We start from the raw sequence: 54,623 nt of genomic DNA, 5'->3' as shown, positions 1-54,623 counted from the left end.
AGGACGAAGAAGCGCCGATCTTCCAGGTGGCCGATTACGGCCTGGTGGCGGACTTGTTCGAAGCCATCCCTGAGCTGGAGAAGCTGGTCTAATCCAGCGGCTTCACTTATAAAGAGCCCGGCCTTATGGCCGGGTTTTTTTTGCGCCCCCTTTAGGAGCGAGCTTGCTCGCGATGGAATTCAACGATGACGCCGGGAGCCTGTCACCCTGCGGTATCCTCGGTTTTTTCGCGAGCAAGCTCGCTCCTACAGGTGGTATTGGTTTGACTGGGAGGGTGTCGTGCATCGAGTTTTCGGTTGTGTATTGCTGGGTTTGACGGTGCTGCCTGGACTGGCCAATGCCGCAGGCAAGTGCGAGCGCCTGGTGGTCACCGGCAGCCCGGATGCACCCCCTTATCTGTGGCAAGACCCGCAGGATCCCAAGCACCTGATCGGCGCCAGTGCCGATCTGTTGCAGCAGGTGGCGGGGCAGTTGGGCATCAAGGTCGAACTGCTCTATGCCGGCAAACGGTCCCAGGCGCTGGACGAAGTGCGCAGCGGGCGCATGGATCTGCTCGCCGATGCGCCTCTGACGTTTGGCGAGCTCGACTCCCTGGATTACATTCATCCGCCCTTACTGGAGAACGACTACCTCGTCTGGACTCGCAAGGATTCACCGCTGGTCTACAACCAGGCACAAGACCTTCATGGGCATGCCGGTGCGATCTCGGAAAAGGCACGGTTGACGCCGCAGTTCGGTACGTACGCCGAGCAGCAATTGGCCCTGATCCGCACGCCCAACCTGACGCAGGCATTGCAGAAACTGCTGTTGGGTGAAGTGGAGTTTGTGCTGGCGGGCCGATATTCGGGCATCGCCGCCGCGCAGTCGCTGAGCATGGCCAATGACCTTGTCGCCCGTGCTGAACCGGTCGACAAACCCGGGCTGTATCTGGCGGTTTCCCACAACTCGGCGTGCAACGATCCGTGGTTGCGCGGACAGCTGGCGAAAAAGATGACAGAATTGCCCGCGTCCGGTCTGGCGGAAGCCGCGTTGCAGCGCAATATCGAGCGCTGGAAATTGCAGCAGCAACAACCCGTCAGTACCCCAAAACAGTAGGGATTTTTAGTGAGTATTCGACCTCTTTTCGCTGCCCTGGCCGTTCTGGCTCTGGCGGGTTGTGCAGCCGATCCGGCGCCGAATGAACAAATGCGCCTGACCGAGCAGGCGCTCGAACAGGCCAAGGCCGTGGGGGCTACCGCCGCCGACGTACCGGAAATGAAACTGGCCGAAGACAAGTTCAACCGCGCCCAAGTCAGCATGAACGACCAGTCCTTCAAGAATGCACGCATGCGCGCCGAACAGGCCGAACTGGATGCGCGCCTGGCCGAAGCCCGGGTGCTGACCCTCAAGAGCGAAGAGCAGTTGAACGTACTGAATACCCGCATCACCCGCTTGCGCAAGCAATTGGGAGATGCCCAATGAATAGTGCGTCCAGAGCCTTTGGCGGCTTGATCCTGGTGGGTTGTGCAAGCCTTTATGGCTGTGCCGGCCAGCACAGTGAAACCGCGTTGCAGGAAGCCGGTATTGGCTTCCAGAAGGTCAAGGAAGACTCCAACGTGCTGCGTATTGCGCCCAAGGACGTGATCCGGGCCGGTGAATCCCTGGCTCGCGCCGACCGTCTGTCCAGCTACTGGGGCAGTGGCTCGGACGTGCTGCATTACGCCTACCTGAGCCAGCGCTACAGTGAAATCGCCCGGGAGCACACCAACCAGGTGCTTAACGAAGAGCGCGCGGCCAAGCTCGAACTGGAACGCCAGCGCCTGCAACTGGCCCTGCGCGAATCCAAGTTGCTCAGCGTGCAACAGCAGGGCAAGTGGCTGGAAGAGCAGATTGTTGCACTCGCCACCACCCAGACCGATCGCGGGTTGGTCATGACCCTGGGTGACGTGTTGTTCGACACCGGCGAAGCAGAGTTGAAAAGCTCCGCTAACCGCGTGGTGCTGAAGATCGTGCAATTCCTGCAGCTCAATCCCAAACGCGTGGTCCGTATCGAGGGTTACACCGACAGTACCGGTGGCAAGCAGGAAAACCTCAAATTGTCCCGTGACCGCGCGCAATCCGTGGCCAATGTACTGATGGACCTTGGCATTGATGACAAGCGCATCAAGGTCGAAGGTTACGGCGATGAGTATCCGGTCGACGTGAACGCCTCGGAACGGGGGCGGGCACAGAACCGTCGGGTGGAAATTGTGTTCTCCGATGAAAAGGGCCAGCTCGGCGCCGCCCGTTAACGGCGGCTGAACTGCATACAACCCGGCAATCCATATTGCTACATGGTAGGAACGAGCTTGCTCGCGAAAAACTCATCGACACTGCGTTTATCCAGACTTCACGCGTTATCGTTGCCGTTTATCGCGAGCAAGCTCGCTCCTGCAGTGGTAAGCCAGTACAGTTTTTGCTGACACTGCACTGTACGGTCAACTATTCTGGCAACTGTCCCCGTACACTTCTAAACTGTTCCGGTACTGTGTCACATAAGAATAAAATGCCCGTGAAATCGAGTGCTGCGTCATGACCAATCTCTTGCTGTACCAACGTATTGCTCAACAACTGGCAGAAGACATCCGCCGCGGTGTCTATCAACCGGGGGAGCGCGTGCCTTCGGTGCGCAAGATGAGTTCGCAGCTCAACGTCAGCCATGCCACCGTGTTGCAGGCTTACGCCAATCTCGAGGATCAGGGGTTGATTCGTGCCCGGCCTCAGTCGGGCTATTACGTGCACCAAACCCCGGCCCTGACCGCGCCGACCCCGGACATCGCCAGGGTCGAACGCCCCAGCCTGGTCACGCGCAGCAGCATCATTCAACAGGTGTTGGTCGAGTCCCGCCGCGAAGGGGTGTTTCCTCTTGGCGCTGCAGTACCGAGCGTCGATTACCTGCCGGTGCGGGCCCTGCATCAGCAGTTGGCCAAGGTCACGCGGTTTCATAGCCCGCGGGCCTTCAGCTACATGTTCAGCCCAGGCTTTGAACCGCTGCGGCGCCAGGTGGCGATTCGAATGCGTGATGCCGGAGTGGTGGTCGATCCCTCGGAAGTGGTGATCACCCACGGTTGCGTCGACGCCCTGCAGATGTCCTTGCGCGTGCTGACCCGGCCGGGTGACCTCATAGCCGCCGAGTCGCCGACTTACTATGGGTTGTTGCAACTGGCTGACCTGCTGGGCCTCAAGGTCATCGAGATTCCCAGCGACCCCGCCACCGGCATGAGCCTGGAAGCCCTGCAACTGGCCGCCAACCAATGGTCGATCAAGGCGCTGGTTCTGACCACGCGCCTCAGTAATCCCCTGGGCGGCACCATGCCCGAGGAACGCCAGAAGCAACTGCTGCGCCTGGCGTCGGACTTCGATATCCAGATCGTTGAAGACGATATCTATGGCGAACTGATGTTCGAGCAGGGCCGTACCAAGGCGCTCAAGGCCTATGACCGGCTGGATCGGGTGATCTATTGCTCAAGCTTTTCCAAGACCCTGTCCCCCGGGGTGCGCATTGGCTGGATGATTGCCGGAAAGTACCAGCAGGAAATCCAGCGCCTGCAGACCTTCAGCACCCATTCGGCCTGCAGTGTCACCCAGATGGGCATTGCTGCTTATCTGGAAAACGGCGGCTACGATCGGCATTTGCGCTACATCCGCCAGGAATACCGCAAGAACCTCAGCGCCTTTCAACTGGCCGTCCAGCAGTACTTTCCCGAAGGCACGCAAATGACCCGGCCCACCGGCGGTTTCATTCTTTGGGTAAGCCTGCCGGGGCGAGTGAACACCCAGGAACTGCATGTGCGGGCGTTGCAACAGGGGATCAGCATCGCCCCTGGGCTCATATTCAGTAACACCGAGCAATTCAACCACTGTATCCGGCTCAATTGTGGCATCCCGTGGAACCGTGAAGCAGAGCGTGCCTTGATGACTTTGGGCATGCTCGCCACCCAGCTGTGCCAGGAAACGGCGGCCGGTTTTTGACGGGATGGGCAGGTTATTGCTGTGCATACTTGTCTTGTGCCGGCTAACAGGCGAGCATATGGCCCTCTGCCGTTAGTGTTGCCGGGTCCATGAAATCGATTTTACCCGCCGTGTGGTTGTCGTTCTGCCTGCTGATGTCTTTTCAGGCACAAGGCCCCATGGCGGCTCCTGCCCAGCAAACTCCTTCGGCAAGCACGCCTGCAAGTCAGTCTACCCCGGCAAAAAAGACCGGCACTGTCAAAAAGGCGTCCCCCGCTAAACAGAACAGCAAGCCGGTGAAAAAACGCGCACCTATTACTTCCAAGTCCAAATCCGCCAGTGAAATAGCGAAAACCCCGCTACCTTCGGCCAAACTCGACCTGAGCCTGCCCAAGGAAATGGTTGAAGAGCTGGACCCGGTTGGCACGGTGCCGTTGCCCAAACACGATGCGATATTGCCGCAAATGTTTGGCGACAAGACGGGCAGCAGTCCTTTTCAGCTCAACGGGCGCCTGCTCAGCAACGAAATGCAGCTGCAGTTGCGCAATGAAGAGCGGCGCGACGTAGAAGGTGCCGCGCTGGAATTCGAATTCAAGCAATGATTGGCTCCCTCTTGTGACCCCAAGCCAGGACGCTTTGTCGGAGACTGATCGGTCACGCCCATTTGATCGAAAAACCTCGGCCGGTTTAATTTAAAACAACTGTTTTAGCGGTTACTCTGTGCACCGTCTTTACACATCGCCCGTCGCGAGGAGCTTGTCGTCATGAAATGCCGTGAGGGTTGTGGCGCCTGTTGCATTGCCCCTTCCATCAGTTCACCGATCCCCGGGATGCCCCACGGCAAACCTGCGGGAGAACGTTGCGTGCAACTGTCTGTCGAAAATCTGTGCAACATTTTCGGTAAACCGGAGCGCCCGGCTGTTTGTTCGTCATTCGCGGCCGACCCCGATGTTTGCGGCAACAGCAGCGAAGAAGCGATCAAACTGATTGGCTGGTGGGAGCAAATGACGGCGGCGTGATGTGTTCAACGGTCTGAACTTCAACAATAAGGAATAACACTATGGGTTCGCTGCATCGTTTGGCTGTGCTGTGTGGTTTGAGCGTTTTGCTGGCGACTTCGGTCCAGGCCGAAGAGTGGAAAGTTGCCAAGAACGAGGACGGTATCAAGGTCTCCTTGAGTGAAGTGGCCGGTTCTGATTACAAGGCTTACCAGGGCATCACCCTGATGAAAACCTCCATGGCCAAACTGCGCGCCTTGCAGGAGGATGTGCCGGGTGCCTGTGCCTGGATTCACGAATGCAAGCTGCAGAAACTGCTCAAGCATGAAGGCGACCAGAGCTGGACCTACTCTCAATTCAATACCCCATGGCCGGTGACTCCACGGGATTCGGTGCTGCACATCACCACCGTCGAAGGCGCCGATGGCAGCCTGACCCGCAAGCTCGAAGGCGTGCCCAAGTACATGCCCGAGGAAAAGGGTTTTGTGCGGGTGGTCAAGGTCGAGGGTTTCTGGAAGTTCGTGCCCAAGGGTGACCAGGTCGAAGTCACCTACCAGGTGCACACCGAACCGGGCGGCAGCGTGCCTTCGATGGTGGCCAACAAGTTTGTGGTGGATGCGCCGTTCAATACGTTGAAGGCGTTGAAGGAGCGGGCGGAGAAGTAATTTCGCTTTTTTGACCGATCCGTCCGGGAGCTGTGCAGGCGCTGCTTCGTTTCACTCGACAGCCCCTGCACCTGGCCCACCGAGGCCAACAGATCGAGCAACCCAAGCCTATATTTTGTATCCGAATATTCACTGCACGAAATTTTCACAACCCGTCCAAGACAATCTCGCCCGCGCCAACCCAAACAGTAATCAATGGCAATGCTGCGGGTGATCGTGCAACATTTGCGCACCGCGCAAGCCCCGGGGTCAGGTATCGACCAACAGAGGGCTAAGCGCCGCTGTATTTATGCAACTTCAACTTCCAATGGGTCCTAAAACGACATGGCAAACCCGGACGCCCTGAAACAGCAGCGAGCTTCAAGTCGCCTGCTGCAACCAACCGTCAAATCGCACCTGGCCTACACCTTGTTGTGCGCCCTGGTCATGATGGTCATGTTCAGCCTGCTGCGCGTTGCGCTGCTGGCCTACAACAGCGAGATGATCCTTGATACACCGGCCTCGACCTTCGCCGAAGCGTTCGTCAACGGTCTGCGATTCGACCTGCGCCTGGTGGTCTACCTCAGCATCCCGCTGGTACTGGCACTGTTCAGCGTCCGCGCAATGGCGGCCCGTGGTTTCTTCCGCCTGTGGCTGACCGTGGCTTCGAGCATCGCGCTGTTCCTCGGCCTGATGGAAATGGACTTCTACCGCGAATTCCACCAACGTCTCAACGGCCTGGTCTTCCAGTATGTGAAGGAAGACCCGAAAACCGTCATGAGCATGCTCTGGTACGGTTTTCCCGTGGTTCGTTACCTGCTGGCATGGGTCGGCGGCACTGTCATCCTCGCGCTGGCGTTCAAGGGTGCAGACCGCGCCACCCGACCACGCGGCCCGTTCAGCGGCGGTACCATCAGTACTCGCCAGGTGGCTCCATGGTATGCGCGCACTGCCGTGTTCGTGGTTTGCCTGCTGATCTGCGTCGTCGCGGCTCGCGGCACCTTGCGTCAAGGTCCGCCTCTGCGCTGGGGGGACGTCTACACCACCGATTCCAATTTCGCCAATCAGTTGGGCCTCAATGGCACGCTGTCGCTGATCGCTGCTGCCAAGAGCCGCATGTCTGAAGATCGCGACAATATCTGGAAGGCTACCTTGCCGCAGCCTGAAGCCCAACAAATCGTGCGCGACATGCTGGTCATGCCTGACGACAAGCTGGTCGATCCGGACACGGCAGCCGTGCGCCGTGACTACACGCCACCGGCCGACAAGACCCTGCCGATCAAGAACGTCGTCGTGATCCTGATGGAAAGCATGGCCGGTCACTCGGTAGGCGCGTTGGGTGCCTCGGGTAACATCACGCCGTACCTCGACAAATTGTCGAAAGAGGGCCTGCTGTTCGATCGCTTCTTCTCCAACGGCACACACACCCACCAGGGCATGTTCGCCACCATGGCCTGCTTCCCGAACCTGCCGGGCTTCGAATACCTGATGCAGACCCCGGAAGGCAGCCACAAGCTGTCCGGTTTACCGCAACTGCTCAGTGTCCGTGATTACAACGATGTATACGTCTACAACGGCGACTTCGCCTGGGATAACCAGTCGGGCTTCTTCAGCAGCCAGGGCATGACCAACTTCATTGGTCGCAATGATTACGTGAACCCGGTGTTCTCCGATCCGACCTGGGGCGTGTCCGACCAGGATATGTTTGATCGCGGCCTGGTCGAGCTCAAGGCGCGGGAAAACGGCAAGCCGTTTTATGCGCTGCTGCAAACCTTGTCGAATCACACCCCATACGCCTTGCCGTCGCCATTGCCGGTCGAGCGCGTGACGGATCGCGGCAGCCTCAACGAACATTTGACGGCCATGCGCTACGCCGATTGGGCCTTGGGCCAGTTCTTCGAGAAGGCCCGCAAGGAGCCTTACTTCAAGGAGACCCTGTTCGTCATCGTGGGTGACCACGGTTTCGGCAACGAGCGCCAGATCACCGAAATGGACCTGGGTCGCTTCAACGTGCCGATGCTGCTGATCGCACCGGGCATCCAGGAGAAATTCGGCGAGCGTGACCACACCGTTGGCACCCAGATCGATATCGTGCCGACCATCATGGGCCGCATCGGTGGCGAAGTGCGCCATCAATGCTGGGGTCGTGACCTGCTGAACCTGCCGGAAGGCGACACCGGTTTTGGCGTGATCAAGCCTTCGGGCAGCGAACAGACCACCGCGATCATCACCGCGGATCAGATCCTGGTACTGCCCAAGGAAAAAGAAATGGCGCCGAAGGTATACCAGTATCAGTTGGGCGCTACACCCAAGGCCGAGGTCATCCCTGATGCACCGCGTACCGCCGAGCTCAAGCAGAAACTTGAAGCTTTCCTGCAAACGGCGACCAAGAGCCTGATCGATAACACTGCCGGTGTGGTTGACGGCAAGCCGGACTGAATGTCGAGGCAATAAAAAAGAGGCCCTTTTCAGGGCCTCTTTTTTTTCCTGTTAACGCTTTATATCTTGCCAAGCAAGAGCAGGATCAACAGCACCACCAGGACTACACCGATGATACCCGACGGGCCATAACCCCAACTTCTGGAGTGGGGGAAGACCGGCAAACCGCCTACCAGAAGAAGGATCAGAATAACGATTAGAATTGTGCCCATGTCTATTTCCTTGTTGAAAGTGTTCCGGAATGACCTAGCTATAACTGTCAGCAGGAATGAATTAAATCCTGGCTGCTTAAATGATCCGACTGCGCTGATCGCGAGAAAATTCCAAGTTTTTTTAATGTTTTTCGAAGAAAGCCTTATTTCCTTTTTATTGGCTTAGTTCATCCGTCCGCGCCCGGGGTTTGAGCAGCCTATTCAGCAATCTGATGCAGCGTGGCTCCCGCTATCTCCTTCGCTACACTCGGCACATCTTCCCCGGAACAACAAGGCTGTCTGCTATGCAAAATCGCATGATGATCACTGGCGCAGGCTCGGGCCTGGGTCGCGAAATCGCGCTCCGCTGGGCGCGCGAGGGCTGGCAACTGGCCTTGTCCGATGTCAGCGATCCCGGCCTGCAGGAAACCCTCAAGCTGGTGCGCGAGGCGGGTGGCGACGGGTTTATCCAGCGCTGTGACGTGCGCGACTACAGTCAACTGACGGCGTTTGCCCAGGCCTGCGAGGAGAAGCTGGGCGGCATCGACATCATCGTCAACAACGCCGGAGTGGCCTCCGGCGGGTTCTTCAGCGAGCTGTCCCTGGAAGACTGGGATTGGCAGATTGCGATCAACCTGATGGGCGTGGTCAAGGGCTGCAAGGCGTTCCTGCCGCTGCTGGAAAAGAGCAAGGGCAAGATCATCAACATCGCGTCCATGGCCGCGCTGATGCAAGGCCCTGCCATGAGCAACTACAACGTGGCCAAGGCCGGCGTGGTCGCATTGTCTGAAAGCCTGCTGATCGAACTGGCGCAGCAGGAAGTCGGGGTGCATGTGGTATGCCCATCGTTCTTCCAGACCAACCTGCTGGACTCTTTCCGAGGCCCGACGCCTGCGATGAAAGCGCAGGTCGGCAAATTGCTTGAAAGTTCGCCGATCACCGCTGCCGACATTGCCGACTACATCTATCAGCAGATCGGTGCCGGTGAATTCATGATCTTGCCGCACGAGCAGGGCCGTATGGCCTGGGCGATCAAGCAGAAGAACCCGCAACTGCTGTACAACGAAATGACGGTCATGGCCGATAAAATGCGCGCAAAGGCCAAACAGACCGCAGGCTGAGCTTGCCCGATGGTCCCGCCGTCGCTAGGGTGGCCGCCATCGGCCATTTTAGCGAGACCCTTGCATGCTCAATTACCTGTGGTTCTTTCTTGCCGCCTTGTTTGAAATCGCCGGGTGTTTTGCATTCTGGATGTGGTTGCGCCAGGGCAAGAGCGCCCTGTGGATTGTTCCGGCACTGTTCAGCCTGACGCTGTTCGCACTCCTGCTGACGCGCGTGGAAGCGACCTATGCAGGTCGCGCCTATGCCGCCTATGGAGGCATCTACATCGTGGCGTCAATTGGCTGGTTGGCGGTGGTGGAGCGGATTCGTCCCTTGAGCTCGGACTGGATCGGTGTGGCCCTGTGCGTGATTGGCGCGACGGTGATTCTCTTCGGCCCACGACTGTCGGCTTCCTGAAGGAAAGATCCGATATTCTGCGGTTTTGTCGGATAAATCCTACGGGGTGCTTCCCTCAGGTTTGTAGGGAAAAACTGATTTGCCTACAACATATTGAATGAGCGTTTTCTGCCGGGCATCTTCAAGGTCCTGTCACCCAGTAGGACCTATCCCATGCTAGTTCTCAGCCGTGTAGCCCAAGAGTTGATCTCCATTGGCGACACCATTTCCGTGCGAATCCTGGCCGTCAGTGGCGACAGTGTGCGCATCGGAGTTGAAGCGCCGCGCAGTTTTACCGTCCATCGCAGCGAGATCTACGAGCGCATCCAGGACGAAAAAAAGACCGGGAAACACAAGTAACAGACGTTTCAGTCGAACAGATGCTTGGGCACATCGTGCTTGAGCATCAGTTGACATTGCTCGCTCTCCGGATCGAAAACGATCAGTGCCTGTCCCTTGCTCAGGGCCTGGCGAACCCGCAAGACCCGGGTTTCCAGCGGGGTGTCGTCGCCGTTGTCCGTGCCGTCGCGGGTCACGAAATCTTCGATCAAGCGGGTCAAGGTATCGACTTCAAGTTGGTCGTGGGGAATCAGCATAGCCACCTCGGTTGAACGATCGCGCGATGCTACGGCGATTGGCAGATGGCGGCTACCCTCGGTTTAGCGCAGGTTGCTCCATCGTCATCGCGAGCAGGCTTGCCCTCACACCAAAACCGTTTCCCGCACGGGGAAAATTCTGTGGGAGCGAGCCTGCTCTCGATCGGTCGTGCCGGCGCCGCAGATATCGGCTTAGCTATCGTTGCGCTGTCCCACCAGGCTATCCACCGATGGCACCCGGGTATCACTTTCCATCTGCGTGTCATGCTCGATCTGGTGACTGAACCGGTCCAGCGAACCCTTCGCTGGCTGTGCATCGCTGGCAAATACCGGCGGGCTGAGGATGTAGGCGCCGAGCAGGCGACTCAACGCGGCCAGGCTGTCTATGTGGGTACGCTCGTAGCCGTGAGTTGCATCGCAGCCGAAAGCGAGCAGGGCGGTGCGGATGTCATGCCCGGCGGTAACCGCCGAATGCGCATCGCTGAAGTAATAACGGAACAGATCGCGACGCACCGGTAATTCATTATCGCTGGCCAGGCGCAGCAAGTGCCGGGACAGGTGATAGTCATACGGCCCACCGGAATCCTGCATTGCCACACTCACGGCATGTTCGCTGGAATGCTGGCCCGGAGCTACGGGGGCTATATCAATGCCGACGAACTCACTGACGTCCCACGGCAACGCCGCTGCCGCGCCACTGCCGGTTTCCTCGGTGATGGTGAACAGGGGATGACAATCGATCATCAGCTCTTCGCCACTGTCGATAATCGCCTTCATGGCCGCCAGCAGCGCAGCCACGCCGGCCTTGTCATCCAGGTGACGGGCACTGATATGGCCGCTTTCGGTGAATTCGGGCAATGGATCGAAGGCCACGAAATCACCGACGCTGATCCCTAGCGAGTCACAGTCTGCACGAGTGGCGCAGTAGGCATCCAGACGCAACTCCACGTGATCCCAGCTGATCGGCATCTCGTCCACGGCCGTGTTGAAGGCGTGCCCGGAAGCCATCAGGGGCAATACACTGCCGCGAATCACGCCATTATCGGTGAACAGGCTGACCCGACTGCCCTCGGCAAAACGACTGGACCAGCAGCCAACTGGTGCCAGGGTCAGTCGACCGTTGTCCTTGACCGCGCGAACTGCCGCGCCAATGGTGTCCAGATGCGCCGAGACGGCGCGATCCGGGCTGTTTTTCTTGCCCTTGAGGGTCGCACGGATGGTCCCGCGCCGGGTCATTTCGAAGGGAATGCCCAGCTCTTCAAGACGCTCGGCGACGTAGCGCACGATGGTGTCGGTGAATCCTGTGGGGCTTGGAATGGCCAGCATCTCCAACAGGACTTTTTGCAGGTAGTTGAGATCCGGTTCCGGGATTCTACTGGTCATGGAAACTCCTGATGAGTTGAGTGCATCGATGGTTTCGATGAGGTTAAGAGTGGGAGGTGGTCAGGCCGTCATCGCGGGCAGGCTTTGCTCTCACAGCAGCCCGGCTCCCAGAGCCGGGCCTCACACACTCCCTGTGGGAACAGGCTGCCCGCGATGGCGTCAGTCCAGGCAGCATCTATCTATTGGGCAGCCGGCTGACTATGGGGAAACAGCAGATCCACAAAGCGTTCTGCCGTCGGTTGCGGTTCATGGTTGGCCAGCCCGGCGCGTTCATTGGCCTCGATAAATACGTATTCCGGCTGATCCGCCGCCGGCACCAGCAGGTCGAGCCCGACCATGGGAATGTCCAGCGCCCGGGCCGCCCGCACCGCAGCGTCGACCAGGGTCGGATGCAAGATGGACGTGACATCCTCAAGGATGCCGCCGGTATGCAGATTCGCCGTGCGCCGCACGAACAGGTGCTCGCCGGCCGGTAAAACACTGCTGTAATCGTAACCGGCAGCCGCCAGGGTACGCTCGGTTTCGTGGTCGAGGGGGATCTTGCTCTCGCCGCCGGTGGCAGCCTGGCGCCGACGACTTTGAGCCTCGATCAGCGCGCCGACACTGTGCTGGCCATCACCGATCACTTCGGCCGGTCGGCGGATGGCCGCAGCCACCACTTCAAAACCGATTACCAGAATCCGCAGGTCCAAACCTTCGTGAAAACTCTCCAGAAGCACCCGGGTGTCAAACTGGCGAGCTGACTCAATGGCTTGCTGGACCTCTTCGATCGTCTGCAGGTCCACCGCTACCCCTCGGCCCTGTTCGCCGTCCAGCGGCTTGACCACTACGCGCTCATGCTCGTCGAGGAATGCCAGGTTGTCATCGGCGTTGCCGACAAGTTGCTGGGACGGCAATTTCAGCCCCGCCGCCTTGAGTACCTTGTGCGTCAGGCTTTTGTCCTGGCACAGACTCATGCTGATGGCGCTGGTCAGGTCGCTCAGGGACTCGCGGCAACGTACCCGCCGCCCGCCATGGCTGAGGGTGAACATCCCGGCTTCGGCGTCATCGACCAGTACATCAATACCCCGACGATGGGCCTCCTCGACAATGATCCGTGCGTAAGGGTTGAAGTTCGCCTCCGGCCCAGGCCCCAGGAACAGCGGCTGATTGATGCCATTCTTGCGTTTGATGGCAAAGGTCGAAAGGTTGCGAAAACCCAGCTTGGCGTAGAGGTTTTTGGCCTGGCGATTATCATGCAATACCGACAGGTCGAGGTAACTCAGCCCGCGACTCATAAAGTGTTCGATCAGGTGCCGGACCAGCACTTCTCCCACCCCCGGTCGGGAACAAAGGGGGTCGACGGCCAGGCACCACAGGCTGCTGCCGTTCTCTGGATCGTTGTAGGCCTTGTGATGGTTGAGCCCCATCACACTGCCGATGACCGCACCGCTGTCTTCATCCTCGGCCAGCCAGTACACCGGACCGCCGAGGTGACGCGGGGTCAGCAAACTGGCATCGATGGGCAGCATGTTGCGGGCCTGGTACAGCGTGTTGATCGCCTTCCAGTCCGCCTCACTTTGCGCCCGACGAATCCGGAAGCCGCGAAACACCCGCGTGGAGGGGCGATAGTCAGTGAACCACAGGCGCAAGGTGTCCGAAGGGTCGAGGAACAGTTGCGCCGGCTCAAGCCCCAACACCTGCTGGGGCGCGGCCACATACAGCGCGATATCCCGCTCGCCGGGTTTTTCGTTGAGCAGTTCCTGGGCAAGACTGGCAGGGTCAGCGAAGGTGTGGCCGATCAGCAATCGACCCCAACCGCAATGCAGCGCAATCGGGGCCGCGCTCGGTTCACTGCCATCCTCAGCCAAGCGTGCCTGCAAGCGCTCGTAGGTAGGCGCCTGACCGCGCAACAAGCGTTGGCTGTAAGCCGTGGCGTGGGGTTTCATCGATCAGATTCCTTGTTCGCTGAGCCACAGGTTCAAGGCCGCCAGTTGCCACAGCTTGGAGCCACGCAAGGGCGTCAGTTGACCTTGTGGATCAGTCAGCAGGCGGTCAAGCATGGCCGGGTTGAACAAGCCACGATCCTGGCTCGGATCCAGCAGCAGTTCGCGCACCCAATTGAGCGTATCGCCCTGTAGATGCTTGAGGCCGGGGACCGGAAAGTAACCTTTCTTGCGGTCGATCACTTCACTTGGAATGACCAGTCGCGCGGCTTCCTTGAGCACCTGCTTGCCGCCATCGGGCAGCTTGAATTTGCCCGGTACCCGTGCCGACAATTCCACCAGGCGGTAGTCCAGGAACGGCGTGCGGGCTTCCAGGCCCCAGGCCATGGTCATGTTGTCGACGCGCTTGACCGGGTCGTCCACCAGCATCACCGTGCTGTCCAGGCGCAAGGCTTTGTCCACAGCGGCATCGGCGCCAGGCTGGGCAAAATGTTCTTTCACGAAATCGCCAGCCGCGTCATTCGCCGTCAACCATTTGGGCTGCACGGTGGCGGCGTAATCTTCATAGCTGCGGTCGAAAAACGCTTCGCGGTAGGCAGCGTAAGGGTCGGCGGCGCCATCGACTTGCGGATACCAGTGATAACCGGCGAACAGTTCGTCTGCACCCTGGCCGCTCTGTACCACCTTGCAGTGCTTGGCCACTTCACGGGACAGCAGGTAGAACGCAATGCAGTCATGGCTGACCATCGGCTCGCTCATGGCGCGGAACGCCGCCGGCAATTGCTCAATGATCTCTTTTTCGTCGATGCGTAACTGATGGTGCTGGGTGCCGTAGTGCCTGGCGATCAGGTCCGAGTATTGGAACTCGTCGCCGCGTTCGCCGCCGGCATCCTGGAAGCCGATGGAAAAGGTCGACAGGTTCTCCACCCCGACTTCGCGCAACAGTCCCACGAGCATGCTCGAATCCACTCCGCCGGAGAGCAAGACGCCGACGTCGACAGCAGCTCGTTGACGAATAGCCACCGCTTCACGGGTGCTGTCCAGCACGCGGTCGCGCCAGTCTTCCAGTGTCAGGTTCATTTCATCGGCACGGGGACCGTAGGGCAGGGTCCACCAGGTTTTCTGCTCGGTGCTGCCATCAGCTTCGACGCGCATCCAGGTCGCCGGCGGCAATTTCTCGATGCCTGCCAGCAAGGTGCGCGGAGCGGGAACCACGGCATGAAAATTCAGATAGTGATTGAGAGCCACCGGATCAAGGATCGGGTTGATGTCGCCGCCCTTGAGCAGTGCTGGCAAAGCCGAGGCAAAGCGCAGGCGCTGGCCGGTACGCGACAGGTAGAGCGGCTTCACGCCCAGACGGTCACGGGCAATGAAAAGGCGCTTGGTGTCGCGTTCCCAAATGGCAAACGCAAACATGCCGTTGAGCTTGGGTAGCAGTGCTTCGCCCCAGGCGTGATAGCCCTTGAGCAGCACTTCGGTGTCACCGCCGGAGTAGAACGCATAACCAAGGCTTTCAAGCTCGGTGCGCAACTCTGGAAAGTTGTAGATCGCGCCATTGAACGCCAGGGACAGGCCCAACTGATTGTCGACCATCGGCTGCGCCGAGCCGTCCGACAGGTCCATGATTTTCAGGCGGCGATGGCCCAGGGCAATCGGCCCTTGGCTGTGGAAGCCCCACGCGTCAGGTCCGCGGGGTGCCAGGTGATGGGTGATTCGTTCAACGGCTGCAAGGTCCGCAGGTTGATTGTCAAAGCGTAACTCGCCAGCTAATCCGCACATAAAGTCCTTACCGGTTTTTCCGTTGGGGAGGTTCAATCGATACCCGGCTAAAACAGCGGGCACTCAGAAACTGACCCGCTGCGATCCTGGGAGTTTTAGATCGATAAGGAATAAGGCGCTCGATGCCTGTGCGGTTGTGCCCCTGACCTCCGACCAGCGCCTGAAGGCGCTGGTGGAACACACCTCCGGCCTGGACAAGGCCCGAGTACTACAGCGGCCATGCCGCATTGGCTGGCGGCTGCGGGTCGGGATGGGGTGCAAACACTGGAAGAAGCGTTGCGGTAGTCTTTAGTCTTTCACGCCTTTGCGCGGATCAAGCGCCGCAAGACGAATCGATTGGGATGGCACGCCTCGGCGACGGCCCGGGGCAACGGCAGCGGTTCGTTGTCGAGCCAGGCCGCCAGCAGCTCGGCTGACAATGGGGCGGTGATCAAGCCCCGGGAACCGTGACCGCTGTTGACGTACACACCGTCCAGCCATGGGCAAGGGATGTCCGGCGTTTGCCGGGCATCTTTGCTCAGGACGCCATAGGCGTCGGTAAAGGCCTGGGTAGCGGCCAGCGGACCGACGATCGGCAGGTAATCCGGACTGGTACAGCGAAACGCGGCGCGACCTTCCAGGGCCTCTGGTTGCAAGGTGCCGGCACCCAGGCGGGCGACCAGATCGGCGGATATATCCTCGAGCATCTGCAAGTTGCCGGCATGCTCGGCTGCCGTGGGTGTCAGGTCGTCGTTGTTGAAATCGAAACTGGCGCCCAGGGTGTGTTCGCCCAGCCGCGCCGGTGCAACGTAGCCTTCGGCGCACACCACGGTGCTCAGGCTTTGGCTGTCAGCAGTTTGAGGCAGGCGGGTAATCTGGCCCCGAATACGCTTGAGCGGCAGGTCGCTGCTGAAGTCAAAACGCCTGACGTCGGCAGCGCCCGCCAGCACCACCACTGTCGCTTGGGCCAGCAATCTTTCCCCAGCCCACGACTGCCATTGCCCTTTGTCACGGTGCAGTTGCACCACCTCGTGATGAGTCAGGACGTTGATATTGGGATGAGCCGCTTGCCAGGCGCACAGGGCTGGCGGATGCACCCAGCCGCCCTCTGGATAAAACAGGCCGCCGGATGGCAGCGCGATACCCGCGCGCCCCTCGGCGTGTTCGCGATCGAGCTCATGCAGCAGATCGTCGGGAAACGCTGCTGCCAAATGTGCCTGCCGGTCGGCTTCCTTGGCATTGAACGCCAGTTGCAGAACACCGCAATCGTCCCAGTCGACTCCCCGTTGCAGATGTTCGAGCAACCGCCGGGTGTGGCCAAATCCACTGACAATCAACTGTGACAACGCCGTGCCATGGGCCGAAAGCTTGAGGTACAACACGCCCTGGGGATTGCCCGACGCTTCCTGCGCCAGAGCCGTGCGACGCTCCAGCAGGCTCACGCGCCAACCCCTTGCCGCAAGGCTCGCAGCCGTGGCGCAACCGGCCAGACCGGCGCCAATCACCATGGCATGCCGCTCGCCAGTCAGTGGCAGCGGACGCGCGAACCACGGTTTGGTTACCGCCGGCGGCGCTGCCTCTTGCGGCCATCCGAGAAATACGCCCCGCAGGATTTCCCATTTGTGCCCGATGCCGGGCGTACGCTTCATCTTGAAGCCCGCCGCATTCAGCAGACGGCGCACCCAACCGGTGCTGGTAAACGTACTGATGGTCGAGCCGGGCGCTGCCAGGCGGGCCAGTTCGGCGAACAGCTCGGCGGTCCACATGTCGGGATTTTTTGCCGGGGCGAAGCCGTCGAGAAACCAGGCGTCAACTTGGGCGTCCAGTTGCGGCAACTGTTCCAGGGCGTCGCCAATCAGCAACGTCAGGGTGACGCGGCCTTTGTCCAGCACCAGTCGCTGGAAGCCTTGATGGATGGCCACGTATTGCGCCAGCAGTTGATCGGCGAACGGCTTGAGCTCGGGCCACAATGCCAGTGCTCGCTGCAGGTCCGGCAGGGTCAGCGGGTATTTTTCGACGCTGACGAAATGCAACCGCGCGCCAGGCACCGCCTGTGCCTCGAACAACTGCCAGGCACAGAGGAAGTTCAGGCCGGTGCCGAATCCGGTCTCCCCAATCACCAGGCGCTCACCGGCCTGCAGCGTGGCAAAGCGCTCACTCAAGGCATTTTGCTGGAGGAACACGTAACGGGTCTCATCCAGGCCCGACAGATCGGAAAAGTACACGTCGTCGAACACCCGCGAACGCGGAAGTCCCTGGTCGTCCCAGTCGAGCTGGGCGTGGGGTAATACGGGTTTCATGGCAGGCTCGGCATCGGCAAGGTGGCCATTCTAGCTGATCGTCGTGGCAATGCCTGATCCATGGCATCGGCAGCGGCCGATCAAACGATGAAAATGGATTTCTACTACGTGGGGGAGGTCAATCCGCTAGTCTTGCTCAATACGGGAAGGGAGCCATCCATGTTCGAATCTGCTGAAATCGGTCATTTCATCGATAAAGAAACCTACGACGCCGAAGTGCCGGCGCTGCGCGAAGCGTTGCTTGAAGCGCAATTTGAACTCCAGCAGCAGCAACGTTTTCCGGTCATCGTGCTGATCAACGGCATCGAAGGGGCCGGCAAGGGTGAGACGGTCAAGCTGCTCAACGAGTGGATGGACCCTCGACTGATCGAAGTGCGCACTTTTGATCAGCAAACCGACGAGGAGCTGGCCCGTCCGCCGGCCTGGCGCTACTGGCGAATGCTGCCAGCCAAGGGCCGCATGGGTATTTTCTTTGGCAACTGGTACAGCCAGATGCTTCAAGGGCGAGTCCATGGCGAGTTCAAGAATCCGCGGCTCGACCAGGGCATCAATGCCGCCGAGCGTCTGGAAAAGATGCTGTGCGACGAAGGCGCGCTGATCTTCAAGTTCTGGTTCCACCTGTCCAAGAAACAGATGAAGGCCCGCCTCAAGGCGCTGGCGGACGACCCCTTGCACAGCTGGCGCATCAGCCCGCTGGACTGGCAGCAATCGCAGACCTACGACAAGTTCGTCAAATACGGCGAGCGCGTCATGCGCCGCACCAGCCGTGACTATGCGCCCTGGCATGTGATCGAAGGCGTCGACCCGAACTATCGCAGCCTGGCGGTCGGGCGGATTCTGCTCGCCGGCCTGCAAGGTGCTCTCCAACGAGCATCCCTGCACCCGGAAAAAGTCAACGCCGCCCCACTGCCCACCAGCGTCGATCGGTTGAACCTGCTCGACAGCCTGGACTTGACCCTGCGCCTGGACAAGGACGATTACGAAGAACAGCTGATCACCGAACAGGCACGCTTCTCTGGCCTGATGCGGGATAAACGCATGCGCCGCCACGCGTTCATCGCCGTCTTCGAAGGCAATGATGCGGCGGGCAAGGGCGGGGCGATTCGCCGGGTGGCGGCGGCCCTGGATCCGCGTCAGTACAGCATCGTGCCGATTGCCGCGCCGACCGAAGAAGAGCGTGCGCAGCCGTACTTGTGGCGGTTTTGGCGGCACATCCCGGCCAAGGGCAAGTTCACCGTGTTTGATCGTTCGTGGTACGGGCGTGTGCTGGTGGAGCGCATCGAAGGCTTCTGCCCGCCGTCGGACTGGTTGCGCGCTTACAGCGAGATCAATGATTTCGAAGAGCAGATCGTCGATTCCGGCGTGATCGTGGTCAAGTTCTGGCTGGCCATCGACAAGCAGACTCAGCTGGAGCGTTTCCAGGCCCGTGAGGAGATACCCTTCAAGCGTTTCAAGATCACCGAAGACGACTGGCGCAACCGCGACAAGTGGGACGCCTATCGTGCTGCGGTAGGCGATATGGTGGATCGCACCAGCACCGATATCTCGCAATGGACGCTGGTGGAAGCCAATGACAAGCGCTGGGCGCGGGTCAAAGTGCTGCGCACTATTAACAGTGCGCTGGAAGCGGCGTTCGAAAAGTCCGACCGCAAGGACAAGAAACACAAGAAGTGAACCGATGGTTGCGCATACGCGAGGTGAATGATTGTCGCAGCCGGTTATGTGGTGGACTTATGCTCGGTCTACTCTCAACCGATAACAACAATGAGGTATGCCATGCGTGAAGTGGTGATCGTCGACAGCGTGCGGACCGGCCTGGCCAAATCCTTTCGCGGTAAGTTCAACCAGACTCGTCCTGACGACATGGCGGCGCATTGTGTCGACGCCTTGTTGGCGCGCTCGGGCATCGACCCGGCGAGCGTCGAGGACTGCATCGTCGGAGCTGGTTCCAACGAAGGCGCCCAAGGCTACAACATCGGCCGTAATGTGGCGGTGTTGTCGCGCCTGGGTACTGGCACTGCCGGCATGACCCTCAACCGCTTCTGCTCGTCGGGTTTGCAGGCGATCGCCATTGCTGCCAACCAGATCGCTTCGGGCTGCAGTGAGATCATTGTGGCTGGCGGCGTCGAGTCGATCAGCCTGACGATGAAGAGCGTCAATACCGACAACCTGATCAACCCGCTGCTCAAGGAGCAGGTCCCGGGCATCTACTTCCCCATGGGCCAGACTGCCGAGATCGTGGCGCGTCGCTATAACGTCAGCCGCGCAGAACAGGACCTGTATGCGCTGCAGAGCCAGCAGCGTACGGCGCAGGCCCAGGCCACCGGCTTGTTCGATGACGAAATCGTGCCGATGGCGGTGAAATACCGGGTCGAGGACAAGAACAGCGGCGAGGTGCAGATCCTCGACGGCATTGTCGATCGCGACGATTGCAACCGCCCGGACACCACGCTGGAAAGCCTGGCGGGCTTGAAACCGGTATTTGCCGAAGACGGCTCGGTGACTGCCGGCAACTCTTCGCAGTTGTCCGACGGTGCGTCGATGACGCTGGTGATGAGCCTGGAAAAAGCCCTGGAGCTGGGATTGAAGCCCAAGGCGTTCTTCCGCGGATTTACCGTGGCAGGTTGCGAACCGGATGAGATGGGGATCGGCCCGGTGTTTTCGGTGCCCAAACTGCTCAAGGCCAAAGGGTTGCAGGTGGCCGACATTGACCTGTGGGAACTCAACGAGGCGTTCGCTTCGCAATGCCTTTACAGCCGTAACCGCCTGCAAATCGATAACGAAAAATACAACGTCAATGGCGGCTCGATTTCCATTGGCCACCCGTTCGGCATGACCGGTTCGCGGCAAGTGGGGCATCTGGTGCGCGAGTTGCAGCGGCGTAATTTGCGCTATGGCGTGGTGACCATGTGCGTGGGCGGGGGCATGGGGGCTACCGGGCTGTTTGAAGCGGTGCGGTAATGACCTGTATTGGTGTGGAAACTGTGAAGTAGCCTCCGCGAGCAAGTCGAATAACCGCGCCGCCGCTCACACAGGTCTTGCGGCGGTGCGACGATTCGACTTGCTGGCGAATACCCGCGCCTGGGTCTAGCGTCGGTTACTCATCTTTTGCATCCGCTCGATATATTCCCGAATCCCACGCTCCGCCACCTGCGGATTTTCAAACGGCCCCTCCAGCGTGTTTTCCCGGGTACTGAAATACAACTCCCCGTTCACCCTGCATAGCCGGTCACTGCGAAAGTGCGTAGCGGGGGCGTTGTCCTGGGCGCGCATGCCGTACATGAAGGTTCTCCTGAAGGTGCTGTCCTATGGGTGGATCGAATCAGCTTATGTCTGAACCATTTGCCGTGCCCAACCAACCGATCGACGGCATGCGACCTGCACAGTTGCATGCGCGGCACGTGGGCAACTGTGCCTGTGTACCATCAGTGCATGGGCCTAGAATGACCAACTCTTGCCGTCTGGCCTTGTTGAGGTACGCATGCACATTTCATCCGGTCGCTGGGCCTACGGCCTGTTCCTGGCCTTGCTGACCGCGCTGTTGTGGGGAATCCTGCCGATCAAGCTCAAGCAGGTGCTGCAGGTGATGGACCCGGTCACGGTGACCTGGTTTCGCCTGATGGTGTCCGGCAGCTGCCTGTTCATCTACCTGGCGGCCACCAGGCGCCTGCCCAGTCGCAAGGTCCTCGGCCCGCGCGGTGGCTGGCTGGTGGTGATGGCGGTGCTGGGGCTGGTCGGCAACTACGTGTTGTACCTGATGGGCCTGAACCTGCTGAGCCCCGGTACGGCACAACTGGTGGTACAGATGGGTCCGATCATGTTGCTGATCGCCAGTCTGTTTGTGTTCAAGGAGCGTTTCAGCGTCGGGCAGGGGATTGGGCTGCTGGTGCTGCTGATCGGCTTCGTGCTGTTCTTCAACCAGCGCCTGAGTGAGTTGCTGACTTCCCTGAGCGACTACACCGCCGGCGTGTTGCTGGTCCTGCTGGCTTCCACGGTCTGGACCTTCTACGCCTTGGGGCAGAAGCAACTGCTGACGGTATGGAATTCGCTGCAAGTGATGATGGTGATCTACCTGTTCTGCGGGTTGCTGCTGACCCCCTGGGTGCATCCGCTGGAAGTGCTGCAACTGAGCCCGCTGCAGGGCTGGCTGCTGCTGGCGTGCTGCATGAACACTTTGATTGCCTACGGTGCATTCGCCGAGGCGCTGGCCCACTGGGAGGCTTCCCGGGTGAGTGCGACGCTGGCAATCACGCCGCTGGTGACCTTCGCTGCGGTGGCTGTGGCCGCATGGCTCTGGCCGGCGTACGTGCATGCCGAGACAATCAATGGCCTGGGCTATGGCGGGGCCGTGCTGGTGGTGTTGGGCTCGGCGCTGGTGGCGCTGGGGCCTTCATTGATTGCCGGACTGAGGGCGCGGCGGGCGCGGTTGGCGGCCAGTTAGACCGCGTCATCGTTCATCGCGGGCAAGCCGCGCTCCCACAGGTTTTTTGCTAGCACACAGGTTCTGTGCTTAAACACAGACCTGTGGGATCGCGGCTCGCCCGCGATGAAGGACTACCGGCCACGGCGTTACTTAACCTTTGGCTCCAGCCTCCAGCATATTCTCCGGCCTTACCCAGGCATCGAACTCTTCACTGGTCAGGTATCCCAGCTGTAACGCCGCCTCACGCAATGTCAGCCCTTCGCCATACGCTTTCTTGGCTATCTCCGCGGACTTGTCATAACCGATATGCGGATTCAACGCCGTCACCAGCATCAACCCACGCTCCAGATGTTCAGCCATTTTCTGAGCATCCGGTTCCAGGCCGGCAATGCAATGCTGCTGGAAGTTGCTGCAGCCATCGCCCAGCAGACGGATCGATTGCAGCAGGTTGTGAATGATCACCGGCTTGAAGACGTTCAACTGCAGATGTCCCTGGCTTGCCGCAAAACCGATAGCCACGTCGTTGCCCATGACCTGGCAGGCCAGCATCGACAAGGCTTCGCACTGAGTTGGATTAACCTTGCCTGGCATGATCGAACTGCCCGGCTCGTTGGCGGGCAGTTTCACTTCGGCTAAACCGGCACGCGGCCCGGAGCCCAGCAGGCGCAGGTCGTTGGCGATTTTCATCAGGGTGACGGCAAGGGTCTTCAACGCACCCGACAAGGTGGTCAAAGGTTCATGCCCTGCCAGCGCGGCAAATTTGTTCGGTGCCGTAACAAACGGCAGGCCGGAAAGGGCTGCGAGTTCGGCGGCAATCGCTTCGCCAAAACCGTGGGGCGAATTTAACCCAGTGCCGACTGCGGTGCCGCCCTGGGCCAGTTCACAGACGGCGGGCAACGCGCTGCGGATCGCTCGTTCGGCGTAATCGAGCTGTGCGATGAATGCCGACAGTTCCTGGCCGAAGGTGATCGGCGTGGCGTCCATCATGTGGGTGCGCCCGGTCTTGACCAGCTTCATGTGCCGGGCGGAGAGCTCCGCCAACCCGCCGGACAGTTCGCTGATCGCCGGCAGCAGTTGCTGTTGCACCGCCTGGGCCGTTGCGATGTGCATGGCGGTAGGGAAGCAGTCGTTGGAACTCTGGGAGCGGTTGACATGATCGTTGGGATGAACCGGCGATTTGCCGCCCCGCGGGTTACCGGCCAGTTCGTTGGCGCGACCGGCAATCACCTCATTGACGTTCATATTGCTCTGGGTACCGCTGCCGGTCTGCCAGACCACCAGCGGGAATTGATCGTCGTGGCTGCCATCGAGCACTTCGTCGGCCGCCTGTTCGATCAGGCGGGCAATGTCGGCCGGCACATCACCGTTGCGGTCATTGACCCGTGCGGCGGCTTTCTTGATCAAGGCCAGCGCATGCAGCACCGCCAGTGGCATGCGTTCGTTGCCAATCGCGAAGTTGACCAGCGAGCGTTGCGTCTGAGCGCCCCAGTACGCCTCATCCGGGACTTCCACCTCGCCAAGGCTGTCGGTTTCGATACGGCTCATCGTGCACACTCCTGTAAGTCAGTTAGCGCAGTTTAGGCCGTGATCGTCCATGGTGGTTCCATCGGTGTCGAAATTGCCTGCTGGACCCCTCTAAATTAGGCCCCACAAGGCTTGGGGTTGAGTGACACACTTTTTTAGGCGCAGAATGGACGCCCTTGGGGTTTTACCTCGCCTGCTAGAAAAGGAAACTCGATGACTCGTCTTCGTGCCATCTGTACCGCGGTTGCACTGGTTTGCGCCAGCGGCCCTGTTTTTGCCGATACCGCCAGCCACAACGCCAGTGCCGAGGCTTTCCTGACCCTGGCGCACGCTGACAAACTGGGCACTCCGGTGTACATGCAAGTGCAGCAAATGTTCGCTCAGCGCTTTGAACAGACCAAAGCTCCCGAGTCGAAAAAAGCCCTGCTGGAAACCTACCAGGCCAAGGCCAACGCAGCGCTGGACCAGGCCATTGGCTGGAACAAGCTGAAGCCGGACATGGTCAAGCTCTACACCACCAACTTCAGTGAATCGGAGCTCAAGGACCTGGTCGCTTTCTACCGGTCGCCACTGGGCAAGAAAGTCCTGGAAAAAATGCCGCAACTGACCCAGCAATCGGCGCAGATGACTCAGGCCAAGCTGGAAAGCGCGGTCCCTGTGGTCAACAAACTGTTGGCTGACATGACCGCGGAGCTCGAGCCTAAGGGCGCAGCTCCTGCCAAGAAAAAGCCTTAAGCGGAGTCGGGCATGACCATGCAACAACGCATTGAGTCGACGCTGGGCCTGTTACAGCCCGAGCACCTGCAAGTGCTGGATGAGAGCCACATGCACAGTCGTGGGTTGCAGACTCACTTCAAGGCTGTGATCGTCAGCCAGCAGTTTGCAGGGCTCAACCGCGTCAAGCGTCACCAGAAAGTCTACGGCACGCTTGGCGAGATGATGGGCGAGTTTCATGCGTTGGCGCTGCATACCTATACACCTGAGGAATGGGCACAGATGGACGCGGCCCCGGCCTCGCCGACCTGTGCTGGCGGCAGCAAGCACTGAGATCACCGGCTGCAGGTGCACGGCTTGTGTGGGAGCAAGGCTTGCTGCGATAGCGTCCTCGAGATTGCCATCGCGGGCGAGCCTTGCTCCTACAGAAACCACATTTTTTTTGCTAGAATCCGCAACGCGCCGCTAACCCGGCGCGTTTTTTTTGAATCCGGTTCACCCCTTACGAGGGTAGCCACCTGGAGAAACACCCGATGACACAACAGATTGTTGTGGCGGCACTGTACAAGTTCGTCACCCTGGAAGATTACGTCACCCTGCGCGAGCCCTTGCTGCAGGCGATGGTCGACAACGGCATCAAAGGCACGCTGCTGATCGCCGAAGAAGGCATCAATGGCACCGTATCCGGCAGCCGTGAAGGCATCGACGGGCTCATGGCCTGGCTCAAGAACGACCCGCGCATGGACGATATCGATCACAAGGAATCGTACTGCGACGAGCAGCCGTTCTACCGCACCAAGGTCAAGCTCAAGAAAGAAATCGTCACCCTGGGCGTCGAAGGCGTGGATCCGAACAAAAAAGTCGGTACCTACGTTGATCCAGAGAACTGGAACGCGCTGATCAGCGACCCTGAAGTGCTGTTGATTGATACCCGCAACGACTACGAAGTGGCCATCGGCACCTTCGAGGGCGCCATCGATCCGAAGACCACCAGCTTTCGCGAATTTCCTGACTACATCAAGGAACACTTCGACCCGGCCGTGCACAAGAAGGTCGCGATGTTCTGCACCGGCGGCATTCGTTGCGAAAAGGCTTCGAGCTACATGCTCAGCCAGGGCTTCGATGAGGTCTATCACCTCAAGGGTGGCATTCTGAAGTACCTTGAAGAGGTGCCGCAGCAAGAAACCAAATGGCAGGGCGACTGTTTTGTCTTCGATAACCGGGTCACGGTGCGCCACGACCTCAGCGAAGGCGACTACGATCAATGTCATGCCTGCCGCACCCCGGTGAGCGTGCAAGACCGTGCATCCGAGCACTACGTGCCGGGCATCAGTTGCCCGCATTGCTGGGATAAGCTGAGCGAGAAGACTCGCCGTAGCGCCATCGACCGGCAGAAGCAGATCGAACTGGCGAAAGCGCGCAACATGCCGCATCCGATTGGCTACAACTACAAGCAAACTCCTTCCGAGGCTTGATCCCATGTCTGCGCGCCGCCTGCTCTATGTGATGGACCCGATGTGCTCCTGGTGCTGGGGTTTTGCTCCGGTGGCCCAAGCCCTGGTCGAGCAGGCGCGCGCGGCCGGGGTTGAGGTACATCTGGTAGTGGGCGGCTTGCGCACCGGCAGTGGTTCGGCGCTGGAACCGACCACCCGGCGTTATATTCTCGAACACTGGCAGGCGGTGACTGATGCCACCGGCCAGCCGTTCAAGCTTGAGGGTGCATTGCCCGACGGCTTTGTCTACGACACCGAACCCGCGTGCCGGGCGCTCGTGACCGCGCGTGGCCTGGCAGCCGATTGTGCGTGGACATTGCTCGGTTTGATTCAACATGCGTTCTACGCCGAGGGTCGCGACGTCACCCAGGCCAGTGTCCTGGTCGAGTTGGCGGAGCAGGCGGGGGTCCCGCGCATCGAGTTCGCCGCGGCATTTGACCGTGCCGAGCAGCACGCCGCGACCGACGCCGATTTCACCTGGGTCCAGGATCTTGGCATTGCCGGCTTCCCCACATTGCTGGCCGAGCGGGACGGGCAATTGGCGCTGCTGACCAATGGTTATCAACCGCTCAGCGAGCTGTCGCCATTGCTTGGCCGCTGGCTGGAGCGCGCCGCCTGTGCATGACCTGCCCGACGATGAACCCTCTCCCAAGCGTATGGATCGACTGAGCTGGGCCGAAATACGTCGCCTGGCCCTGCAGCATAAAAAAGCCTTGTGGATCGCCAACGGCGTAGCGGTCCTGGCCACTTTGTGCAGCGTGCCGATTCCCTTGCTGCTGCCACTGCTGGTGGATGAGGTGCTGCTGGGGCATGGCGATTCAGCGCTGAAGATCATGAACCACGCACTGCCGGAGCACTGGCAGAAAGCAGCGGGCTACATAGGCCTGATGCTGCTGGTTACCCTGAGCCTGCGTTGCGCCGCCCTGTTGTTCAACGTGGTGCAGGCGCGCCTGTTTGCAGCGCTGGCCAAGGACATCGTCTACCGCATTCGCTTGCGCCTGATCGAGCGGCTCAAGCGAATTTCCCTGGGGGAGTACGAAAGCCTTGGCAGCGGTACGGTCACCACGCATCTGGTGACCGATCTCGACACTCTCGACAAATTCGTTGGCGAAACGCTCAGCCGTTTCCTGGTGGCCATGCTGACCCTGGTCGGCACGGCGAGCATCCTGGTGTGGATGCACTGGAAGCTGGCGCTGCTGATCATGCTGTTCAACCCGCTGGTGATCTACGCCACGGTGTTGCTCGGCAAACGGGTCAAGCACCTGAAGAAACTGGAGAACGACAGCACCTCGCGCTTCACCCAGGCACTCACCGAAACCCTCGACTCCATTCAGGAAGTCCGTGCCGGCAACCGCCAGGGCTTTTTCCTCGGTCGACTCGGGCAGCGCGCCCGGGAAGTGCGGGATTACGCAGTCACCTCGCAGTGGAAAACCGATGCTTCGAACCGCGCCAGCGGCCTGCTGTTCCAGTTCGGTATCGACATCTTTCGCGCCGCAGCGATGCTCACCGTGCTGTTTTCCGACCTGTCCATCGGCCAGATGCTCGCGGTCTTCAGCTACCTGTGGTTCATGATCGGCCCGGTGGAGCAACTGTTGAACCTGCAATACGCCTTTTATGCAGCCGGCGGCGCCCTGTCGCGGATCAACGAGCTACTCGCCCGAGCCGACGAACCTCAGTACGAGGGGGGCGTCGATCCGTTCCAGGGTCGCGAAACCGTGGGCATCGAAGTCCAGGGCCTGAGCTTCAGTTATGGCGATGAGCTGGTGCTGAACAAGATGAACCTGTCGATCGCGCCGGGGGAAAAGGTCGCGATCGTTGGTGCCAGTGGCGGTGGCAAGAGCACACTGGTGCAGCTGCTGCTCGGTCTGTACACACCCCTGGCCGGTACCATTCGTTTCGGCGGTTCGACCCAGGAAGAAATCGGCCTGGAGACCGTGCGCGAGAATGTTGCCGTGGTCCTGCAGCATCCCGCGCTATTCAACGACACCGTGCGTGCCAACCTGACCATGGGCCGCGAACGCAGCGACGAAGCCTGCTGGCAGGCCCTGGAAATTGCCCAACTGGATAACACAGTACGGGAATTACCCAATGGCCTGGACAGCATCGTCGGCCGATCCGGCGTGCGTTTGTCCGGCGGCCAACGCCAGCGCCTGGCGATTGCCCGCATGGTGCTGGCCGAGCCCAAGGTAGTGATCCTCGACGAGGCTACGTCGGCGCTGGACGCCGCCACCGAATACAACCTGCACCAGGCGTTGACGCGCTTCCTCAGTCATCGCACCACCCTGATCATCGCCCACCGGCTGTCCGCCGTGAAACAGGCTGACCGGGTGCTGGTGTTCGACGGGGGGCAGATCGCCGAGGACGGCGATCACCAGCAGCTGATTGCAGACGGTGGTCTGTACGCCAAGCTTTACGGGCATTTGCAGCAGCACTAGCCTCGTCAGCAGGGCTCTGACTTGCCGGGAGCGAGAACGCCCCCTAGTCTGGGGGTAGCGATCACGTCGGGATGATGATCTGGCAGTGCTAATGCAAGGGACCTCATGAATCAAACGCGGACTCTCGGAACTCCACGGTTGCTGGGCATCGTATGGCCTTTCATCGCCGTCGTGTTATTTCAGGCGCTGCTGGGCGGCTTCAGTCTTTATGTTTTGTCGGCGGTTCGCGGCTACGTGGCCGGTGAAAGCCTGTGGTCCAAAGGCCAGAAAGACGCCATCTATTACCTGAACCTCTACGCGGAAAATCGCGACGAGGCGATTTTCCTCAAGTATCAGAACGCCATCGCCGTGCCCCATGGCGGCCATGAGCTGCGCCTGGCCCTCGATCACCAGCCGCCCAACCTCGAGGCCGCCCGGCTGGCGATTCTCAAAGGGGGCAATCACCCCGACGATGTGTCCAGCCTGATCTGGCTCTACCTTAATTTTCGCCATTTCAGCTATCTGGAAAAAGCCATCGACCTGTGGACAGTCGGTGACGCCTATCTGGTGCAGCTCGATGAAGTCGCCAGCGAAATGCACCAGCGCATGAGCGACGGCCAGGCGTCGGATGCCTACGTCACTCGCTGGAAAGACCGGATTTTTGCTATCAATGACGGTGTCACGCCTGCGGCCAAGGCCTTTAGTGATGCGTTGGGTGAGGGCTCGCGAATGATCCTTCGCCTGCTGCTGGTGATCAACCTTGCCACCGCGTTGGGCCTGATTGCGCTGGCGTTGATGCGCACCCACAAACTGCTCAAGCAGCGCCACGCCTTTGCCGACGCCTTGCAGCTGGAAAAGGATCGGGCGCAGATCACCCTGCAATCGATCGGCGATGCCGTCATCACGACCGACGTCGACGGCGCAATTGCCTACATGAACCCGGCGGCCGAGGCGCTGACCCACTGGAAAGCCGAACAGGCCGCAGGTTTGCCGTTGGCGGCGCTGTTCAACTTGCTGGATGAAAATGCCCAGGCGGAAGGTTTCACCCTGATCGAACATATCCTCAGTGGTCAGCTCAGGGGCGGCAGCGAGCACTCCAAGCTGATCCAGCGCCTGGATGGCAGCACTGTTTCGGTGACATTGGTGGGCGCGCCGATCCGTAACGCCGGCAAGGTCAGTGGCACCGTATTGGTACTGCACGACATGACCCAGGAGCGCCAGTACATTGCCAATCTTTCGTGGCAGGCCACGCACGACGCCCTGACCGGGCTCGCCAACCGCCGCGAGTTCGAGTTCCGCCTGGAGCAGGCCCTGCACAATTTGACGCGTCAGGCCGGGCGTCACTCGCTGATGTTTCTCGACCTGGACCAGTTCAAGCTGGTCAACGATACCTGCGGCCACGCGGCCGGTGATGAGTTGTTGCGGCACATTTGTGCCCTGTTGCAGTCAGGTTTGCGTGAGGGAGACACCCTGGCCAGGCTGGGGGGCGACGAATTCGGCATTCTGCTGGAAAACTGCGCGCCAGAAGCTGCCGAGAAGATCGCCGACAGCCTGCGTCAGACGGTTCAGAATCTGCACTTCGTATGGAAAGGCCGCCCATTCGTGACCACTGTCAGCATCGGCCTGGTACATGTCACTCAGCATCCAACGACCCTGGAAGCCTCTTTGCGTGCCGCCGACATGGCTTGCTACATGGCCAAGGAGAAGGGTCGCAACCGCATTCAGGTCTACCACGCCGATGATTCGGAGCTGTCCCTGCGCTTTGGCGAGATGGCTTGGGTACAACGCCTGCATATGGCCCTGGAAGACAACCGGTTCTGCCTCTATGCCCAACAGATCGCGCCGCTCGGGCATGTAGAGGAGGGCGGTGGACATATTGAAATCCTGTTGCGTCTACATGATGAAGCCGGGCGAATGATACTACCCGACAGTTTCATACCGGCGGCGGAGCGTTATGGGCTAATGACTTCCCTTGATCGCTGGGTAGTGGAGAACGTATTCAAGATCATTGCGCAATGCATACAGGAAAATCACAAAGGTCCTTTGGCCATGTGTGCGATTAATCTGTCAGGCACTACTATAGGAGATGACGCATTTCTGAACTTCCTGCGTAAACAGTTTGTTGTTTACTCAATCCCTCCTGAAATGATTTGTTTTGAAATTACTGAAACCAGTGCGATATCAAATTTGGGGAGTGCGATTAGATTTATCAATGAACTCAAAGGTTTAGGTTGCTATTTTTCACTTGATGATTTTTGTGCCGGAATGTCTTCATTCGCCTACTTGAAACATTTACCTGTAGACTTCCTGAAGATCGACGGGAGTTTCGTAAAGGATATGCTGGACGACCCGATTAACCTCGCCATGGTCGAAGTGATTAATCACATCGGTCATGTAATGGGTAAACGCACGATTGCCGAGTTTGTCGAAACACCACAGATCGAGCAGGCACTGCTTGAGATTGGGGTCGATTATGCTCAAGGGTATGTGATTGAACGCCCGCACCTGTTTACCTGTGAAAGTTTGCAGAGTCGTCCGGCGAGGCCTCAGCCTTTGTTATTCAAGGCGCCGGGCACCTTTCGCTGAAACATCTTGCCGATCCTTCAAATCACAATCAAAAGGAGCTCGACAGTGATCGACACATTCATCAGAACCGGACCTCTCATGGAAGCTGCAAGTTATCCGAACTGGGCACAACGCCTGATTCAGGACTGCAGCGAGAACAAACGCCGGGTAGTTGAACATGAACTCTACCAACGGATGCGTGACAACAAACTCAGTGCGAAGACCATGCGCCACTACCTCATTGGTGGCTGGCCGGTCGTCGAACAGTTTGCCTTGTATATGGCGCAGAACCTGACCAAGACCCGCTTTGCCCGTCACCCTGGCGAAGACATGGCGCGGCGCTGGTTGATGCGCAATATTCGAGTGGAGCTTAATCATGCCGACTACTGGGTGCACTGGAGCCGGGCGCATGGCGTAACTCTGGAAGAGTTGCAGGCACAAACTGTCGCCCCTGAACTTCATGCATTGAGTCACTGGTGCTGGCACACCAGTTCGTCCGATTCGCTGATCGTGGCCATCGCCGCGACCAACTACGCCATTGAAGGGGCGACGGGGGAGTGGTCAGCGGTGGTCTGTTCCAATGGCGTGTATGCCGCCTCCTTCCCCGAAGAGGAGCGCAAGCGCGCCATGAAGTGGCTGAAGATGCACGCCCAGTACGACGACGCCCACCCGTGGGAGGCGCTGGAAATCATCTGCACCCTGGCGGGCCTGAATCCGAGCCAGGCATTGCAGGCTGAGTTACGCCAGGCCATTCGCAAGAGCTATGACTACATGTACTTGTTCCTGGAACGGTGCATGCAGCTTGAGCACGCGGAACGGGCGCCGGTCACCCGTGAGCGCATGGCGCTGGCGGAAAGTTGATCGACTGATACCTGCTGCAAAAAAATAGCCCGCCCCTGCTGTCCGATCGACAGTGGGGGCGGGCTTTTTCATAGCCGCCACGCTGGCTCAGGCGCTGATCTTGAGTCCGACCAGCCCGGCGATGATCAGGGCGACACTGGCCAGCCTGAACAGCGCCATGGACTCGCCAAAAAGGATGATCCCGGCGATCACGGTGCCGACAGCGCCGACGCCCGTCCAGATGGCATAAGCGGTGCCCAGCGGCAGCTCCTTCATGGCAAGGCCCAGCAAGCCAAGGCTGATGGCCATGGCTGCAATGGTCAGGGCCGTGGGAAGCGGACGACTGAAGCCGTCGGTGTACTTCAGGCCCACCGCCCAGCCTACTTCGAACAGGCCGGCGAAAAACAGAATGATCCAGGACATGTAAGACCTCCATCGATTGACGGGGTCGTCCCCAGGTAAATGACTCGATCGAGCCGCAAGGTCGTCCTCGCGATGAGCAGTATGGTGCCCATTATTAACCTGAGGATCAAGTTTCCGGCTCAGTCAGTGACTTGCCGCATGGCGGTCTCACGGTCCTGCTTTTCACTCATCCGCCGGAACCAGGTCGAGAGCAGCGCCCCCGAAATGTTGTGCCAAACACTGAACAAGGCACTGGGCACCGCTGCCAGTGGCGAGAAGTGCGCGCTGGCCAGCGCGGCACCCAGGCCAGAGTTCTGCATGCCCACCTCCAGCGCCAGGGATTTACGCTGGGCCAGTGGCAGCTTGAACAGACGGCCGGTGAAATAGCCCAGCAGATAACCGAAGCTGTTGTGCAGCATCACTACGGCCATGATCAACAGACCCGATTCGGCAATCTTCGCCTGGCTGGCAGCCACCACGGCGGCGACGATGATCACGATGCTGACCACCGAAATCAGCGGCAGTACTCCCACTGCGTGACGAACCCGCTCGCCGAGCACGCGCTGAGCCAGTACGCCGAGCACGATCGGCAGCAGCACTACTTGCAGGATCGACCAGAACAGCTCCATGAAAGACACCGGCAGCCACGCCGAAGCCAGCAACCAGATTAAAGCCGGGGTCAGCAGCGGGGCGAGAAGGGTGGTCACTGCCGCGATAGCCACCGACAGCGCCAGGTCACCGCGGGCCAGCCAGGTCATGACATTGGAGGACGTGCCACTCGGGCAGCAGCCGACCAGAATGACGCCGACGGCGATTTCCGCCGGCAACTGGAACACCTGGCACAGTAACCACGCCATGCCGGGCATGATCACGAAATGCGCGACTACGCCGAGCGCCACGCGCCACGGGTGGCGGGCCACTTCAGCGAAGTCTTCGAGCTTGAGGGTCAGGCCCATGCCGAACATCACCAGCCCCAGCAGCGGCACAATGGCCACCTTGAGACCGACGAACCAAGCGGGCTGGAGGAACGCTAACACGGCGAAAATCAGTACCCAGTAGGCGAAGGTGTTGCCGACAAAGCGACTCAATGCAGCCAGTGCGCGCATGGCCTGATCCTTATTGTATGAAAGCGTTAGGGAGCTAAGCATACGCTGCTTGCAAAAAAAGATCGCAGCCTGCGGCAGCTCCTGCACGGGAAACGCATTCCAATGCAGGAGCTGCCGCAGGCTGCGATCTTTACAGGCGCTGCCGATCTACATGATCAGATTCCCTGAGGCGTCTCTTCTCCGCCCAATGCTTCCACCAATGCTGGCAGGAAGTCGCCGAAGGTCAGCATCATCAGGGTGAAACTGGCGTCCAGCTGGCCGAGGGCTTCTTCGCCTCCGTCCTGTTCCGCCTGATCCTGCAGCAGGTCTTCGAACTTCAGGCGCTTGACCACCATCTTGTCGTCGAGGACGAAAGACAGCTTGTCCTGCCAGGCCAGCGACAGCTGGGTAACCACCTTGCCGGTGCTCAGGTGCAGCTGGATTTCTTCGCTGGTCAGGTCCTGGCGCTTGCAGCGCACGATGCCGCCATCTTCATGGGTGTCACGCAGTTCGCACTCGTCCAGCACAAAGAAGTCGTCCGCCGCTTTCTGGGTGGTGACCCATTCGGTCATCGTGGCGGTCGGCGACATCTTCACGGTCAGCGGGCGCACTGGCAGTGTGCCGATGACTTCGCGCAAGGTGGAGAGCAGGTCTTCGGCGCGTTTCGGGCTGGCGGAGTTGACCAGGATCAGCCCCTGTTTTGGCGCGATGGCAGCAAAGGTGGACGAACGACGGATAAATGCGCGCGGCAGGAAGGCCTGGATGATTTCATCCTTGATCTGGTCGCGTTCCTTTTTATAGACCTTGCGCATTTGTTCGGCCTCGATCTCTTCGACCTTTTCCTTGACCGCGTCACGTACGACGCTGCCTGGCAGAATGCGCTCTTCCTTGCGGGCCGAGATCAGCAGGAAATCGCCGCTGACATGGACCAAGGGCGCATCTTCGCCCTTGCCGAACGGCGCAACGAAGCCGTAGGTGGTCAACTCCTGGCTTGCACATGGACGCGCCTGTTTGGTGGCCAGTGCAGTTTCCAACGCCTCGGCATCAAAAGGCAGATCTTGGGTCAGGCGATAGATAAGCAGGTTTTTGAACCACATGGGGTGAGTCTCTCCTTATATGCAAAGGGGGGCATTATTCTCTTCGCGGTGCCATAGGCCAACCCTTCTCTAAGCCTTTGGAAGGGCTCGGAAAATTATTTTAAAAAGTGCTTGCCAGAGAGGGGGGTGCTCCGTAGAATGCGCGCCACACCGAACGTGAAGGGTGATTAGCTCAGCTGGGAGAGCGTCTGCCTTACAAGCAGAATGTCGGCGGTTCGATCCCGTCATCACCCACCATTCGCATTCAGTGTTACGCGCAGCGGTAGTTCAGTCGGTTAGAATACCGGCCTGTCACGCCGGGGGTCGCGGGTTCGAGTCCCGTCCGCTGCGCCATATTCGGTAATCTGGAACGCTGAACGCCAGGTCACCACGGAAAAGCCCGCTTAGGCGGGTTTTTTTCTGCCTCAAGTTTGTACGTTGTTCCTGCAGGGTGTGTCGTTTCACCGGTTTTCTGATTTATTTGAAAAAATATTCAATTAAATCAACACATTACGAAAACTTGTGGCATAATGCGTCCCGTAATGAAGCGAAGGGTGATTAGCTCAGCTGGGAGAGCGTCTGCCTTACAAGCAGAATGTCGGCGGTTCGATCCCGTCATCACCCACCATTCGTTTCAAGCGTTTTGCGCAGCGGTAGTTCAGTCGGTTAGAATACCGGCCTGTCACGCCGGGGGTCGCGGGTTCGAGTCCCGTCCGCTGCGCCATATTCGGTAATCTGGAACGCTGAACGCCAGGTCACCACGGAAAAGCCCGCCTAGTGCGGGCTTTTTTTCGTCTGCGATTTGGCTTTTGCCGTGTCAGCGTCATTGCGCCACCGCAAGACATTAGCCGCCGTGGGGAGTAGATGACAGAAGCTTCACCCGCCGAATGCCGAAATGCGTTACAACACCTGAACTTATCAGACGTTTCCTGCTCTCATGCCGGTAGCCATTGGTCGTGGCCGCCTGATAAGCTCGCGGCTTTATTCGATTGCCCTTTAGGCGCATGAACAAGGAAATAGCATGAAACAGCATCGGTTGGCGGCGGCGGTGGCCCTGGTTAGCCTGGTACTTGCGGGTTGTGATTCGCAGACCAGCGTAGAGCTGAAAACCCCGGCGCAAAAAGCTTCCTACGGGATTGGCCTGAACATGGGCAAAAGCCTGGCTCAGGAAGGCATGGATGATCTGGACTCCAAAGCCGTTGCCCAGGGCATCGAAGATGCCGTTGGCAAGAAAGAACAGAAACTGAAGGATGAAGAGCTGGTCGAAGCCTTCGCCGCGCTGCAGAAGCGTGCTGAAGAGCGCATGGCTAAAATGAGCGAAGAGTCGGCATCCGCTGGCAAGAAATTCCTCGAAGACAATGCCAAGAAAGCGGGTGTTACCACCACTGCTTCGGGCCTGCAGTACGAAGTCGTCAAAAAGGCCGACGGCGCCCAGCCCAAGCCGACCGACGTAGTGACTGTGCACTACACCGGTACCCTGACCAACGGCACCGTGTTCGACAGCTCCGTTGAACGTGGCAGCCCGATTGACCTGCCGGTCAGCGGTGTGATCCCGGGTTGGGTCGAAGGCCTGCAACTGATGCACGTAGGCGAGAAGTACAAGCTCTACATTCCTAGCGAACTGGCTTACGGCGCGCAAAGCCCAAGCCCGGCAATCCCGGCCAACTCGGTGCTGGTATTCGACCTGGAACTGCTGGCGATCAAGGATCCGGCAAAACAGGAAGACGCAGCCAAGTAATTTGCGTCTGTTTTGAACCAACGCCTCGCTCATGCGGGGCGTTGTTGCATTCGGGATTTGACGAACGCAAACAAAACGAACGGACGTGGCAGGATGCAGTCATAGCCATTGAAGACGCCTGCGCTAGCCGCGCTGGGGCGCCAAGTCAATGAAATGTTGGGTTTTTTTATGTGAGTAAAAAACGCCCGATCTGAGCTCAGCCCTTATGAAACGGGGGCTTCAGCGACAAAATGCAGCTCTGTTCACAAGGTTATCCACAATTTGTGTGGATAACATTTCAGCGGGAGGAAATATGAAAGCACCTTGGAACTTTGCCCGTTTCCTGCCACTGGCCGGCCGGCTGCTAGCTCGGGGCCGTCTGCCGACTTTGCTGTTCGCTGTCGCCAGCAAAGGTGCCAGTCAGGGCAACCGCCTGGGCAAGCTCAAGGAAGACCTGCACCTGCTGCAGGCCTTGTGCCTGGCCTATTGGCGAGGAGAGTACCGCGCGATCAGCCCCAAGGCGCTGATCTCGGTAGTGGCCGGCTTGATGTATTTCCTCAGTCCCGTAGACGCGATCCCCGACTTCATACCCATGTTCGGGATGCTGGATGATATCGCCGTGCTGGCCTGGCTCATGAAAGTACTGGATGACGAGTTGTCTGCCTTTCGTGCCTGGCGCAAGCGCCAACTGCCGGAGAAGCTGGCAGTGGTGGAACGGCTGCCTGACACACCGGAGCAACTTCAGCTGCAAAATCCGAAAAAACCATGATCTGACAGAAAATCGTCCCTGTATTCATGCACCTCGTGACCGTGGTCCGCGACCGTGGTCGCTGTTAGGATTACACTTCAAGGGAAAAGTGCCGACTCGCAAAGTGTCGTTGTCCTACGGGGAAGTCATGGATATTCAGATAATCACACGCGAAGGCGAGCCCGAGTATGCGGTTTTGCCGTGGGCTCAGTACCAGGCTTTATTGAAAGCAGCAGGCATCGACCAGCCATCGCCGCGGGTCGCACCACAACCTCCCGTGGCAAACCCGGACCAGATTCTTCCAGGTCTGGATCAACTACGCAGTTTGCGCGAAGCAAAGGGCATCGCCATTGAGGCGCTCGCCCGCACGGTAGGCATCAGCCCGTCTTATCTGGCCTTGATTGAAAGTGGCGAGCGTCTACCCGACGCTGCGATTCGCCGCAGCCTGGCCTGGGAACTGACGGTGCCAGGGTGGAGGGACGAATCGTGACGGTACGCATCAGTCGTCAACATTGGGACGGGTTGCTGGGAGAGCTGGATCAGGCGCGACGACAGCGACATTTGCTGACCTACCGCGCATTGCTGGAGCGATTGCAGCTGCCGACACCTGCCATGCAGACCCTGACTGCGGCACTTGAGCACCTGGCCGCACTGGACGCCAAGGCGGAACAGCCATTGCGCAGCTCGCTGGTGATCAGCCAGGGTGCCAGCCGCCTGCCACGTACCGGTTTTTTCGAATGTGTTGAACGCCTTGGGCGTTTTTCCGGGCCGTCGGATGGTGTGGCCGCCGCGTCCTGGCACGCTTCGGAGGTGGTTCGGGTGTTTGAGTACCAATACCCCGAATCGGCAGAGGCCTGAGTGTTCCTCAAGCTCAAGGCTCGGGCCGGTTACTGGCTGGCCCGCCGGCTGTTCCACTGGTCGTGGTTCGTGCGTCAGCCCCGGGGGTGGAGCTGGCTCGAAGGTCAGTTCGCACGCATGGCCAACCTGGGCGATGCAGGGGCGCAAAGCTTCTATGGGCACATCCTGGCCTTTCGTGGTGTCGGCCTGGGTGCTCGTGAGGAAGGCGTGCGATTGTTGCGTCTGGCGGCGTTGGCGGGGGATGGCAAGGCAGCGTATCAGGTAGGCGTGTTCAGTTTGGCCGGGACGGCGAGCAAGGCGCCGGATCCGGTTGAAGCGACGCGGTTCTGGAAGATTGCGGCGAAGGCCGGGCATCCGTTGGCTGAGATCAAGCTGCAGGAGTTGGCGTCTCGCGGTCCTTTGGATAATTAGTGCCTGGTCTGACGCCTTCGCGGGCAAGCCCGCTCCCACAGGTTTATGTGTCGTTTGCAAAATCCTTTACCAACACAGGTCCCTGTGGGAGCGGGCTTGCCCGCGAAGGCGCCCGCCCGGACATCACCAGACTATCAATCAAATACACGCTATACCCCGGTACATTCTTCGCATGATGCTTGGCCTGGGAGGCCATCTCCGCCAATTGACTCGCATCGAGTTGCGCGCATGCCTGAGGATGCAGGTGCACCACGCCAATCGACAATGACAGCAATGCAAATTCCTGGCGCACACCCTGCCGGTTTGGGGCGATAAAGCAGCTGGCCTCCAGGTGTTCGCTGCGGTAGAACCGCCGGCATTGGCTCTGGAAATCATCCACCAGCTGGTTCAAGCGTTTGCGCCAGTCTTCGGGTCCAAGTACCAGCAAAAAATCATCGCCGCCGATATGGCCAACGAAGTCGCGGGAGGGGTCCACGCGGTCATTCAGGCATTGCGCCAGGCACAGCAGCACTTCATCCCCACGACCGTAGCCATAGATGTCGTTGAAGGGCTTGAAGCTGTCGATGTCCACGTAACAGATCACCGACTCACGTTGCTGCTGGAGCAAACGAGTGAGGCACTGCTGGATTGGCACGTTGCCTGGTAGCAAGGTCAGCGGATTGGCGTAGCGGGCCTGCTGAATCTTCAGTTCGGTGATCAGCTTCAGCACGTCGATTACCCGGCCCAGGCCCAGGTAGCCGCCATCGAGGGTAATGATGAAATCCTCTTCGATGCGCTGCCGCGCCCTGCTGGTGATCAGCCGGCTGACCTGCTGCAGCGATTGGGTCATCTCCACGGCTAGAAAGTCATCGTTCATCAGGCGGCTGATCGGCTTGCGGGCAAACAGGTCTGTGGCGAAGGGCTTGAGCAATGCGTCCGAGAGGGAATGCCTGTGGACGATGCCACAGGGGTGGCCCTGGGCGTCCAGTACCGCCAGCGAGTTCAGGTTGGCCTGGCGGCGAAAGGCTTCCAGTACTGTGGCTGTCGGCGTCTCGCGGGCCACTGCCGGTTGTTCGTTGAGCAAGGCGCTGAGGTCGCAACCTTCATCGTTCAGCGCCACGGCGCTGCTGTCGTGTTTGGGCAGCATTTTGCGCGCATCCCTCGGCGGTTGCTCCTGAGGGCGGCACAGCAGATAGCCCTGGACCAGGTCGACCCCCATCTCCGTCAGCACTGCAAGTTCTTCCGCCAGCTCGATGCCTTCGGCGATCACCTGCGCACGGGAGGCCTTGGCGATTTGCAGGATCGAGCCGACGAATTCGCGTTTGAGCGCGTCCTGATGGATACCGTCAATGAAGTGCCGATCGATCTTCACGTAGTCCGGGCGCAGTTCCGACCATAGCCGCAAGCTGGAATACCCTGCGCCCAGGTCATCCAGTGCGATGGAAAAACCCATGGCCCGATAATGATGCAACGCGGTTTGTAACAGCTGGAAGTCATCAGTCGGGGTTTGTTCGGTCAGCTCGATCACAACTTGGCTGGGCGGAATCCCGAAGTCCTGCAGCAACTGCAACGTGCGTCCGGGTTGATGCGCGGCTTCCAGCAGCGATTCCGGCGAGACGTTCAGGAACAGCTTGCCGGGGAGTTGCTGTTCATTGAAGCGTCGGCAGGCACTCTGGCGACAAGCGATCTCCAGCTCGCTCAGACGGCCTGCCTGGCGCGCCACGGCGAACAATGCGAGCGGGGAGTGCAGCGGGCTGTTGGAGGGGCCGCGACTGAGGGCTTCGTAGCCGATCACGCGTTTTTCCGAGAGGCACACAATTGGCTGGAACAGGCTGTGCAATCCACCCTGAGTCAATATTGAACCCAGTGCGCTCAGCTGTTCGGTTGTGGTCATGGCAATCTCTGGCAAAAAAAAAGGACCGGACGAGCGCTTGGTCAAGCGCGCTTCCGGTCCCGTATTTCACGACAGATTGATGACTATTTGATGACGCTCCGCAGAGCGTCGCCGTTATATCGCCATCATCCTAGTGCTTGGCCACCGCAGTATTGAGCTTCAGGTAGTCCAGCAGGATGCGACCGGTCTCGCTCAGATAAGCGTCGTCTTCCGGTTTGGTCTTGTCCGGCTCCGCCGCGAGGGCGTCTTCGTCCTCCTTCTTCAGCTCCTTGAGCGGCTCTTCGCCCTTGGCCTTGCGGCGGATGTTCTCCATCACCAGCTGCTTGTTTTCAATATCGGCGTGCTGGGCGCGGCGCTCGGCTTCATTAAGGCTGACGGTTTTTTCTTCCATCAGCTTCTGGGCCAGTGCCAGCTTGTCACGAATGAACACGAACTCGGCGTCCTTGCCCGAACGCAGGTCGTGCTCGGATTTGAGCTGCGCCAGGTAGGGCTTGAACGGGTCGGCTGCCGGCTTGATGGCGGGTTTGATGGTGTCCCACGGCATGGCCTCGGGCAGCGCGCTCTCACCGATTTCCTTGGTGTCGATGATCGACGGGTAGTCGATGTCCGGCAGAACGCCCTGATGCTGGGTGCTCTGGCCGGATACCCGGTAGAACTTCGCCAGGGTCAGTTTCAATTCGCCATGGTTCAGCGGCTGAATGGTCTGCACGGTGCCTTTGCCGAAGGTCTGGCCGCCGATGATCAGTGCACGGTGGTAGTCCTGCATGGCGCCGGCGAAGATCTCCGAAGCCGAGGCCGACAAGCGGTTGACCAGCAACGCCATCGGGCCTTTGTAGAACGCGCCCGGGTTCTCGTCTTCCAGGACATCGACACGGCCATCGGCATTACGCACCAGGACGGTCGGGCCTTTGTCGATGAACAGGCTGGTCAGCTCGGTGGCTTCCTGCAGGGAGCCGCCGCCGTTGTTGCGCAAGTCGATGACCACGCCATCCACTTTCTCTTTCTGCAACTCGGTCAGCAGTTTCTTGACGTCACGAGTGGTGCTCTTGTAGTCCGGATCACCTGCACGGAAGGCCTTGAAGTCCAGGTAGAACGCTGGAATCTCGATCACTCCCAGCTTGTAGTCCTTGCCATCCTGCTTGAGGTTGAGGACCGACTTCTTCACCGCCTGGTCTTCAAGCTTCACCGCTTCGCGGGTAATCGGCACGATCCGGGTGGTCTGGTCATTCGGCGCATTGCTGGCTGGAATCACTTCCAGGCGCACCACGGTGCCTTTTGGACCGCGGATCAGCTTGACCACTTCGTCCAGGCGCCAGCCGACCACGTCGACCATTTCCTTGTTGCCCTGGGCAACGCCGATAATCTTGTCGGCGGGTGCCACCAGCTTGGTCTTGTCGGCCGGGCCAGCGGGCACCAGGCGCACGACTTTCACCTGGTCATTGTCGCTTTGCAACACGGCGCCGATGCCTTCGAGGGACAGGCTCATGTTGATGTCGAAGTTCTCCGCGTTATCCGGTGACAGATAATTGGTGTGCGGGTCGTAGGACATGGCAAAGGTGTTGATGTAGGCCTGGAAGATATCTTCCGCGCGGGTCTGGTCCAGACGCGCCAGTTGATTCTTGTAGCGCTTGGTCAGGGTTTCCTGGATTTGCTTGGAGTCCTTGCCCGCGATCTTCTGGCGCAGCACTTCGTCCTTGACGCGTTTGCGCCACAGGTCGTCGAGCTCGGCAGTGGACTTGAGCCAAGGTGCGTCCTTGCGGTCGATCAGCAAGGTTTCCTTGGTCGTGAAGTCGATCTTGTCGACGCCCTTGTTCAACTCGGCAAGGGCAAAGTCCAGACGCGACTTGACGCGGTCCAGGTAGCGCTTGTAGATGGTGAACCCGGCGTTGAGGTCGCCGCTTTTGAGGAAGTCGTCGAACTGGGTCTTCCACTTGTTGAATTCGTTGATATCGCTGGCCATGAAATAGCTGCGCGACGGATCCAGCAGCTTCAGGTAGCTGTCGTAGATGATCACCGAGCGCGCGTCGTCAAGCGGCGGCTTGCTGTAGTGATGGCGCTTGAGCAACTCGACGACGTTCAGGCTGGCGATCACTTCGTCACGATCAGGCTGAAGCTTGTCCCAGCTATTGGCTGCAAACGAATTGGTCGACATCGGCAGCAGGCCGATACCAATGACTAGAGCTAGGGCGGTGCTGGGGAAAAAATGCTTCATGCTGATTCGACGCGGGGACAATTGATCACGCATATTAGGCCGTCTTTGAAGTCGCCGGTTCCACGAGGGCCGGTCGCATAATGCAAGAAAGCCCGACGCTACAGCTACGGGCTCAGTCCAGACTCACTATGGAGGCACTGTGAAAGCATTGCAAGGCGTGGAAGGTCAAGTGGTATGGGCGCAGGTGCCCAGTCTTACCTGTGATGTAGGGCAAGTTCGCATTCAAGTGTCGGCTGCGGGACTCAATCGGGCGGATTTGCTACAGAAAGCGGGACTGTATCCACCCCCTCCCGGGGCCAGTCATGTGCTGGGGCTGGAGTGTTCCGGGATCATCAGCGAGGTCGGCGCGGGGTCTTCATGGCAGGTGGGTGATCGCGTCTGCGCGTTGTTGGCAGGGGGTGGGATGGCCGAAGAGGTGGTTGTCGACGGGCGGCATGTGCTGCCGGTCCCGGACGGATTGTCCCTGACCGAAGCGGCAGCGCTGCCTGAGGTTTACGCCACTGTCTGGCTGAATCTGTTTCAACTTGCGGCGCTCAAACCCGGTGAGAAAGTTCTGCTGCATGCCGGAGCGAGTGGAATCGGTTCAGCTGCCATTCAGCTGTGCAAGGCATTTGGCAACCCGTGCTGGGTCAGCGTCGGGTCGAAAGAGCGTTTGGCCTACTGCGAGGCTCTGGGAGCCCAGGGTGGGGTGATCCGTGGCGATGACCTGGACAGCCTGAGCGACCTGGGACCGTTCGATGTCATCCTCGATCCGGTGGGGGGCAATTACGCAGCGCTGAATCTCAAGCTGCTGGCCAGTGATGGCCGCTGGGTCCTGATCGGCCTGATGGGCGGTCGGGAGGCCAAGCTGGACCTGGCCCAGGTGCTGGCCAAGCGCGTGCAACTGTTGGGTTCGACGCTGCGCGCCAGAGATGACCAGTTCAAGGCCGACCTGTTCAGCGACTTGAGTCAGCACGTCTGGCCGCTGTTTGCCGAAGGACGGTTAAGTCCGCAGTTGGCCAAGACTTTTGCGATCAAGGATGCCGAAGCGGCGTTTGCCGAGTTGGCGAGTAATACCGTGGCGGGAAAGGTGGTGCTGTTGATCGACGAGAGCCTCGCCTGACAACACGCGACCTTTGGGGGCAACGCTGAGCTTGTCGAAGCAAAGCTGAGCTTATGGAAGCGAAGCTGAGCTGTGGGAGCAAGGCTTGCCCGCGATGGGTTCGACTCGGCGTGCCAGCTTACCCGCGTTATCGTACCTCGCGGGCAAGCCGTGCTCCTGCAGGGTTTTGCGTTATTTCCAGAGATGGATCGGCCAGCCGGCTTTTTCGGCGTGCTCAAGCAACACCGGGTCCGGGTTCACCACGTGCGGGAAATCCACCTTGAGCAACAGCGGCAGGTCGTTACGTGAGTCCGAATAAAAACTCGCGCCTTCCAGATTCTCTTCTTCGGCATCCAGCCATTCCAGCAACCGGGTGATCTTGCCTTCGCGGTAGGTCAGGGTGCCGACGGTGTGGCCGCTGTACACGCCATGTGCGACTTCCAGCTCTATCCCGAGAATCTCGTCAATGCCCAGGCGATCGGCAATCGGCCTGACCAGATGGGTGCCCGAGGCGGAAATCACCAGGATCCGGTCGCCTGCCTTGCGGTGGGCGGCGATGGCCTTGGTGGCGTCGCTGAAGATAATCGGCTCGATAAAATCCTCCACCCACGGTCCCACCAGATGATCGACCTCTTCGGGGGTGCGACCGATCATGGGTTCCAGGCTGAAGGTCATGTAATCCTCCATCCGCAGCTTGCCGTGGCTGTAAGCGTCCATCAGTTCGTTGTTCTGGCGCATGAACGACTCGGGATCGACCCAGCCCAGCCTGCCCATCTGTTCGCTCCAGAGGGTGGCGCAGTCGCCGTGAATCAAGGTTTCGTCCAGATCAAAAATTGCCAGGGCCATCAGTACGGTTCTCTCTTCAACATCAGCAAGGCCATCAGGCTACCTCACACAGGGCCGTCGGATCGATGGAAAGTGCCAGGCGCTGACCATCGGGGTGCAGATCTGCGGCTGAGCGGTTGAGCACATCCACCACCAGTTCCACGCCGCGTGCTTCGATCCGGTATCGAATCACGTTGCCTAGCAGGCTGTGGCTGCGCACTTGGGCATCCAGCGCGCCATTGAGGCTGAGCTCGATGGCTTCCGGACGAATGGCGATGCGTCCGGTGACCGGTCTTTGCAGCAGTTTCGAGGCACTGTCGGCATCCAGCAGGTTGTAGTTGCCGATGAAGCCGGCCGCAAATGCATCGACTGGCGCGGTGTACAGGGTTTCCGCGTCGCCGCTTTGTACGATCTTTCCCTGATTCATCAGGAATATTCTGTCAGACATCGTCAGGGCTTCTTCCTGGTCATGTGTGACAAAGATCGTGGTCAGGCCCAGTTCACGCTGGATCTGACGGATCTGTTCGCGCAAATGCTTGCGAATTCGCGCATCCAGCGCCGATAGCGGTTCATCGAGCAGTAACAACCGCGGACGCGTCACCAGGGAGCGAGCGAGGGCGACTCGCTGGCATTGGCCGCCGGACAGCTGGTGGGGATAGCGAGCGGCGAAATCGTTCAACTCCACCAGCCCCAGCACTTCGGCGACGCGTTTGTGGCTGTCGTCGGCATTGACCTTCTGCATGCGCAGGCCGAATGCCACGTTTTGCTCCACGGTCATGTTCGGGAACAGCGCGTAGCTCTGAAACACCATGCCGATCCCGCGTTTTTGCGGGCTCATGGGCACCAGGTCGACACCGTCCAGCAAAATCTGCCCGCCATCTACCGGGGTCAGGCCGGCGATACAGCGCAACAGGGTTGATTTTCCGCAGCCCGACGGCCCAAGCAAGGTGACAAACTCGCCTTTGTGGATTTCGCAGTTGATGTCACTGAACACCGTGGTGCCTGCGTAATTTTTCTCCAGATGTTGGACGCTGACGTAGCTCATTCGCTTTTGTCCTTGTTCAAAATAGTGGCCACCCAGGTCAGAACCAGCACAAAAAAGAAGTAGGAAATGACCAGCGCACTGGTGAAGTGGCCGCTGCTGTTACGCATATTGTTGAGGTAGACCTGCAGGGTTTCGTAACGGGTGCCCACCAGGATGTTGGCGAACACGAACTCACCGAACAGGAACGAGAACGACAGTAGCAGTGCCACCATCAGACCTTTGCGCAGGTTCGGCAGGACAACCAGGAATGCCGCTTGCCAGGTGCTGGCGCCGAGCAATTGGGCGGCGTCCATCAGGTCGCGCAGGTTGATCGCCTGCAGATTGTTGGTGATTGCCCGGTACATGAAGGGCAGCGCCACGGTGAAGTAGCAGCCGATCAGGATCCACGGCGTACCGACCATTGCGAACGGGCCGGAACCATACAGCTGCAACAGCCCCACCGACGACACCACCGGCGGCACCGCGAACGGAAGCAGGATCAGGATGTTCATCAACGCGTCGAGTTTCGGGAAGTGGTAATGCACCACGAACAACAGCGGCAAGATCAGCACCACTGACAGGATCAGCGCACCGACGCACACCAGCAGCGACTGGCCGAATGCATGGAGGAAGCGCGGATCACTCCACAATTGCACGTACCATTTGAACGTGAAGCCGCTCGGCAGGATGGTCGCCGACCAACTGCTGGCGATTGAATAGATCAGGGTGCCAGCCAGAGGCAGCAACAGAATGGCAAACAGCAGGTACACCACAACCCGGTGGTAGATGCCGGCGGGACCCAGTTCAGCGCGAGACATGGTAGCTCCTCTTCAACAGCAACTGATGCACGATGGTCACCAGGGTCATCAACGCCACGAGTACCACGGCCAGGGCGCTGGCGAGGTTAGGGTCCAGGGAAATGTCGCCGGAAACCATGGCGGCGATACGGATCGGCAGTACGTTGAAGTTGCCGGTGGTCAGGGCGTAAACCGTGGCGTAGGCACCCAGCGCGTTGGCCAGCAGGATCACGAAGGTGCCTAGCAGCGCGGGCGTCAGCACCGGCAGGCCGATGTGGCGCCAGAATTGCCAGCCGCTGGCACCGAGCAGCGCCGCAGACTCGCGCCAGTCTTCACGCAGCGCATCAAATGCCGGATACAGCAGCAGCACACCGAGGGGAATCTGGAAGTAGGTGTAGAGAATGATCAGCCCGGTTTTCGAGTACAGGTTGAAATCCTGAATGATCCCGGCCTGCTTGAGCAGGATGGTGAAACTGCCGTTGAATCCCAGCAGGATGATGAACGCAAACGCCAGGGGCACGCCGGCAAAGTTGCTGGTCATGTTGGCGAAGGCGTTGACGAAGTTACGCAGCCTGGAATCGACCCGGCGCAGGGAGTAGGCGCCGAGCACCGCGATGATGATGCCGAATACGCTCGACCAGAAACTGATCTCGAGGCTGTACTGGATCGCCTGCAGATAGAACTTTGAATTGAAGATTTTCGTAAAGTTGGCAAGGCCCCAGCCAAACTCCTGTGATTCCAGGCTGTTGATCATGACCCACAGCAGCGGGGCAATCTGGAACACGATAAAGAACAGTGCAAAAGGCACCAGGCACAGGGCTGCCAACCATTTGCCACGAGTCATGGTGTTCATTTGAGCAGCTCCCGGCACACAGGTTTATCGTGGGCCACGCCCAGCAGCTCGCAGACCGTACCGCAGATCTCAATCTGTTTCGGCGCAGCACCGGCATCGAGGCTGAAGGCGTCGCCGAGCACGAACAGCGGTACTTCGCGTTCTTCGGCCAACAGGCCGTTGTGCGATCGGTCATTGTTCATGCCGTGATCGGCGGTCACCAGTACCTGGTAGCCCGCGTCGAGCCAGCCTTGCAGGTAGTCGGCGAGAATGATGTCGGCGGAGCGGGCGCTGTTGCGGTATTGCGCGGAGTCGAGGCCGTGCTTGTGCCCGGCGTCGTCGACGTTCATCGGGTGGACCAGCAGGAAGTTTGGCGAGTGGCGCTGGCGCAGGTGTTCGGCGTCGGCAAACAGGTGTGAATCGGGGTAGTGGTCATTCCAGTAGAAATGCGCATGCTGGATCGGCAGGTCGGGATCGTCGGTGTGACGGTCCCGGGCGGCCACGAACGGTGATCGGTTGTACAGCTCACTGACCCAGTGATAGGCCGCCGCCGCAGTCTTGAGCCCGGCGTCGCGTGCGTAGTGATAGATGCTGCGCTGACTGGACAGGCGCGAGACATTGTTATGAACGATGCCGCTGTCAATTGGCGTGACGCCGGTCAGGATGCATTCGTAAAGCGGACGGGACAACGCCGGCAATTCGCACTCCAGCTTGTAGAGCGCCGCGCGTCCTGCGCCGACGTACGCCTGCAGGTGCCCCATGGCGTGGCGAGCAATCTCATGGTTGAGGCCGTCGAGCACGACAAGGATGACGTTGTGGTTCATAGGGGCGATGACTCCAGAATCATTGCTGAACGGTGCAGGAGCTGCCAAAGGCTTCGATCTTTTGATGTTGCTTGAAAAAACAAAGATCGCAGCCTGCGGCAGCTCCTACGGATGCAGCATTACTGCATGTTGATAATCACTTCTTCCTGCCACTTCTGCGGCAGCGACTTGGAGGTTTTTTCCCACGCATCTGCGTCCTTGATCGGCGTCACGCCTTTGTACTGTTCGTTCGGCAACAGCTTGGCTTTGACGTCATCCGGCAGCTTCACGTGTTCGGCGCGGATCGGGCGGGCGTTGCCGCGTGCCAGGTTGGTCTGGCCGGCGTCGCTGAAGATGTATTCGCGGGTCAGTTTGGCCGCATTAGGGTTTTTCGCGTATTTGTTGATGATGGTGGTGTAGCCGGAAATGACCGAGCCATCGGAAGGGATCAGCACGGTGTAATCATCCGGATTCGCCATCTTGGCCTTGTAACTCAGGCCGTTGAAATCCCAAACCACGCCGACTTCGATCTCGCCCTTTTCCATGGTGGCAATGGTCGGGTTAGCCATCGACAGGCGGCCTTGCTTGGCAATGTCGGCAAACATCAGCAGGGCTGGCTGGATGTTCTTCTCGTCACCCCCGTTGGCCAATGCGGCAGCCAGGACACCGTTGGCCGCCTGGGCCGCAGTGCTGACGTCGCCAATGGAGACCTTGTACTTGCCGCTCTTGAGATCGGCCCACTTGGTCGGTGCTTCGGAACCGTGCAGCAGTTTTTTGTTGATGATGAAGGCGATGGTTCCGGTGTAGGCCAGCGCCCAGTTGCCATCCTTGTCCTTGGCCCAGTCCGGCACCTGGTCCCAGGTCGTTGGTTTATACGGTTGCACCACGCCTTGCTTGACTGCGATAGGCCCGAAAGCTGCACCTACGTCACCGATGTCCGCGCTGGCGTTATCTTTTTCGGCGGCGAATTTGGCGATTTCCTGCGCGGAACTCATGTCGGTATCGATGTGTTTCAGGCCGTAGGTCTTGGCCAGGTCATCCCAAGTGCCTTTCCAGTTGGCCCAGTCATCGGGCATGCCGACGCTGTTGACTGTGCCTTCCGCTTTCGCTGCGGCCTCAAGGGTTTTCAAATCATCAGCCGCCATGGCGGCGGTGCACATGGCAATGGTCGAGCCTAACAGTGATGCCAGGAAAAGCTGTTTCATCCGAAGCTCCTTTGGGCGTTTTCAACGCTGCGATTGCGGTTGTGTTGGTCTAGGTCAGCAATACCTAAGCCAATCTAGGCGGTCTGGATGACATTTTGATGTCGATGAGTTGCCTGCCCAAATTTCCTGTAGGGGAACTCTCGGGCTGCAAAGTAAGCGTAGACCATGGCTAAGAGGCTGATATGAAAGGACATGGCCGTACTATTGCAGGCAACGTTCAACACCGTTCGGCACGTTTGTCATCCACCAGTCACATGCAGGGCCTAGGCTACTTGGAGGGTAAACCAATGCAGGTTTCGCCCCGAAACAGTGCTGGTCTAGTCCAGATAGGTAACGTTGATGCGCATCGAGACCACCAAAGCGGTGACAGCCATCGGGCAGGTGCTACAGGAACAGCTCGATCACGGGCTGTTGGCGCCCGGAAGCAAACTGCCAGCGGAGCGCAAGCTCAGTGAGTTGTTCGGTACCACCCGAATTACCGTGCGCGAGGCGTTGTTGCAACTGGAGGCACAAGGGCAGATCTATCGCGAGGAACGCCGGGGCTGGTTCGTCTCGCCACCACGCCTGGCCTATAACCTGATGCAACGCAGTCACTTTCACGCAATGGTCAGCGCCCAGGGCCGGGTGCCGTCCACCGAGGTGATTAGCGCTCGCCTGCAACCGGCGTCAGCGGCGGTCTGTGCCTGGTTGCAGTTACCCGCACTGTCCAGCGTGATCCAGATCTGCCGGGCGCGGCGCATTGACGAGCGGCTGGTGCTGTACGTCGAGCACTATCTGAACCCACGGTTTTTCCCGGGAATACTCGACTTCGACCTGAATCAGTCCATTACCGAACTGTACGCCCGGCATTACGACCTGCACTACGGCAGGGTACGTTTTGAAATCGTGCCGACGGCGCTCTCCGTGGACGCTTCGGCAGCGCTGCGAGTGTCGGTGGGTAGCCCGGGATTGCGTATTGCCCGGGTCAACTACGACCAGCACGAGCGACTGATCGATTGCGACCTGGAATTCTGGCGACACGATGCCATTCACGTGGGCGTCGATGTCACCTGAGCCAGGTCGCCGGCGGTTGCAACAGCTCTTTATCCGAATCGATAGATGTCCATGCCCAAGGCGCCCATGGTGAAGCCCTTGTGGCTGACGCTGAACGGACCTCCGGCAGCGCGAGCGAAATACAACGGCAGCAGGTGTTCATCGCTGGGATGGTTACGCACGGCATTTGGCGCCTGGCGGCGGTAATCATGCAGCGCGGCTTCATCGTTGGCAGAGAGTTTCTCGATCATCCATTCACGGAACGCTTCGGCCCAGGGCTCCACGCTTTCCGGGCCGGCGTGCCAGTCCAGTTCACCGAGGTTATGGGTGATGCTGCCTGACCCGATCAACAGCACCCCTTGTTCACGCAGGCTGGAGAGGGCGTGTCCGACCTGAGTCTGCAACGCGGGGCCGCCCCGTGTGGGCAGAGAGACCTGTACCACCGGGATGTCGGCCTGCGGGTACATCAGCGAAAGCGGTACCCAGACACCGTGGTCAAACGGCCTTTTGGCATCGATGCGAGCGGGCAAGTCGGCGCATTTGAGCAGGTCGACTACCTCCACCGCCAGTTGCGGATCACCGGGCGCGGGGTATTGCACTTCGAACAGCGCCTTGGGGAAACCGCCGAAGTCGTGCCAGGTGTCCGGATGCGGATTAGCGCTGACCAGCAGTTCATTGCTCTCCCAATGCGCCGAGACAATCACGATCGCCCTGGGTCGCGGCAATTGGGCCGCAAGCCTCGCCAGTGCGGGGCCGCTGGCGCCCGGTTGCAGCGCCAGCATGGGGGAGCCGTGGGATATATACAGGCTGGGGAACATGTAGGAGCTCCTGAGAGTTAAGATGGGCTCATCTTCAGTCAGATCATTGATCTAAATCTAATATAAGTTTTAGGGTGTTTTGATCGAATTTTCGGGGTTATTTATGCAGCCGGAGTTTTGGCACAAGCGTTGGCAGTCAGATCAGATCGGCTTCCATCTGCGGGAAGTGAATCCTTATCTGCAACGGTTCTGGCCACAATTGGACCTGGAAGAGGGCGCTCGCGTGTTGGTGCCGTTGTGTGGAAAAAGTCTGGATTTGCTGTGGCTTGCTCATCAGGGCCATGAAGTACTGGGGATTGAACTGTCGGAAAAGGCCGTTGAGGACTTCTTCAGCGAGCATCAGTTTGATCCTGATGTCAGTGAACAGGGGCCGTTCAAGGTTTATCGCGCCGGTTCGATCGAACTGTGGTGCGGGGACTTTTTCGAGTTGACTGCAGGGGATGTGGCCGACTGCGCCGGTCTGTACGACCGTGCTGCGCTGATTGCGCTGCCACCCGCCATGCGCGAGCAGTACGCGGCGCACCTGAACCGCATACTGCCGAAGGACGCGATGGGGTTGCTGATAACCCTCGATTACGATCAGACGCAAAAGGCCGGACCGCCGTTCGCTGTGCTTGATGATGAGGTACGGCACTTGTTCGGCAACTTCTGGGCGCTGAAGATCCTGGAAGATCAGGATGTGCTGGGTGAGAGCTGGAAATTTATCGAGAGTGGCGTGACGCGCCTTGAAGAGCGGGTTTATCGGGTTTCTGCCCGGTAAGAAAGCTGTCTGCGCTGGCGATTCGTGAGCAGGCTCGCTCTTACATAAGGTCAGCAGCACAAATCTGGACAGACAAAAAAGGCCCGCATCTGTGCGGGCCTTTCTGTTTTAGCGCAACCTGTCAGCCGCGACGACGCAGTGCGTCGATACGCTCTTCCAGCGGCGGGTGGCTCATGAACATGCGAGCGAACCCTTGCTTGATGCCGCCGTTGATACCGAATGCATTCAGCGTGTCCGGCATATGTACTGGCAACCCCTGTTCAGCCCGCAGGCGTTGCAAGGCACCAATCATCGCGCTGGTACCCGCCAGGCGGGCACCGGCTTCGTCTGCACGGAATTCGCGTTTACGCGAGAACCACATGACGATCGAGCTGGCCAGGATGCCCAGCACCAGTTCGGCAAAGATGGTCGCGATGTAATACGCGATACCCTGGCCTTCTTCGTTCTTGAAAATCACTTTGTCGACGAAGTTACCGATGATTCGCGCAAAGAACATCACGAAGGTGTTCACCACACCCTGGATCAGCGCCAGGGTGACCATGTCGCCGTTGGCAACGTGACCAATTTCGTGGGCCAGAACGGCTTTGACCTCATCCGGCGAAAAGCGCTCCAACAGGCCTTGGCTGACCGCAACCAGTGCATCGTTCTTGTTCCAGCCGGTGGCGAAGGCGTTGGCCTCATAGGCCGGGAAAATACCGACCTCGGGCATCTTGATCCCGGCTTCCCGGGACAGTTGCTCCACCGTTTGCAGCAGCCATTGCTCGTGACGTGTGCGCGGCTGGGTAATGATCTGGGTGCTGGTGCTCATCTTCGCCATCCACTTGGAGATGAACAGCGAGAACAGGGAACCGGCAAAACCAAAGACCGCACAGAAGATCAGCAGCTGATTGAGGTTGAGATCAACCCCGTTGGCCGCCATGAACCCGTTGAAGCCGAAAAGGCTCAGGGTGATGCTGGCAATCAGCACGACCGCCAGGTTAGTGGCCAAAAACAGCAGGATGCGCATCATGGTTGTAGAAATCTCCTCAAGCTAAAGATGTAGCGTACTGCGGGGTATATAAGGTGCTGCAACGGGCTATTCAACCGGGTGACTATTTCAAACTGTGTCCTACGGCAAAAGACTAGCTGTTTGAAGGACGCTTGCGACTCGGTCTGATGAAATTCCTGTAGGGCATTTCCGAGGTCCGGGCCCCGTCGTTGTTAGACCGCGGCCTGAAAACGCGTCCAGGTCTGTGAGCGCCTTAGCGTTGCAGGGTAGGGGGGGAATATGTATTGCTGAATTAGTCACCGTGCGACGGGAATGAAGGTCGCACGGTGACTGGCGGTGTTACTGGCGGTAGGACTTGAGGAAATTGCCGATGCGGCCTATGGCCATATCCAGGTCATCCACTCGTGGCAATGTCACCACCCGGAAGTGATCGGGCCATGGCCAGTTGAACGCCGTGCCTTGCACCACCAGCAGCTTTTCCGACAGCAGCAGGTCGAGCACGAATTTCTCGTCGTTGTGGATCGGGCAGACTTTCGGATCGATCCGTGGGAAGGCATACAGGGCACCCATCGGTTTAACGCAGCTTACGCCGGGAATGTCGTTGAGCAGCTCCCACGTACGGTTGCGCTGTTCCAGCAGTCTGCCCTGGGGCAGCACCAGGTCATTGATGCTCTGGTAGCCACCGAGAGCGGTCTGTATCGCGTGCTGGCTTGGCACGTTGGCGCACAGGCGCATATTGGCCAGCATGTCGATGCCTTCAATGTAGCTCTGGGCGTGGTGTTTCGGGCCGGAGATGGCAATCCAGCCGGAACGGAAGCCCGCCACGCGGTAGGACTTGGACAGGCCGTTGAACGTCAGGCACAGCAGGTCCGGCGCCAGGGACGCGGTGCAGATGTGCACGGCATCGTCGTAGAGGATCTTGTCGTAGATCTCGTCGGAGAAAACCACCAGGTTGTGCTGGCGGGCCAGTTCCAGCATGCCCAGCAGGACTTCTTTCGAATACACCGCACCGGTCGGGTTATTCGGATTGATGATCACCAGGGCCTTGGTGTTCGGCGTGATCTTGGCCTTGATGTCGGCCAGATCCGGCCACCAGTTGGCCTGCTCGTCGCACAGGTAATGCACCGGGTTGCCGCCCGAGAGGCTGACAGCCGCGGTCCACAGTGGGTAGTCCGGGGCCGGCACCAGCACTTCGTCGCCATTGTTGAGCAGGGCCTGCATCGACATCACGATCAGCTCGGAAACGCCGTTGCCCAGGTAGATGTCTTCAATGCCGACGCCTTCCACCTGCTTTTGCTGGTAGTACTGCATGACGGCCTTGCGTGCGCTGAACAGCCCTTTGGAGTCGCTGTAGCCCTGGGCGGTAGGCAGGTTGCGGATCACGTCCTGGAGAATTTCGTCCGGTGCTTCGAAACCAAAGGGCGCAGGATTGCCGATGTTCAGCTTGAGGATGCGATGGCCTTCCTCTTCCAGGCGTTTGGCGTGCTTGAGCACTGGGCCGCGAATGTCGTAGCAGACGTTGGCGAGCTTGTTCGATTTGCTGACCTGCATGGCGATGTGTTCCCGAAAATGAACGATCCAGGCGGCATATGAACTACCGTACTGGGAATCCTGCGTATTCACACAGGCCTGGCGCCTTGAAAGGCAGCACCCGTAAATCCGTTTGAATGCGCGTGGTCTGGCTGCCAGACTGGCGTTTGACGAGGCGCAATCATACGTGCCGCCCGATCCGTGGAAAAGGTACAGATCGGGCTTTTTCAGCTGCTGAGGTGTGACGATGGAAAAGTTGGAAAAAACCCTTGAAGAATGGAAGGCCATGCTCGATCCGGAGCAGTACAACGTTTGCCGTCTCAAGGGCACCGAACGTCCGTTTTCCGGCAAATACAATGGCACCAAAACTGATGGTGTCTATCACTGTATCTGTTGCAGCGAGCCGCTTTTTGATTCGAAGACCAAATTTGACTCAGGCTGCGGCTGGCCGAGCTTTTATGCGCCGATCGGTGACAGTGCGATGGTTGAGATTCGTGATGTGAGTCACGGGATGATTCGTACTGAGGTGGTGTGTGCCAAGTGCGATGCGCATTTGGGGCATGTGTTTCCGGATGGGCCGCCGCCGACCGGGTTGCGGTATTGCATCAATTCGGTGTGTCTGGAGCTTGTGCCTCGGGAATGACCTTGTGTGTTGGTGTACATATCCGTTTCTGCGGTCAGGGCTGCTTAGGGTTCCGCCCTTACGGCGGGTCACTTTTGATAGAGCGCAAAAGTAACCAAAACGCTCTTGCCCCACCACTCGGCACCTCGCCTAGGCTCGGTGTGCCCGAACGCAGGCATTGCTCCGCGGGTCGCCGCGATGGGCCATCCCTGGCCCAGCGCGGCTAAACCGGCATCCTTGCCGGTTTCCCC

Annotated in this window: 53 protein-coding genes, 4 tRNA genes and 1 pseudogene; 36 read left to right on the top strand and 22 right to left on the bottom strand. The window is 59.3% G+C overall.

Translation table 11 applies throughout. From position 1 onward, the window contains the following. The 9 genes and pseudogenes from AAEZ09_RS26320 to AAEZ09_RS26280 form a co-directional block, all read left to right on the top strand. Positions 1–92, top strand: a pseudogene (locus AAEZ09_RS26320) (electron transfer flavoprotein subunit alpha/FixB family protein); the annotation flags it as partial. Between the two features lie 187 nt (positions 93–279). Further along, positions 280–1,095, top strand: coding sequence for a substrate-binding periplasmic protein (locus AAEZ09_RS26315; RefSeq protein ID WP_045061694.1), 816 nt, complete (start codon positions 280–282; stop codon positions 1,093–1,095). A 9-nt stretch (positions 1,096–1,104) separates the two neighbouring features. Beyond that, positions 1,105–1,461 (top strand): DUF4398 domain-containing protein, encoded by a 357-nt coding sequence (locus AAEZ09_RS26310; protein ID WP_350601358.1) that lies wholly within the window; start codon positions 1,105–1,107, stop codon positions 1,459–1,461. Beyond that, positions 1,458–2,270 carry an OmpA family protein gene (locus AAEZ09_RS26305; protein WP_350601356.1) on the top strand — a complete coding sequence of 271 codons (813 nt, stop codon included), beginning with the start codon at positions 1,458–1,460 and terminating at the stop codon, positions 2,268–2,270. Before AAEZ09_RS26310 ends, AAEZ09_RS26305 begins: the two co-directional genes overlap by 4 nt. 280 nt (positions 2,271–2,550) lie before the next feature. Beyond that, the gene (locus tag AAEZ09_RS26300; RefSeq protein WP_045061691.1) at positions 2,551–3,990 is read left to right on the top strand and encodes an aminotransferase-like domain-containing protein; all 1,440 of its coding nucleotides are present in this window, start codon (positions 2,551–2,553) and stop codon (positions 3,988–3,990) included. A gap of 89 nt (positions 3,991–4,079) precedes the next feature. Further along, positions 4,080–4,571, top strand: a complete 492-nt coding sequence (locus tag AAEZ09_RS26295; protein ID WP_350601355.1) for a translation initiation factor 2 — start codon at positions 4,080–4,082, stop codon at positions 4,569–4,571. Between the two features lie 162 nt (positions 4,572–4,733). Further along, positions 4,734–4,988, top strand: coding sequence for a YkgJ family cysteine cluster protein (locus AAEZ09_RS26290; protein ID WP_045061689.1), 255 nt, complete (start codon positions 4,734–4,736; stop codon positions 4,986–4,988). Between the two features lie 41 nt (positions 4,989–5,029). Continuing rightward, positions 5,030–5,632: an START domain-containing protein gene (locus tag AAEZ09_RS26285; RefSeq protein WP_350601353.1), complete on the top strand. Its 603-nt coding sequence runs from the start codon at positions 5,030–5,032 to the stop codon at positions 5,630–5,632. A 324-nt stretch (positions 5,633–5,956) separates the two neighbouring features. Next, entirely contained in the window at positions 5,957–8,050 is a 2,094-nt protein-coding gene (locus AAEZ09_RS26280; protein ID WP_045061687.1) for an LTA synthase family protein, read from the top strand. Between the two features lie 59 nt (positions 8,051–8,109). Here the strand turns inward: AAEZ09_RS26280 and AAEZ09_RS26275 are convergent, their stop codons facing one another. Beyond that, positions 8,110–8,268 (bottom strand): DUF3309 family protein, encoded by a 159-nt coding sequence (locus tag AAEZ09_RS26275; protein WP_169858239.1) that lies wholly within the window; start codon positions 8,266–8,268, stop codon positions 8,110–8,112. Positions 8,269–8,546: 278 nt separating this feature from the next. Here AAEZ09_RS26275 and AAEZ09_RS26270 point away from each other — a divergent pair, with 278 nt between their 5' ends. From AAEZ09_RS26270 to csrA, 3 genes are all read left to right on the top strand, one after another. Next, positions 8,547–9,362, top strand: coding sequence for an SDR family oxidoreductase (locus AAEZ09_RS26270; protein ID WP_045061686.1), 816 nt, complete (start codon positions 8,547–8,549; stop codon positions 9,360–9,362). Positions 9,363–9,426: 64 nt separating this feature from the next. After that, positions 9,427–9,759: a YnfA family protein gene (locus AAEZ09_RS26265; RefSeq protein ID WP_045061685.1), complete on the top strand. Its 333-nt coding sequence runs from the start codon at positions 9,427–9,429 to the stop codon at positions 9,757–9,759. Positions 9,760–9,912: 153 nt separating this feature from the next. Then, on the top strand, positions 9,913–10,098 hold the full coding sequence (gene csrA / locus AAEZ09_RS26260; protein ID WP_045061684.1) for a carbon storage regulator CsrA: 186 nt from the start codon (positions 9,913–9,915) through the stop codon (positions 10,096–10,098). 8 nt (positions 10,099–10,106) lie between these two features. Here the strand turns inward: csrA and AAEZ09_RS26255 are convergent, their stop codons facing one another. From AAEZ09_RS26255 to AAEZ09_RS26240, 4 genes are all read right to left on the bottom strand, one after another. Then, positions 10,107–10,334: a YheU family protein gene (locus tag AAEZ09_RS26255; protein WP_205892131.1), complete on the bottom strand. Its 228-nt coding sequence runs from the start codon at positions 10,332–10,334 to the stop codon at positions 10,107–10,109. Between the two features lie 192 nt (positions 10,335–10,526). After that, positions 10,527–11,717, bottom strand: coding sequence for an osmoprotectant NAGGN system M42 family peptidase (locus AAEZ09_RS26250; RefSeq protein ID WP_045061683.1), 1,191 nt, complete (start codon positions 11,715–11,717; stop codon positions 10,527–10,529). Positions 11,718–11,896: 179 nt separating this feature from the next. After that, positions 11,897–13,645 carry an N-acetylglutaminylglutamine synthetase gene (gene ngg / locus AAEZ09_RS26245; RefSeq protein WP_350601350.1) on the bottom strand — a complete coding sequence of 583 codons (1,749 nt, stop codon included), beginning with the start codon at positions 13,643–13,645 and terminating at the stop codon, positions 11,897–11,899. 3 nt (positions 13,646–13,648) lie between these two features. Then, on the bottom strand, positions 13,649–15,421 hold the full coding sequence (locus AAEZ09_RS26240; protein WP_045061681.1) for an N-acetylglutaminylglutamine amidotransferase: 1,773 nt from the start codon (positions 15,419–15,421) through the stop codon (positions 13,649–13,651). 136 nt (positions 15,422–15,557) lie between these two features. On the opposite strand from AAEZ09_RS26240, the gene AAEZ09_RS26235 reads away from it, so the two are divergent. Continuing rightward, positions 15,558–15,713, top strand: coding sequence for a hypothetical protein (locus tag AAEZ09_RS26235; protein WP_350601349.1), 156 nt, complete (start codon positions 15,558–15,560; stop codon positions 15,711–15,713). A gap of 4 nt (positions 15,714–15,717) precedes the next feature. Here the strand turns inward: AAEZ09_RS26235 and mnmC are convergent, their stop codons facing one another. Next, positions 15,718–17,700 carry a bifunctional tRNA (5-methylaminomethyl-2-thiouridine)(34)-methyltransferase MnmC2/FAD-dependent 5-carboxymethylaminomethyl-2-thiouridine(34) oxidoreductase MnmC1 gene (gene mnmC / locus AAEZ09_RS26230; RefSeq protein WP_350601347.1) on the bottom strand — a complete coding sequence of 661 codons (1,983 nt, stop codon included), beginning with the start codon at positions 17,698–17,700 and terminating at the stop codon, positions 15,718–15,720. A 159-nt stretch (positions 17,701–17,859) separates the two neighbouring features. On the opposite strand from mnmC, the gene pap reads away from it, so the two are divergent. Next, a complete protein-coding gene (gene pap / locus AAEZ09_RS26225) occupies positions 17,860–19,374 on the top strand; it encodes a polyphosphate:AMP phosphotransferase (protein WP_350601346.1) in 1,515 nt (504 codons plus the stop codon). A 102-nt stretch (positions 19,375–19,476) separates the two neighbouring features. Beyond that, a complete protein-coding gene (locus AAEZ09_RS26220) occupies positions 19,477–20,661 on the top strand; it encodes a thiolase family protein (RefSeq protein WP_350601344.1) in 1,185 nt (394 codons plus the stop codon). Positions 20,662–20,787: 126 nt separating this feature from the next. Here the strand turns inward: AAEZ09_RS26220 and AAEZ09_RS26215 are convergent, their stop codons facing one another. After that, entirely contained in the window at positions 20,788–20,982 is a 195-nt protein-coding gene (locus tag AAEZ09_RS26215) for a DUF6316 family protein (RefSeq protein WP_045061677.1), read from the bottom strand. A gap of 199 nt (positions 20,983–21,181) precedes the next feature. On the opposite strand from AAEZ09_RS26215, the gene AAEZ09_RS26210 reads away from it, so the two are divergent. Beyond that, a complete protein-coding gene (locus AAEZ09_RS26210) occupies positions 21,182–22,141 on the top strand; it encodes a DMT family transporter (protein ID WP_045061676.1) in 960 nt (319 codons plus the stop codon). A 132-nt stretch (positions 22,142–22,273) separates the two neighbouring features. Here the strand turns inward: AAEZ09_RS26210 and AAEZ09_RS26205 are convergent, their stop codons facing one another. Continuing rightward, positions 22,274–23,668 carry a class II fumarate hydratase gene (locus AAEZ09_RS26205; protein ID WP_045061675.1) on the bottom strand — a complete coding sequence of 465 codons (1,395 nt, stop codon included), beginning with the start codon at positions 23,666–23,668 and terminating at the stop codon, positions 22,274–22,276. Positions 23,669–23,860: 192 nt separating this feature from the next. Here AAEZ09_RS26205 and AAEZ09_RS26200 point away from each other — a divergent pair, with 192 nt between their 5' ends. The 7 genes from AAEZ09_RS26200 (at position 23,861) to AAEZ09_RS26170 (ending at position 31,694) form a co-directional block, all read left to right on the top strand. Further along, a complete protein-coding gene (locus AAEZ09_RS26200) occupies positions 23,861–24,382 on the top strand; it encodes a DUF2059 domain-containing protein (RefSeq protein ID WP_045061674.1) in 522 nt (173 codons plus the stop codon). A gap of 12 nt (positions 24,383–24,394) precedes the next feature. Continuing rightward, positions 24,395–24,694, top strand: a complete 300-nt coding sequence (locus AAEZ09_RS26195; protein ID WP_045061673.1) for a BolA family protein — start codon at positions 24,395–24,397, stop codon at positions 24,692–24,694. A 200-nt stretch (positions 24,695–24,894) separates the two neighbouring features. After that, positions 24,895–25,836 carry an oxygen-dependent tRNA uridine(34) hydroxylase TrhO gene (gene trhO, locus AAEZ09_RS26190; RefSeq protein WP_045061672.1) on the top strand — a complete coding sequence of 314 codons (942 nt, stop codon included), beginning with the start codon at positions 24,895–24,897 and terminating at the stop codon, positions 25,834–25,836. Positions 25,837–25,876: 40 nt separating this feature from the next. Next, a complete protein-coding gene (locus tag AAEZ09_RS26185) occupies positions 25,877–26,479 on the top strand; it encodes a DsbA family protein (RefSeq protein WP_177328591.1) in 603 nt (200 codons plus the stop codon). 31 nt (positions 26,480–26,510) lie between these two features. After that, positions 26,511–28,289: an ABC transporter ATP-binding protein gene (locus tag AAEZ09_RS26180; RefSeq protein ID WP_177328590.1), complete on the top strand. Its 1,779-nt coding sequence runs from the start codon at positions 26,511–26,513 to the stop codon at positions 28,287–28,289. Positions 28,290–28,394: 105 nt separating this feature from the next. Further along, positions 28,395–30,854: an EAL domain-containing protein gene (locus tag AAEZ09_RS26175; protein WP_350601342.1), complete on the top strand. Its 2,460-nt coding sequence runs from the start codon at positions 28,395–28,397 to the stop codon at positions 30,852–30,854. A gap of 78 nt (positions 30,855–30,932) precedes the next feature. Continuing rightward, entirely contained in the window at positions 30,933–31,694 is a 762-nt protein-coding gene (locus tag AAEZ09_RS26170; protein WP_502947600.1) for an iron-containing redox enzyme family protein, read from the top strand. An 87-nt stretch (positions 31,695–31,781) separates the two neighbouring features. Here AAEZ09_RS26170 and sugE read toward each other — a convergent pair whose 3' ends face one another. The 3 genes from sugE to rdgC all read right to left on the bottom strand — a co-directional run bounded on the left by sugE (position 31,782) and on the right by rdgC (position 34,257). Continuing rightward, the gene (gene sugE, locus AAEZ09_RS26165; RefSeq protein WP_045061667.1) at positions 31,782–32,096 is read right to left on the bottom strand and encodes a quaternary ammonium compound efflux SMR transporter SugE; all 315 of its coding nucleotides are present in this window, start codon (positions 32,094–32,096) and stop codon (positions 31,782–31,784) included. A 119-nt stretch (positions 32,097–32,215) separates the two neighbouring features. After that, a complete protein-coding gene (locus AAEZ09_RS26160) occupies positions 32,216–33,181 on the bottom strand; it encodes a bile acid:sodium symporter family protein (RefSeq protein WP_350601339.1) in 966 nt (321 codons plus the stop codon). A gap of 155 nt (positions 33,182–33,336) precedes the next feature. After that, entirely contained in the window at positions 33,337–34,257 is a 921-nt protein-coding gene (gene rdgC, locus AAEZ09_RS26155; protein ID WP_045061665.1) for a recombination-associated protein RdgC, read from the bottom strand. A 161-nt stretch (positions 34,258–34,418) separates the two neighbouring features. On the opposite strand from rdgC, the gene AAEZ09_RS26150 reads away from it, so the two are divergent. The 9 genes from AAEZ09_RS26150 to AAEZ09_RS26110 all read left to right on the top strand — a co-directional run bounded on the left by AAEZ09_RS26150 (position 34,419) and on the right by AAEZ09_RS26110 (position 37,970). Next, positions 34,419–34,494, top strand: a tRNA-Val gene (locus AAEZ09_RS26150). Positions 34,495–34,513: 19 nt separating this feature from the next. Beyond that, positions 34,514–34,590 (top strand) — tRNA-Asp (locus AAEZ09_RS26145). Positions 34,591–34,788: 198 nt separating this feature from the next. Beyond that, positions 34,789–34,864, top strand: a tRNA-Val gene (locus AAEZ09_RS26140). A gap of 19 nt (positions 34,865–34,883) precedes the next feature. Further along, positions 34,884–34,960: transfer RNA gene (locus AAEZ09_RS26135), tRNA-Asp, on the top strand. Between the two features lie 297 nt (positions 34,961–35,257). Then, positions 35,258–35,974, top strand: coding sequence for a BamJ family beta-barrel-assembly machinery protein (bamJ, locus tag AAEZ09_RS26130; RefSeq protein WP_045058067.1), 717 nt, complete (start codon positions 35,258–35,260; stop codon positions 35,972–35,974). A 292-nt stretch (positions 35,975–36,266) separates the two neighbouring features. Next, on the top strand, positions 36,267–36,722 hold the full coding sequence (locus tag AAEZ09_RS26125) for a YkvA family protein (protein ID WP_350601337.1): 456 nt from the start codon (positions 36,267–36,269) through the stop codon (positions 36,720–36,722). 127 nt (positions 36,723–36,849) lie between these two features. Beyond that, the gene (locus tag AAEZ09_RS26120) at positions 36,850–37,191 is read left to right on the top strand and encodes a helix-turn-helix domain-containing protein (RefSeq protein ID WP_045058155.1); all 342 of its coding nucleotides are present in this window, start codon (positions 36,850–36,852) and stop codon (positions 37,189–37,191) included. After that, positions 37,188–37,559, top strand: a complete 372-nt coding sequence (locus tag AAEZ09_RS26115) for a hypothetical protein (RefSeq protein ID WP_350601335.1) — start codon at positions 37,188–37,190, stop codon at positions 37,557–37,559. The genes AAEZ09_RS26120 and AAEZ09_RS26115 overlap by 4 nt, the downstream gene beginning before the upstream one ends. Then, entirely contained in the window at positions 37,560–37,970 is a 411-nt protein-coding gene (locus tag AAEZ09_RS26110) for an SEL1-like repeat protein (RefSeq protein ID WP_045058070.1), read from the top strand. A gap of 43 nt (positions 37,971–38,013) precedes the next feature. On the opposite strand, the gene AAEZ09_RS26105 is transcribed toward AAEZ09_RS26110, so the two are convergent. Both AAEZ09_RS26105 and AAEZ09_RS26100 read right to left on the bottom strand, forming a co-directional pair. Next, the gene (locus AAEZ09_RS26105; protein WP_350601334.1) at positions 38,014–39,843 is read right to left on the bottom strand and encodes a bifunctional diguanylate cyclase/phosphodiesterase; all 1,830 of its coding nucleotides are present in this window, start codon (positions 39,841–39,843) and stop codon (positions 38,014–38,016) included. A gap of 130 nt (positions 39,844–39,973) precedes the next feature. Beyond that, positions 39,974–42,055, bottom strand: coding sequence for a carboxy terminal-processing peptidase (locus tag AAEZ09_RS26100; RefSeq protein ID WP_177328527.1), 2,082 nt, complete (start codon positions 42,053–42,055; stop codon positions 39,974–39,976). 139 nt (positions 42,056–42,194) lie between these two features. Between AAEZ09_RS26100 and AAEZ09_RS26095 the strand changes: the two genes are divergently transcribed. After that, a complete protein-coding gene (locus tag AAEZ09_RS26095) occupies positions 42,195–43,157 on the top strand; it encodes a zinc-binding dehydrogenase (RefSeq protein WP_205892139.1) in 963 nt (320 codons plus the stop codon). A 171-nt stretch (positions 43,158–43,328) separates the two neighbouring features. Here AAEZ09_RS26095 and AAEZ09_RS26090 read toward each other — a convergent pair whose 3' ends face one another. The 6 genes from AAEZ09_RS26090 to AAEZ09_RS26065 form a co-directional block, all read right to left on the bottom strand. After that, positions 43,329–43,982 (bottom strand): HAD family hydrolase, encoded by a 654-nt coding sequence (locus AAEZ09_RS26090; RefSeq protein WP_045058073.1) that lies wholly within the window; start codon positions 43,980–43,982, stop codon positions 43,329–43,331. Positions 43,983–44,016: 34 nt separating this feature from the next. Next, the gene (locus AAEZ09_RS26085) at positions 44,017–45,006 is read right to left on the bottom strand and encodes an ABC transporter ATP-binding protein (RefSeq protein WP_045058074.1); all 990 of its coding nucleotides are present in this window, start codon (positions 45,004–45,006) and stop codon (positions 44,017–44,019) included. Then, a complete protein-coding gene (locus AAEZ09_RS26080) occupies positions 45,003–45,803 on the bottom strand; it encodes an ABC transporter permease (RefSeq protein ID WP_045058075.1) in 801 nt (266 codons plus the stop codon). The genes AAEZ09_RS26085 and AAEZ09_RS26080 overlap by 4 nt, the downstream gene beginning before the upstream one ends. Beyond that, positions 45,790–46,635, bottom strand: coding sequence for an ABC transporter permease (locus tag AAEZ09_RS26075; RefSeq protein ID WP_045058076.1), 846 nt, complete (start codon positions 46,633–46,635; stop codon positions 45,790–45,792). Before AAEZ09_RS26075 ends, AAEZ09_RS26080 begins: the two co-directional genes overlap by 14 nt. Beyond that, positions 46,632–47,438: an alkaline phosphatase family protein gene (locus AAEZ09_RS26070; protein WP_350601332.1), complete on the bottom strand. Its 807-nt coding sequence runs from the start codon at positions 47,436–47,438 to the stop codon at positions 46,632–46,634. The genes AAEZ09_RS26075 and AAEZ09_RS26070 overlap by 4 nt, the downstream gene beginning before the upstream one ends. A 119-nt stretch (positions 47,439–47,557) precedes the next feature. After that, entirely contained in the window at positions 47,558–48,622 is a 1,065-nt protein-coding gene (locus tag AAEZ09_RS26065; protein WP_045058078.1) for an ABC transporter substrate-binding protein, read from the bottom strand. Positions 48,623–48,961: 339 nt separating this feature from the next. Here AAEZ09_RS26065 and AAEZ09_RS26060 point away from each other — a divergent pair, with 339 nt between their 5' ends. Then, complete coding sequence (locus AAEZ09_RS26060; protein WP_122841369.1) at positions 48,962–49,675, top strand: UTRA domain-containing protein; 714 nt, start codon at positions 48,962–48,964, stop codon at positions 49,673–49,675. Positions 49,676–49,704: 29 nt separating this feature from the next. On the opposite strand, the gene AAEZ09_RS26055 is transcribed toward AAEZ09_RS26060, so the two are convergent. Further along, positions 49,705–50,472 (bottom strand): DODA-type extradiol aromatic ring-opening family dioxygenase, encoded by a 768-nt coding sequence (locus AAEZ09_RS26055; protein WP_045058080.1) that lies wholly within the window; start codon positions 50,470–50,472, stop codon positions 49,705–49,707. Positions 50,473–50,575: 103 nt separating this feature from the next. On the opposite strand from AAEZ09_RS26055, the gene AAEZ09_RS26050 reads away from it, so the two are divergent. Next, on the top strand, positions 50,576–51,232 hold the full coding sequence (locus AAEZ09_RS26050) for a thiopurine S-methyltransferase (RefSeq protein ID WP_350601330.1): 657 nt from the start codon (positions 50,576–50,578) through the stop codon (positions 51,230–51,232). 121 nt (positions 51,233–51,353) lie between these two features. On the opposite strand, the gene htpX is transcribed toward AAEZ09_RS26050, so the two are convergent. Together htpX and AAEZ09_RS26040 are read right to left on the bottom strand one after the other, a co-directional pair. Next, positions 51,354–52,241 carry a protease HtpX gene (gene htpX, locus AAEZ09_RS26045; RefSeq protein WP_045058082.1) on the bottom strand — a complete coding sequence of 296 codons (888 nt, stop codon included), beginning with the start codon at positions 52,239–52,241 and terminating at the stop codon, positions 51,354–51,356. A gap of 318 nt (positions 52,242–52,559) precedes the next feature. After that, positions 52,560–53,771, bottom strand: coding sequence for a pyridoxal phosphate-dependent aminotransferase (locus AAEZ09_RS26040; RefSeq protein WP_008030363.1), 1,212 nt, complete (start codon positions 53,769–53,771; stop codon positions 52,560–52,562). Between the two features lie 226 nt (positions 53,772–53,997). Between AAEZ09_RS26040 and msrB the strand changes: the two genes are divergently transcribed. Next, positions 53,998–54,393 carry a peptide-methionine (R)-S-oxide reductase MsrB gene (gene msrB, locus AAEZ09_RS26035; RefSeq protein WP_045058083.1) on the top strand — a complete coding sequence of 132 codons (396 nt, stop codon included), beginning with the start codon at positions 53,998–54,000 and terminating at the stop codon, positions 54,391–54,393. The last annotated feature ends 230 nt before the right edge of the window (positions 54,394–54,623 follow it).

Source organism: Pseudomonas sp. 65/3-MNA-CIBAN-0223 (genome assembly GCF_040310425.1).
Classification (GTDB): domain Bacteria; phylum Pseudomonadota; class Gammaproteobacteria; order Pseudomonadales; family Pseudomonadaceae; genus Aquipseudomonas; species Aquipseudomonas gregormendelii.
The sequence above is the reverse complement of the archived record's forward strand: the minus strand, read 5'-3'. Positions and strand labels throughout refer to the sequence as shown.

What these genes read in the sequence shown, in the direction of transcription:
- AAEZ09_RS26305 (WP_350601356.1), top strand. Translation starts at nt 1,458, where the DNA reads ATGAATAGTGCGTCCAGAGCCTTTGGCGGCTTGATCCTGGTGGGTTGT.
- AAEZ09_RS26300 (WP_045061691.1), top strand. Translation starts at nt 2,551, where the DNA reads ATGACCAATCTCTTGCTGTACCAACGTATTGCTCAACAACTGGCAGAA.
- AAEZ09_RS26295 (WP_350601355.1), top strand. Translation starts at nt 4,080, where the DNA reads ATGAAATCGATTTTACCCGCCGTGTGGTTGTCGTTCTGCCTGCTGATG.
- AAEZ09_RS26290 (WP_045061689.1), top strand. Translation starts at nt 4,734, where the DNA reads ATGAAATGCCGTGAGGGTTGTGGCGCCTGTTGCATTGCCCCTTCCATC.
- AAEZ09_RS26285 (WP_350601353.1), top strand. Translation starts at nt 5,030, where the DNA reads ATGGGTTCGCTGCATCGTTTGGCTGTGCTGTGTGGTTTGAGCGTTTTG.
- AAEZ09_RS26280 (WP_045061687.1), top strand. Translation starts at nt 5,957, where the DNA reads ATGGCAAACCCGGACGCCCTGAAACAGCAGCGAGCTTCAAGTCGCCTG.
- AAEZ09_RS26270 (WP_045061686.1), top strand. Translation starts at nt 8,547, where the DNA reads ATGCAAAATCGCATGATGATCACTGGCGCAGGCTCGGGCCTGGGTCGC.
- AAEZ09_RS26265 (WP_045061685.1), top strand. Translation starts at nt 9,427, where the DNA reads ATGCTCAATTACCTGTGGTTCTTTCTTGCCGCCTTGTTTGAAATCGCC.
- csrA (WP_045061684.1), top strand. Translation starts at nt 9,913, where the DNA reads ATGCTAGTTCTCAGCCGTGTAGCCCAAGAGTTGATCTCCATTGGCGAC.
- AAEZ09_RS26255 (WP_205892131.1), bottom strand. Translation starts at nt 10,334, where the DNA reads ATGCTGATTCCCCACGACCAACTTGAAGTCGATACCTTGACCCGCTTG.
- AAEZ09_RS26250 (WP_045061683.1), bottom strand. Translation starts at nt 11,717, where the DNA reads ATGACCAGTAGAATCCCGGAACCGGATCTCAACTACCTGCAAAAAGTC.
- ngg (WP_350601350.1), bottom strand. Translation starts at nt 13,645, where the DNA reads ATGAAACCCCACGCCACGGCTTACAGCCAACGCTTGTTGCGCGGTCAG.
- AAEZ09_RS26240 (WP_045061681.1), bottom strand. Translation starts at nt 15,421, where the DNA reads ATGTGCGGATTAGCTGGCGAGTTACGCTTTGACAATCAACCTGCGGAC.
- mnmC (WP_350601347.1), bottom strand. Translation starts at nt 17,700, where the DNA reads ATGAAACCCGTATTACCCCACGCCCAGCTCGACTGGGACGACCAGGGA.
- pap (WP_350601346.1), top strand. Translation starts at nt 17,860, where the DNA reads ATGTTCGAATCTGCTGAAATCGGTCATTTCATCGATAAAGAAACCTAC.
- AAEZ09_RS26220 (WP_350601344.1), top strand. Translation starts at nt 19,477, where the DNA reads ATGCGTGAAGTGGTGATCGTCGACAGCGTGCGGACCGGCCTGGCCAAA.
- AAEZ09_RS26215 (WP_045061677.1), bottom strand. Translation starts at nt 20,982, where the DNA reads ATGTACGGCATGCGCGCCCAGGACAACGCCCCCGCTACGCACTTTCGC.
- AAEZ09_RS26210 (WP_045061676.1), top strand. Translation starts at nt 21,182, where the DNA reads ATGCACATTTCATCCGGTCGCTGGGCCTACGGCCTGTTCCTGGCCTTG.
- AAEZ09_RS26205 (WP_045061675.1), bottom strand. Translation starts at nt 23,668, where the DNA reads ATGAGCCGTATCGAAACCGACAGCCTTGGCGAGGTGGAAGTCCCGGAT.
- AAEZ09_RS26200 (WP_045061674.1), top strand. Translation starts at nt 23,861, where the DNA reads ATGACTCGTCTTCGTGCCATCTGTACCGCGGTTGCACTGGTTTGCGCC.
- AAEZ09_RS26195 (WP_045061673.1), top strand. Translation starts at nt 24,395, where the DNA reads ATGACCATGCAACAACGCATTGAGTCGACGCTGGGCCTGTTACAGCCC.
- trhO (WP_045061672.1), top strand. Translation starts at nt 24,895, where the DNA reads ATGACACAACAGATTGTTGTGGCGGCACTGTACAAGTTCGTCACCCTG.
- AAEZ09_RS26185 (WP_177328591.1), top strand. Translation starts at nt 25,877, where the DNA reads ATGTGCTCCTGGTGCTGGGGTTTTGCTCCGGTGGCCCAAGCCCTGGTC.
- AAEZ09_RS26180 (WP_177328590.1), top strand. Translation starts at nt 26,511, where the DNA reads ATGGATCGACTGAGCTGGGCCGAAATACGTCGCCTGGCCCTGCAGCAT.
- AAEZ09_RS26175 (WP_350601342.1), top strand. Translation starts at nt 28,395, where the DNA reads ATGAATCAAACGCGGACTCTCGGAACTCCACGGTTGCTGGGCATCGTA.
- AAEZ09_RS26170 (WP_502947600.1), top strand. Translation starts at nt 30,933, where the DNA reads ATGGAAGCTGCAAGTTATCCGAACTGGGCACAACGCCTGATTCAGGAC.
- sugE (WP_045061667.1), bottom strand. Translation starts at nt 32,096, where the DNA reads ATGTCCTGGATCATTCTGTTTTTCGCCGGCCTGTTCGAAGTAGGCTGG.
- AAEZ09_RS26160 (WP_350601339.1), bottom strand. Translation starts at nt 33,181, where the DNA reads ATGCGCGCACTGGCTGCATTGAGTCGCTTTGTCGGCAACACCTTCGCC.
- rdgC (WP_045061665.1), bottom strand. Translation starts at nt 34,257, where the DNA reads ATGTGGTTCAAAAACCTGCTTATCTATCGCCTGACCCAAGATCTGCCT.
- bamJ (WP_045058067.1), top strand. Translation starts at nt 35,258, where the DNA reads ATGAAACAGCATCGGTTGGCGGCGGCGGTGGCCCTGGTTAGCCTGGTA.
- AAEZ09_RS26125 (WP_350601337.1), top strand. Translation starts at nt 36,267, where the DNA reads ATGAAAGCACCTTGGAACTTTGCCCGTTTCCTGCCACTGGCCGGCCGG.
- AAEZ09_RS26120 (WP_045058155.1), top strand. Translation starts at nt 36,850, where the DNA reads ATGGATATTCAGATAATCACACGCGAAGGCGAGCCCGAGTATGCGGTT.
- AAEZ09_RS26105 (WP_350601334.1), bottom strand. Translation starts at nt 39,843, where the DNA reads ATGACCACAACCGAACAGCTGAGCGCACTGGGTTCAATATTGACTCAG.
- AAEZ09_RS26100 (WP_177328527.1), bottom strand. Translation starts at nt 42,055, where the DNA reads ATGAAGCATTTTTTCCCCAGCACCGCCCTAGCTCTAGTCATTGGTATC.
- AAEZ09_RS26090 (WP_045058073.1), bottom strand. Translation starts at nt 43,982, where the DNA reads ATGGCCCTGGCAATTTTTGATCTGGACGAAACCTTGATTCACGGCGAC.
- AAEZ09_RS26085 (WP_045058074.1), bottom strand. Translation starts at nt 45,006, where the DNA reads ATGAGCTACGTCAGCGTCCAACATCTGGAGAAAAATTACGCAGGCACC.
- AAEZ09_RS26080 (WP_045058075.1), bottom strand. Translation starts at nt 45,803, where the DNA reads ATGTCTCGCGCTGAACTGGGTCCCGCCGGCATCTACCACCGGGTTGTG.
- AAEZ09_RS26075 (WP_045058076.1), bottom strand. Translation starts at nt 46,635, where the DNA reads ATGAACACCATGACTCGTGGCAAATGGTTGGCAGCCCTGTGCCTGGTG.
- AAEZ09_RS26070 (WP_350601332.1), bottom strand. Translation starts at nt 47,438, where the DNA reads ATGAACCACAACGTCATCCTTGTCGTGCTCGACGGCCTCAACCATGAG.
- AAEZ09_RS26065 (WP_045058078.1), bottom strand. Translation starts at nt 48,622, where the DNA reads ATGAAACAGCTTTTCCTGGCATCACTGTTAGGCTCGACCATTGCCATG.
- AAEZ09_RS26060 (WP_122841369.1), top strand. Translation starts at nt 48,962, where the DNA reads ATGCGCATCGAGACCACCAAAGCGGTGACAGCCATCGGGCAGGTGCTA.
- AAEZ09_RS26055 (WP_045058080.1), bottom strand. Translation starts at nt 50,472, where the DNA reads ATGTTCCCCAGCCTGTATATATCCCACGGCTCCCCCATGCTGGCGCTG.
- AAEZ09_RS26050 (WP_350601330.1), top strand. Translation starts at nt 50,576, where the DNA reads ATGCAGCCGGAGTTTTGGCACAAGCGTTGGCAGTCAGATCAGATCGGC.
- htpX (WP_045058082.1), bottom strand. Translation starts at nt 52,241, where the DNA reads ATGATGCGCATCCTGCTGTTTTTGGCCACTAACCTGGCGGTCGTGCTG.
- AAEZ09_RS26040 (WP_008030363.1), bottom strand. Translation starts at nt 53,771, where the DNA reads ATGCAGGTCAGCAAATCGAACAAGCTCGCCAACGTCTGCTACGACATT.
- msrB (WP_045058083.1), top strand. Translation starts at nt 53,998, where the DNA reads ATGGAAAAGTTGGAAAAAACCCTTGAAGAATGGAAGGCCATGCTCGAT.